Here is a 55,945-nt window from a genome sequence, read left to right on the forward strand (position 1 = left end):
CCACATCCGGGTGACCTCAAAACACGAGCTCAAGGAACGCATTATGGCCGGTATCGACGACATCAATCGTCATCCCGTCATCCACACATGGTCATACAAGCTCGCCGAGGCTGCTTGATATGATTCGAACCACGAAAACGCGCTACTAGTAATTGTACATCGACATTGGATCGTTGATGCAGGCGTAGTCCAGGAGGCACTGCTTGCCCGTACGGTCACGCAAGCTAGCGGTGCTCAGCTTGTCGCCTGGGCCGCATTGAGCTGGCGGATAGCGAAAGTTGCGGCCTCCGAAGCCGAGGCGGACATAGACCTTCTTGGATTGGCGGATAATCTGCGCGAGCTGTGCGCAGCTGTAGTCTTTCGCATCGACCTTCACAGGCCCGGCGGCAAAGGATACCGTCGGGAGCAAGCACGCAACGACTAGAACCAAGCATCTCATGGCTGGCGGCCTCCTGACCGAAACTCAGTAAATCAGCACTCTCGACGCTATTCAAACGGATATCGCGTGGCGGCAGCCGCGGATGCGCGCAATAGCTAAAACGAGAAAAGCCCGCTGGGAAGCGGGCTTTCGAATTGCGTGAAGGGATCCGTCTCAGCGCTCGGCGAGAGCTTCCTCGCCCTTCTTCGCGCGCACCAGATTGATGAAGCGACGGAAGAGGTAGTGGCTGTCCTGCGGGCCGGGGGAGGCTTCCGGGTGATGCTGCACCGAGAAGATCGGCTTACCAGCGACACGCAGGCCGCAGTTGGTGCCGTCGAAGAGGGAAACGTGAGTCTCTTCAACGCCATGGGGCAGAGACTTCGTGTCGACCGCGAAGCCGTGGTTCATCGAGACGATCTCGACCTTGCCTGTGGTGTGATCCTTGACGGGGTGGTTGGCGCCATGATGGCCCTGGTGCATCTTTTCGGTCTTGGCGCCGAGCGCGAGGCCGAGCATCTGGTGACCGAGGCAGATGCCGAAGACCGGGATGTCGGTCTTGATCAGCTTCTGGATAACAGGAACGGCGTATTCGCCTGTTGCGGCCGGGTCGCCCGGGCCGTTCGACAGGAAGATGCCGTCGGGCTGCATGGCAAGCACATCCTCGGCACTCGTCGTTGCCGGCATGACGGTGACCTTGCAGTCGAGGCCGGCAAAGAGGCGCAGGATGTTGCGCTTGACGCCGTAGTCGAGGCAGACGACGTGATACGTCGCATTTTCTGGGGTAAGCTCGCCGTAACCTTCGTTCCAGATCCACGGGGTCTGCGCCCACTGCGACGTTTGGCCTGACGAAGCGATCTTGGCGAGGTCGAGGCCTTCGAGGCCGCTCCACGCCTTGGCTTCCGCCTTCAGCGTCTCAACGTCGAACACACCGTTGGGGTCATGGGCGATAACGGCGTTCGGCGAGCCGTTTTCGCGGATCCAAGCCGTCAGCGCGCGTGTGTCGACACCGCAGAGGCCGATGATGCCGCGAGCCTTCAGCCAGGCATCGAGGTGCTTGACGGCGCGGTAGTTGGACGGATCGGTTATATCGGCCTTGAAGATGACGCCGACGGCGCCGTGGCGTGCTGCTGGCGTCAGGTCCTCGATGTCTTCGTCGTTGGTGCCGATGTTGCCGATATGCGGGAAGGTAAAGGTGACGATCTGGCCGAGATAGGAGGGGTCCGTCAGAATCTCTTCGTAGCCAGTCAGCGCCGTGTTGAAGACCACCTCAGCCTGGACCTTGCCGGTCGCGCCGATGCCCTTGCCTTCGATGACGGTTCCGTCTGCAAGAACGAGCAGGGCAGTCGGCTTTTCGGTTGTCCAGGGTGCTGTCGCGGTCATCTTCATCCCGTTTCCGGCAGCCACACGTCCTTGGGCAACGTTGGCCGGCCATTTGGTTCGCAAGCATATGCGCGCGGCAAGGCGCGCGCTCTCAGGCCTGATCACGAATTTTGGTGCAGGTGGCGGTAAATAGCCACGCTGTTGCGCGAGGTCAATCTTTGTAGCGCACATTCTGCGGGTTTTCTCGCGCTTTCTGCCGTCATTTTCCGCAATTTATTTGATCCCATGCATTCGCGTGGTTTATGAAGCGGCATTCAAACAGGAGTGATTATGATGTTGCGCGATCAACTCGCCGCCGCCCTCAAGGATGCCATGAAGTCCAAGAATGCCGAGCGGCTCTCGACCGTTCGCCTGATTCAGGCCGCCATCAAGGACCGGGATATTGCCAATCGTGGCGCCGGCAAGGAAGAAGCGAGCGACGACGAAATCCTGCAGATCCTCGCCAAGATGGTGAAGCAGCGCGACGAATCGGCGAAGATCTACGAAGAAAACGCGCGCCCCGAACTGGCCGCTAAAGAGCGTGCCGAAATTGCGGTGCTCCATGATTTCCTGCCGAAACAGCTTTCGGATGCGGAGGTTCGCAGCAACATTACCGCGATCATCGCGGAAATCGGCGCCGCCGGCCCGAAGGACATGGGCAAGGTGATGGCCGTCCTGAAGGAGCGCTATGCCGGCCAGATGGATTTCTCCAAGGCCTCCGGCGCCGTCAAGGAACAGCTGAACTAATCAGCGCAGGCTCGCCGTCTTTCTGGCGGCGAGCCCCAGAACCGCTTCTGCGGCAGCATCGACAATGGCGAATTTCGCGGCCTGATAACCCCAATACTCCATGATAAACGCGCGCGAAATCCAGGTATCGCCCTTATAGGGCGGTTGTGTCCAACCCACGCTTCCCATTTCGGATGCCGTCGTCAGCAGGCGCTTCAAATGCGTGTTGGAGATCATGAACTGGTCACGGATTTCCTTGAGCGACACGGGGCCGATGTGGGCCCGTTCCGAGTTGCGATCGAAGTTGTCGATACTGATCATAAGGTAGTCCATGATCAGGCCGCCGGAGTTTGCCCAGTTGAACAGATTGTATGTAGCGCCTGGGTCGCGCACGGCATCGCTATCGATAATCCCCTTGGAGATCAGCGGCTGCATCCTCGAGAAGGCCGAGGGGTCGGCATTCATCCGGTCCAGCCGATTGCCGCCGTCAAGACTGTCGAGAATAAAAAGGTGGGTGGCGAGCCACCTGTAAAAGTGTTCGTGAGCGGTTTCCGTCGGCTCCAACAGGCGCGTGCGCTTGTCGCTGGTACTCAAGACCGGACTAAGGAACCGGTAGGCTAGCATTTCCTGGATAAAGGCTGCGGCGGTATTGCGGCTCGCAATCTTGTTCGCAACGGCAAAGGCGATGAAACGGCGCGAATAAAGGCCGAGCTTCGGTTCGCCGGGATAGCCGAAGTGGAGTGCAAAGCCGGCATGGGCCATCAACCAGCGTTGCTGCGCGGCAAAGATCGATGCGATGCGCGGGCTCTCGCGGTAGATCGTCAGCATTTCGCGGGCGCAGTTCAGCACGGCCACGAAAAAGGCGTCGCTTTCTAAAAAATCCTCAACTCTATGTGGCATTCGATGATCCCGGTAGGATACTTTCATTGGGCATCGAAGGAGAACTGTCAATGCCATCCACTGCCCACAGCGGACATGGAGACATCGAAGATAAAACTTTTAGGTGAAATTATAGAAGGCAGGAGCTGGGGGTGCTCCTGCCTTCTTGCTCTTTGCTTCCGGTGGCGACGCAGGACCGAGATCCAAGCCACCGGTTACTCGCAAAGACACCCTTGCGAGGCGGCGCCGGGGGTAGGGATGGTGCCTCGCTTGGGGATCGCTTCTTCCCATTGAAGTTATTGCGACGCGGCAACTGATTCAAATTACAAAAAAATAATGATTGGCGACGGGGCTGCCTTAGGTGTGGCAACCGCGATGGAGGCTACTGCGCGCCGACATGAAATTCGTCGGTCGGAGCAATTCGGAAGCCGTTGTTCCGAAATCGGTTTTTGACGATAGTCAAGAACTGAGACGGTCGGGACGCCTGCTTGCATACACGCAAAACGTGGGGTTATTGCCGTCAGTGTCGCACCCCCTGTCGCAGGGGCGGTAACGCAATTTTGAACACTCATTTCGGGAGAATTTTGAGCAGGCAATGGTCCTGTGAATAGCGCGGCTTTCGCCCAAATGCCGTGGCATCTGCGTATGAACCTGCTTATATGGACCCAATCAAGAGGTTCACATGCGCTTTTCCAATTCCTTTCTCGACGAGATACGCGATCGCGTGCCGATTTCGGACGTGATTGGCCGTCGTGTGAGCTGGGACAAGCGCAAGACCAACGTGTCGCGCGGCGACTATTGGGCCTGCTGCCCGTTTCACGGCGAGAAGTCGCCGAGCTTCCACTGCGAGGACCGAAAGGGGCGCTACCACTGCTTCGGCTGCGGCGTCACCGGCGATCACTTCCGCTTTCTCACAGATCTGGAAGGGTTGAATTTTCCGGAGGCGGTGCAGCAGATCGCCGACATGGCGGGCGTTGCCATGCCGGTTGCCGATCCGGTTATGGAGAAGCGCGAGAAGGAGCGCACTTCGCTTCTCGACGTGATGGAGCTTGCGACCAAGTACTTTCAGGATCAGTTGCAGACGGCAAACGGCGCGCGGGCGCGGGCTTATCTTCGCGACCGCGGGCTGACGGGACGCACGATCGAGACCTTCCGGCTCGGCTTTGCCCCCGATAGCCGAAACGCACTCAAGGAGTTTCTGGCGGGCAAGGGCATTGCCAAGGAACAGATCGAAGCATGTGGGCTGGTGGTCCATGGTCCCGAGGTGCCGGTCTCCTACGATCGCTTCCGCGACCGCATCATGTTCCCGATCCTGTCATCTCGCGAGAAGGTAATTGCGTTCGGGGGGCGTGCCATGTCGCCGGATGCGCCCGCGAAGTATCTCAATTCCAACGAGACAGAGCTGTTCCACAAAGGCAATGTGCTCTACAATTTCGCACGCGCCCGCCGGGCGACGCAGGGTGCGAACGGCGAGGGCACGATCATCGCCGTCGAAGGCTATATGGACGTGATCGCGCTGCATCAGGCCGGCGTCGAGAATGCCGTGGCGCCGCTCGGCACGGCATTGACCGAGAACCAGCTTGAACTCCTCTGGAAGATAACGCCGCAGCCCGTGCTTTGCTTCGATGGCGACGGCGCCGGCATTCGCGCCGCCAATCGCGCTGCCGATCTGGCGCTTCCGCATATCAAGCCGGGGCGCACCGTGCGCTTTGCCCTGTTGCCCGACGGCAAGGACCCGGACGATTTGGTGCGCAACGAAGGCCGTGCGCCCTTCGACAAGGTGATGAGCCAGGCCAAGCCGCTGGCAGAGATGATCTGGGGCCGTGAGATCAATACCGGGCAGTTCGAGACGCCTGAAGCGAAGGCCGAGCTCGAAGCGCGGTTGAAGCAGCTGGTTGGTGTCATTGCCGATGAGAATGTGCGCCGTCACTACCAGCAGGATATGCGCGACCGCCTGAACGGCTTCTTCCAGCCGCAATTCCAGAATCGCGGCAATGAGCGGCGAAGCTTTGATCGTGGCGGCGGACAATCCCGTGGCCGTGGCAACGAGGGGCCACGCGGCCCGCGCCTTTCCGGCGGAGGCATTTCCGATCGGCTCGCCCGCTCCGGTCTGGTTCGAGGCCACCAGGAGACGCCTGCCTTGCGCGAGAGCGTTCTGGCGCTGACAGTTATCAATCATCCGGCCTTGATGCAGGACGAGTACGACGAAATCGCCTCGATCGACTACGACAATCGCGAGCTTCAGCGGCTCTGGTCTGTCATGCTCGGCGCCGCCGCGGCCGTGGCCGGCCCGCACCTCACGCGAGAGCACCTGCTGGAGCGCATGGAAGAGCAAGGCTTCGGCTCATTGCTGCAGGGGCTCGAGCAGCAGATCCGCAATGCCCGCCTTTGGATCGCTACATCGGAGGCTGCGATGGAGGATGCGCGCGAAGGCTACCGGCAGGCGCTCGCCTTCCACAAACGCGCCAAAGCGCTGCGTTTCCAGAAGATCGAGCTCGAACGCGAGATCGCCGAGGCAACCGAGGCCGGCAACGGCGAGGTGATCGATCAGTTGATGCGCGCATTGCAGGAGGTTCATTTCGAGGGGCTTCGCTTAGAGAACCAGGAAGCGATCATCGATGGATTCGGCGTGCTCTCCGGCCGCGTCAAGGGAGCGGCTAGCCATTGAGGGATTCTACAGAGCAACTTTCTGCCGGCGATGCGCTGTTCGGCGCGGAGCGCTCGCCTCTTGGCATTCTTAACCGTGTCTATGGCTATCCGGCCTTCCGCGGCAAGCAGCAGCAGGTGGTGGAGCATGTCGTCGCCGGCGGCGATGCCGTCGTTCTCTTTCCGACGGGGGCCGGCAAATCGCTCTGCTTCCAGATTCCGGCGCTCTGCCGCGAAGGTGTCGGCATTGTCGTTTCGCCGCTGATTGCGCTGATGCGCGATCAGGTGGAGGCGATGAAGCAGCTCGGCATCAGGGCCGCGGCACTGAACTCGGCGCTGTCACGCGAGGAGTTCATCGAGGTTCGTCGCGCGATTGCCGCAGGCAAGCTCGATCTCCTTTACGTGACGCCGGAGCGCGTTCTCATGGATGGCTTCCGCGACACGATCGGTAACGCGCGGATCTCGCTCTTCGCGATCGACGAGGCGCATTGTGTTTCCCAATGGGGCCATGACTTCCGCCCCGAGTATCGCGAGCTTGGCAAGCTGGCGGAGCACTACCCGGGTGTGCCGCGCATTGCGCTGACGGCGACGGCCGACTCGCACACCCGCGACGATATCGTCGAACGGTTGGCGCTGAACAATGCCCAGGTCTTTACGACCAGCTTCGATCGCCCGAACATTTCCTACGAAATCGTCGAGCGCGATCAGCCGCGCCAGCAGTTGCTGCGGTTTCTTTCCGGACACAAAGGCAACAGCGGTATCGTCTACTGTCTGTCCCGCGCCAAGGTCGAGGATACGGCCGAGTGGCTGAACGGGCAGGGCATTCGGGCGCTTCCCTATCACGCCGGCATGGACAGGGTGCTTCGCGATGCAAATCAGGATGCCTTTCTGAAAGAGGATGAGCTTTGCCTTGTCGCCACCGTCGCCTTCGGCATGGGGATCGACAAGCCGAATGTGCGCTACGTCGCGCATCTCGATCTGCCGGGCTCGGTCGAGGCGTACTACCAGGAGACGGGCCGCGCCGGGCGCGACGGCCTGCCTTCCGAAGTCTGGATGGCCTACGGCATGGCCGACGTCATCCAGCGCCGCCGGATGATCGACGACGGTGGTGCGGCCGACGAGATCAAACGCGTTGAGCGCTCCAAGCTGAACGCGCTGCTGGCGATCTGCGAAACCGCCTCGTGCCGCCGTCAGGCAATCCTTGCGCATTTCGGCGAGGCGCATGCCGGCAAGTGCGGTGGCTGCGATACCTGCCTGAAGCCGGTCGAGACCTGGGACGGGACGGAGGCAGCCATCAAGGCGCTTGCCGCGATCTACCGGACCGGCGAGCGGTTCGGCACCGGGCATGTCGTGGATGTGCTGCTCGGCAACGTCAACGAGAAGACTGAACGCTTCGGCCACACGACAATGCCGGTCTTTGGCGCCGGAAATGATCTGCCGGCCCGCACGTGGCAATCGGTATTCCGGCAATTGCTTGCGATGGGATTGGTCCGCGTCGACAATGAAGCGTTCGGCGCCCTGAAGCTCGAGGCGGAGGCCCGCGCCGTCTTCAAGCGCGAACGCCCGGTTTTCTTCCGCAAGGATCGTCCGGTTGCGGAACGACGTTCGAAACGAACGGCGCAGGTCGAGCGGCGCTCCGTTCTTTCAGGCGGAGACGGCGTGCTCTTCGAAGCCTTGCGCGCGGAGCGGACGGCGATCGCGCGCTCGCTCGGCGTGCCGCCCTATGTTGTCTTCCCCGATACGACACTCATCGCCTTCGCGACCGAGCGGCCGCGGACGCACAAGGAGATGCTCAACATCTCGGGGGTAGGCCAGTCGAAGCTCGAGCGCTACGGTGATGCGTTTCTGGATGTGATCCTCGGTCACGATGACTAGGCTGCGCCGAGGGTGACGGTTGGATCGGGCATGACATGCTGACGCTTTCAAGGTCTTTAGGATCCAAAGCCCCCCGTCTCGAGCCACGCGTTTTACCAAACTTTACCGAGATAGAAACATCGGAACGGTGCTGTCTTTCAGCATGGACTGTGTTACGCCACCGAAGAGGCGTTGCTGCAGGCGTGGGTGGTTATAGGCACCCATCACGATGAGATCTGCCGCGACATCGAGGGCGTGCTGCCTCAATGCCTCGTCCACCCGCCGTCCGCCGCTGGGCACGCGGTCAACTTCGACATTGATCCCATGCCGCGCAAGATAGGCCGCGATGTCGGCTCCAGGTTCCTCACCGTTTGCTGTTGCTGAAGAGACCGGATCAATAAGTGTCACGTGAACCGTGTCGCTGGCTTTCAGGAAATCCAGGGATTGCCGCGCCGCACGGGCGGCTTCGTTGCTGGAGTCCCAAGCAAGCAATACCGACTTCGGAGACGTCGTCATCGATCTCTTGGCGGGATTGATCAAAATCGGGGTCGGCGATTGAAAGAGTGCTCCGTCGATAACGCGTTTTCGCAGGGGCTCGTTGCGCGCCGTCTGAGCCTCGACAAGAACCAGGTCCGCATAAAGGGAACGTTCGGCGATGTCGTCATCGACCCAGGCGAACTCTGTGTAGATTTCCTGCACATCGCTTGAAAGATCGGCGTTCCGCAGTTCCGCTTTGACTGCCGCAGCTTCTTCGCCGAGGTGTTCGATTTCGCGCTGCTGCTCGTCGAGCCACGCTGTGGAGATCGCCTGGTATGTTGCGATCGCGGGCACGGCACCCATGCTCATCACAAGCGCTGTCAGATGTGCGTCGTGACCCTCGCAGAACTTCACGGCGTTGCTGAGGTCGTCGGCCCAATGGTCGACGCCGAGAACAGCTAGAACGGTTTTGATTGTCATTTTGACCCGCCTTTCTGTTGGATGAAGTTGATTCTACTCCTTTCGCGCCGACCTGCATTGATCTCTGTCAAAATCGTACCGCGGATATGCTTTGGCGAACTATGGCGGCGAAATCCGGCGTTGACGACGGCAAGACAGGCTCTTGGCTATGTGCTAGTGCAGGGCATCGGGAAACATCACAAGAAGGGCATTCAATGACCTCGGAATTCCTCTCCTACCTCCGCACCGAACTTGCCGCACTGAAGGATGCCGGACTTTACAAGTCCGAGCGCGTCATCACCTCCAAGCAGGCAGGCGAGATTGCCGTTGCCTCCGGCGAGCGCGTGCTGAACTTCTGCGCCAACAACTATCTCGGGCTCGCTGATAATGAGGAGCTTGTCGAAGCGGGGAAGAAGGCGCTCGACCGCTATGGCTACGGCATGGCGTCGGTGCGCTTTATCTGCGGTACACAGGAAGAGCACAAACAGCTCGAGGCCCGCATTTCCTCCTTCCTCGGCATGGAAGACACGATCCTCTATTCCTCTTGTTTCGACGCCAATGGCGGTCTCTTCGAGACGCTGCTCGGCGAGGAGGATGCAATCATCTCCGACGCGCTGAACCACGCCTCGATCATCGATGGCGTGCGTCTCTCCAAGGCGAAGCGCTTCCGCTATGCCAACAACGACATGACGGCGCTGGAGGAAGAGCTGAAGAAGGCGGAAGGCAGCCGCTTCAAGCTGATCGCTACTGATGGTGTCTTCTCGATGGACGGCATTATTGCCAACCTGCAGGGCGTCTGCGACCTCGCCGAGAAATATGGTGCGATGGTCATGGTCGACGACAGCCACGCCGTCGGCTTCGTCGGGAAGCATGGGCGCGGGTCAGCCGAGCATTGCGGGGTTGAGGGCCGGGTCGACATCATCACCGGCACGCTCGGGAAGGCGCTCGGCGGTGCCTCCGGCGGCTATACTTCGGCAAAGGCGGAAATCGTCGACTGGCTGCGGCAGCGGTCGCGCCCCTATCTGTTCTCGAACACGCTGGCACCGGTAATTGCGGCTGCGTCGCTCAAGGTCTTCGATCTCATCGAGAACGGTGATGCGCTGCGCGAGCGGTTGGCAGCCAATGCGGCGCTGTTCCGCTCCGAAATGACGAAGCTCGGCTTCACCTTGGCGGGCGAGGGGCATCCGATCATTCCTGTCATGCTTGGCGACGCCAAGCTGGCGCAGGACATGGCGGCGCTCATGTTGAAGAAGGGCGTCTATGTGATCGGCTTCTCCTTCCCTGTCGTGCCAAAGGGACAGGCGCGCATCCGCACGCAGATGTCGGCGGCGCATTCACGTGCAGATGTCGAGCGGACGATTGCGGCCTTTGCCGAAGCCGGCCGCGAACTCGGTGTCATTTAAAGGGTTTGGGAGAGTTAGATCATGTCGAACATGATGAAGGCGCTGGTCAAGGCGAAGCCGGAGGTGGGGCTTTGGATGGAACATGTCCCGGTTCCCGAGGTCGGACCGAACGACGTGTTGATCAAGGTGAAGAAATCCGCGATCTGCGGTACCGATGTCCATATCTGGAACTGGGACCAGTGGGCGCAGAAGACCATTCCTGTGCCGATGGTCGTCGGCCATGAATTCTGCGGCGAGATCGCTGAGATCGGCTCGGCGGTTACGAAATACCATGTCGGTGAACGTGTTTCCGGCGAGGGGCATATCGTCTGCGGCAAGTGCCGCAACTGTCGTGCGGGCAGGGGCCACCTCTGCCGCAACACGCTCGGCGTCGGCGTCAACCGCCCCGGCTCGTTCGGAGAGTTCGTCTGCATTCCCGAGGCGAATGTGGTGCCGATTCCGGACGATATTTCCGATGAGATCGCCGCGATCTTCGACCCGTTTGGCAACGCGGTGCATACAGCTCTTTCCTTCGATCTCGTCGGCGAGGATGTGCTTGTCACCGGCGCGGGCCCGATCGGCATCATGGGGGCGCTGGTCGCCAAGCGATCGGGCGCCCGCAAGGTGGTCATAACAGACATCAACCCGCATCGGCTTGATCTCGCCCGCAAGCTCGGCATCGATTATGTCGTCGATGCCTCGAAGGAGAACCTCACCGACGTGATGAAGTCGATCGGAATGACCGAGGGCTTCGACGTCGGGCTTGAAATGTCCGGCGCTGCGCCGGCCTTTCGCGACATGATCGACAAGATGAACAATGGCGGCAAGATCGCGATCCTCGGCATTGCGCCTGCCGGCTTCGAGATCGACTGGAACAAAGTCATCTTCAAGATGCTTAACCTGAAGGGCATCTACGGTCGCGAGATGTTCGAGACTTGGTACAAGATGATTGCTTTCGTGCAGGGCGGGCTGGATTTGTCGCCCGTTATCACGCACCGGATCGGGATCGATGAGTTCCGGGAGGGATTCGAGGCGATGCGCTCGGGCAATTCAGGCAAGGTGGTTATGGACTGGAACTGAGGAGGATCGATGCAGTACGAAGGAAGCTGCCATTGCGGCAACATCGCATTTGAGGTGGAGGGGAGTTCACCTCCGCCCTTGATTGCAATTGTTCGCTATGCCGACGGCGCGGAGGGCTGCTCGCCTTCGTTCCCCGCGACAAGTTCACCCTGAGAACGCCGCGTGAGAAGCTGTCCACCTATACGTTCAATACCCACACGATCCAGCACCGCTTTTGCGGCACTTGCGGCATCGCTCCCTTCGCGGAAGCTAAGATGCCTGACGGTGCTGAGATGGCCTGCATCAACGTTCGCTGCATTCCCGCTGTTGATCTTGCAAGTCTGGAGATCCAGCCCTGGGATGGGCAGTCGCATTAAGCTTCGACGGAGGTCGAACAAAACAAACGGCGGGCACGTCGAATCTTGGCGGCGACTTGGCTGTTCAGGAAGAATGCCTGCTGCCCTTGTCTTCTCGTGGTGACATCCTATTTATGGTTGGCAATCGCTTGGGCGGTTCCGGGCCTGTGGATAAGGCTTTTTCCGAGTTTTGTGAGGCTTTTTTGCTAGAAAAGCTTGACGAGAACAAAAAATGTGGGAATCACCGTTCGACTTGGAAAGCGGTGAACTGGGTCAAGGGCGGATCGCACAACCATGGCCGGACATTTGATGACAATGAAGCTCTGTCGTCCGGCGCCGGCAATCGTGGTTAATCAGGCATTAAATCTCATCCCGTTAGGTGAGACTAGGTGATTCGAGACGGTCGTTTGCGGCGTATCGGCTGCGTGCGGCCGTTCACTGCGACGAGTTTGAATAGCGTCAGGAAGGCGACGACATAAATGGCAACCAAGGTCAAAGAAAACGAAGAAGCGGAAGTCGAACGCGACGGCGGCACCGACGGCCCTCTTCTCGATCTTTCCGATGACGCGGTCAAGAAGATGATCAAGGCCGCGAAGAAGCGCGGCTATGTAACGATGGACGAGTTGAACGCCGTCCTGCCGTCAGAAGAAGTGACGTCCGAGCAGATCGAAGACACGATGTCGATGTTGTCGGACATGGGCATCAACGTCATCGAAGACGAAGAAGCCGAGGAAGCCACGGCCGGCGGCGACGATGATGATTCCGGCTCCGACGACGAGAGCGAAGGCGGCGAGCTCGCACCTTCCGGCGGCACTGCCCTTGCGACCGCCAAGAAGAAGGAACCGACCGACCGCACCGACGATCCGGTTCGCATGTATCTGCGCGAAATGGGCTCGGTGGAGCTGCTGTCGCGCGAAGGCGAAATTGCGATCGCAAAGCGCATCGAGGCCGGCCGCGAAACCATGATCGGCGGCCTCTGCGAAAGCCCGCTGACGTTCCAGGCGCTGATCATCTGGCGCGATGAGCTCAACGAAGGCACGACGCTGCTTCGCGAGATCATCGACCTCGAAACCACCTATTCCGGCCCGGAAGCCAAGGCTGCACCGCAGTTCCAAAGCCCCGAGAAGATCGAGGCTGACCGCAAGGCCGCCGAAGAGAAGGAAAAGACGCGCCGCGTCCGTTCTGGCGACGACGACATCACCAATGTCGGCGGCGAAGGCCTTCCTCCGGAAGAGGAAGAAGAAGACGAAGACGAGTCCAACCTGTCGCTCGCCGCTATGGAAGCGGAACTGCGCCCGCAGGTCATGGAAACGCTCGACATCATCGCCGAGACCTACAAGAAGCTGCGCAAGCTTCAGGACCAGCAGGTCGAGCAGCGGCTCGCTGCCACCGGCACGCTGTCGTCTGCCCAGGAGCGCCGGTACAAGGAGCTCAAGGATGAGCTCATCAAGGCCGTCAAGTCTCTGTCGCTGAACCAGAACCGCATCGACGCCCTCGTCGAGCAGCTTTACGACATTAACAAGCGCCTCGTTCAGAACGAAGGCCGCCTGCTGCGTCTCGCTGAATCCTACGGCGTCAAGCGCGACTCGTTCCTCGAGCAGTATCAGGGCGCCGAACTCGATCCGAACTGGATGAAGTCGATCGGCAATCTGGCGGCACGCGGCTGGAAGGAATTCGCCAAGGGCGAAAACACGACGATCCGCGACATCCGCCAGGAGATCCAGAATCTCGCAACGGAAACCGGCATCTCGATCTCGGAATTCCGCCGCATCGTGCACATGGTGCAGAAGGGCGAGCGCGAAGCCCGCATCGCCAAGAAGGAAATGGTCGAAGCGAACCTTCGCCTCGTCATCTCCATCGCCAAGAAGTACACGAACCGTGGTCTGCAGTTCCTCGACCTCATTCAGGAGGGCAACATCGGCCTGATGAAGGCGGTCGACAAGTTCGAATACCGCCGCGGCTACAAGTTCTCGACTTACGCGACGTGGTGGATCCGTCAGGCGATCACCCGTTCCATCGCCGACCAGGCCCGCACGATCCGTATTCCGGTGCATATGATCGAAACGATCAACAAGATCGTCCGCACGTCGCGCCAGATGCTGCACGAAATCGGTCGCGAGCCGACACCGGAAGAACTGGCCGAAAAGCTTGCCATGCCGCTCGAAAAGGTCCGCAAGGTCCTGAAGATCGCCAAGGAGCCGATCTCGCTCGAAACCCCTGTCGGTGACGAAGAGGATTCACACCTCGGCGATTTCATCGAGGACAAGAACGCGCTGCTGCCGATCGACGCCGCCATCCAGGCGAATCTGCGCGAAACGACGACTCGCGTTCTGGCATCACTGACGCCGCGCGAAGAGCGCGTGCTGCGCATGCGTTTCGGCATCGGCATGAACACCGACCATACGCTCGAGGAAGTCGGTCAGCAGTTCTCGGTTACCCGCGAACGTATCCGTCAGATCGAAGCGAAGGCGCTGCGCAAGCTGAAGCACCCGAGCCGTTCGAGAAAGCTTCGCAGCTTCCTGGACAGCTAAGCTTCCACCTTCGACTGGAAACATCCAAGAGCCGGGCCCTGTGCCCGGCTTTTGCTTTTCTGGCACCCTTGCGGGCCGTGGCATTTCTTGTTGTCGCATGGGGACAGGAGTAAGGTAGACACTACGGGGGACAGGACCGACCACAGCGCGTGAGCGAAGGTCGCCATAGCCTGTTGCGTAGGGCCAAGACCCTCCGGTGGGAGGTGTGCAATGACCACTTACATCGTGCTTATTAATTGGACGGATCAGGGAATTCGCAACGTTCGCGACTCGGCAAAGCGCCTGGACGCGGCAAAGAAGCTGCTTGGCGACATGGGCGGCTCCTTCCAGAATTTCTTCCTTACCTTGGGCGATCACGACATGGTTGCTGTCTGCGAGGCGCCTGACGATGCTGTCATGGCGCGCTTCGGGCTGTCGCTTGGGATGGCGGGTAATGTGCGCACCAAGACTTTAAAGGCGTTTCCGGAGGCTGCCTATCGCGAGATCATAGGCTCGCTCGGATAGCCCTTGACCTTCTCGCAGAGGCGAATACGCGCAAACATGTGGAGGACGTGCCGCGCGAAAACGGTTGCGGTTGCGTGACACGAGGCTTTTTTGTTTTACGGCTTGATGATGCCTTCTTAAAAGGCCACATCGGTAGCGTGGCGCAGGGCATCGTTCGTAGGCATGCAACAGACTTCGGGAAAGAAATGGGGAGCATTCGGCTGGGGCATCTTTGCCTCCGTTCTGCTGCACCTTGCCGTCGTCGGCTTCTTTCTCGTGAAGCTGCCCGTACCTGCGCCTCAGCCGGAGGAGGAAACCGTCAGCGTCGACCTCGTGCCACCGCCAGAAGAAAAGAAACCAGAGGAAAAGAAACCCGAGGAGAAGCCGCCGGAATTGAAGATGCCGGAAGAGCCCAAGCCAGAGGAGCCGAAACCCGAGGAGAAGAAGGCGGAGGAAAAGCCGGCCGAGAAGCCGCCGGAACCGCCGAAGCAAGAGAAGGCCGAGCAGCCGCCGCCTCCGCCACCACCGCCTCCGCCGCCGGAGCAGGCAAAGGCGCCGGAAGAGAAACCGCCGGAAAAGCCACCGGAAGCAGCAGCTGCAGAGGATGCCAAGTCCAAGGAGCAGTCTGGCAAGGGGCAGCCGCTGCCGGTGCTGCGCCCGGTGACGGAATTTGGCGACAAGGATACCGGCCCGGAGAAATCGACCGAGGGGGATGCTTCCGTCGCGGGTGTAAAGTCGGATACGCCGAAGCCTTCACCTGAACCCAAGCCTGAAACCCAGGAAGATCAGGTGAAACCGGAGCAAACAACAGAGGCAGCCAAGACACCTGAAAGCAAGGAACCGCCGGCCAATCCGGTCCCTGATGATGTCGACCTGCCGCGGGTCGACCTGGCGGAAAGCCATGCCGAGAAGAACGGTCCAGCCGCCGGCGCCGAAAGCGAGGCCAAGACCAGCTTTGAGCAGGGCAAACCGCCCAATGCAACGAAGCCCGATGCGACGGCAACCGCACAGGCGGACAAGCCCGTCGAGCTGACGGAGGCGAAGACATTGTTCTCGCAGAATATGACGAATGATCCAGTGGCGAGAACCGCAATGGGCGATCTGCCGCGGAGTGTTCGTGTCGACCAACTCTGCGGCACGGAGCTTCGGCAGCAGCTGATGCATGGTTCCCCGTCATATCGGCCGGAACTCCTGCCATCCTACCGCTTGTCAAAGGGCACCGTTCTCCAGGTCCGGAAAGGCGCATTTCGGGCTGCGGGCCGCTGGTATGATGTCAGTTTCCGTTGCGAGGTGGACGATGGGGCCACGAAAATCCAATCGTTCAGCTTTGCCGTCGGCAATCCGGTTCCAAGGAGCGAATGGGCGAGCCGCCGTTTCCCGATGGACTAGCGTTCACCAGTTCGGCGCAAGACAGTCCCTTTAACCCTTTCCCATCGCCACATGTCGGTGGCGCGTGAAAGGACAATGAGATGTCGAACGAAATCGAGCGCTTCTTCGAACTGCAGGATGAAGCGACCAAGGCTGCCTTTTTCGAGAATCGCGGAGACGAGCTCACCGATATCCTGGTTGCCGCGCTCGATGATGTCTGGGCGATTCTGGCAGACAAGGATCTGGGCGAAACGCTCCATTGAGCACTTTGGCCAGCATGATCGCTTGAGGCGATGGGCAGCGAGGGGTGTCGCTTGCCGTTGTTTTCGGTGGCTTCGGCTGGCACTATGCGGCTTCATCTCTGAAAGCCCACTCATGGCCCGCAGTCAATTTCGCATGTTCAGGTCGGCGGTTGCCGGCATTGAGGCCGTGGCTGCCAGTAGCGGCCGGAGCTTCGCGCGCCATACTCATGAGCAGTTCGGCATCGGGCTGGTTTCGTCAGGTGCGCAGAAATCGCTGAGCGGGCGTGGGATGGTCGAGGCTGGTGCCGGCGACATCATCACGGTCAATCCGAACGAAGTGCATGATGGCACGCCGATCGGTGAGGGCAGGTCGTGGCGAATCCTCTACTTCGACCCTGCGGTGATCACTGCCAACCTCTCCGAAGTTACAGGGGGACGACGATCGGCGGTCGAGATTGCGCATCCGGTGCTGCATGACAAGGCGATCGCGGCGCACTTCGAGGCAGTTTTTGCGCTCTTGACCTTCGAGGGAGGGCGGCAACTGCAGCTGGAGCAAGCCCTGCTTGAACTCGTCGCCCGCGTCTTTGCGGAGGCCGTCCCGAACGATCGGCCGGGTGCACCCCAGGCCATTCGGACCGCGCAGGAAATGATCGACTGCGATCCTACAGCGGCAATCTCTCTGTCCGACCTGGCCCGTGCGAGCCGGCTCAGCCGGTTTCAGGTATTGCGGGGTTTCGCGAAAGCAACCGGCATGACGCCACATGCCTATCTGGTCCAGCGCCGCATCCATCTTGCGCGGCGTCTGATCGCGGGCGGCGCACCCTTGGCGGAGGCCGCCATTGCCAGCGGCTTCGTCGACCAAAGCCACATGACGCGCGTGTTTGTGCGGAAGTATGGGGTCTCTCCGCGCGCCTATGCCAATGCGGTCGCCTAACTGCGCTGCAATTTCATACAAGATCGCTAGATAATTATGGTCTTTCTTCTGCGCAAACAGGAGAAGGCGATGCAGCGACATTTGCAAGGTTACCTCTATCTGACTCTGGCGATGATCACGGTTGGCAGCACCGTTATCGCAAGCCGGGTCATTGCGTCAGGCATGCCGCCGTTCACGGCGACAGCTCTGCGCTTCGCCGCTGCCTTCCCGTTCTTCCTACTTTTGATGGGTATGACCGGGACCCGCCTGCCAAGCTTGCCGCTTCGCGACTGGATCATCGTCTTCGTTCAGGCCGGTGCGGGCAGTGTTGGCTACACGACCTTGCTGATCTCAGGCCTGAAGCTGACCACCGCGGCCGACGCGGGCGTCATCATCGGGACGTTGCCGGTTGTCGCCGGGGCGCTTTCCGTCGTTGTTCTGCGCGAAAAGCCTCGTTCGTCGATGGTGCTGGCAATCGTGCTGGCGACAACCGGCGTTTTGTTCATCGCGCTTTCACCCGATGCCGGAAGTGGATCCCTGCCTGGCAACGCACTGGTTTTCGGAGCCGTGATCTGCGAAAGCCTGTTCATACTCCTGAACAAGAACCTCAGCACACCGATCTCGGCGCTGACGCAGTCTGCATTGATGACGGGGATTGGCTTCGGCGTCGCCATGGTGGCGGCCGTCTTGGCAGAAGGTGTGCCACGGGAATTCTCGGCAGGTGCGATGTCGGCAGTGATCTACTACGCGCTGGTGCCGACCGTTGTCGGTTTCATCCTTTGGTATGCCGGGGCGGAGCGTGTGAGCGGCGTCGAGGCGTCGCTTTTCACCGCAGTCGCACCGGTTTCCGCGTTATTGATGGCCTTCGTGATACTCGGTGAGCCGCTGCATTCCAACCAAGTTGCCGGCGTCGGCTGCGTGCTGGCGGCTGTCCTAGGACTCGGCTTGTTTCAGCGACGGGCGATGGCGGCAAAGTAGCGTTGTTTGCCGGTGCCGTTCACGGGCGGCGGAAGCGAGGACCCGCCACGGCCGCTCCTGCAATTTGATGGCGCGGCTCCTATATCTGAGTTCTGGCCGAAGGAGCTGCCGATGTCTGCACAATCGATGAAGATACCCGGTCCCGATCACCCGATTACCGTCACGCCCAATCCTGCGCGCGTCGTCATAAAGCTGCGCCGGCAGGCTATTGCCGATAGTCGCAATGCGTTGTCGCTGAAGGAAGCGTCCTATCCTGCCGTTCAGTACATACCGCGCGCTGATGTCGATATGGCGCTTCTCACCCGGAGTGATCACCATACCTACTGCCCGTATAAGGGCGAGGCGTCGTATTTCAACATTGTTTTGGGCGGTGCGGAGGTCGTGAATGCGATCTGGACCTATGAAAGTCCGTATGCCGCTGTCAGCGAGATCAAGGAGCACCTCGCTTTCTATCCCGATCGGGTCGACTCGGTTGAGGAGTTTCCGGGCTAGTGCAGCTCATGGGCGAAACGCCGAATAAGGTAGTGTTCGCCGCGGAGCCGCGGATTCTTGGGAGGAAACAAGGACGGTCCGGCAGGGAAACCGGACCAGTCCCCGTAACTGATCGGAGGTCAATCGGATCAGAAAACGCAGTACCAGGCGGCGCCCTAGGTTGATCCAGGGCGCCGGGGAGTTTGATTAGAACGCGCGCTGCAGGCGGAAGAAGCCCTTCGTTACTTCGTCAGCGTCGTCCGGATCGGTGTAGTCGACGGTTGCCTTGGCATAGAGATTGTCGACGATCTGGTAGTCGACCGTGATGCCGACCTTCCAGGCATCGCCGAGGCCGTCGAACGAGTTGCCGTGGAAGGTGTCGAGATCGGGAACGTAGTTGCCGAAGTACTGGGCCATCGGGGTGATGGTCCACTTGTCGGTCGCCTTGATCGCGTATTCTGCCGCAACAGTCCATTCCGACTGAGAGTAGTAGGAGTTCGGACCAGATGCATAGACACCTGCCAGGCCGAGGGTGCCAGGGCCGATATCAGCGAAGATCATGCCTCGAACAGCGCCTTCTTCGTTGTCGGTGTCGTAGCCGCCGATGAGCTGGTAGCTGACTACGCCAGCCTTGCCGCCAACGCCGAGGGCGACGCCAACGTTGTTCGGGTTTTCACCGTCCTTGAAGTAGCCGTCTTCTAGTTCGTCTACGCTGATGCCGGCGTAGAAATCGCCGTTTTCATACTGGTAGCGAATGGAGTTGTGCAGGGTTTCAAAGCTGGAGAGAACGTCCGGCTCGCCGGAAAGGTCGTCATCCCACCAGCTGTAGAACAGACCAGCGCGGAAGCCGGCGATGTCGATATATGCCGAGTCCAGGGTCGAGTTGGTCGAAGCGTTGTCGCCGTTGTTACGGAGAACGATAACGCCGGTGAGCGGACCATACTCGGTGTCGCTCTTGGCGGTGAACTGAACCTGAGCGCGCGTACGGGCGTTCCAGTCCGAGGTGCCCTTCTGATCCGGGCCGCCATAGACTTCAAAACGCAGGTAACCGCTGACCTTGAGGCAGGTTTCGGTGCCCGGGATGTAGAAGTAGCCCGTGCCGTACGCGTCGCAGACGCGGACGTATTCAACTGGCTCGGGTTCAGCTGCGACGATTGCGTCAGCAGCAAAGACCGGCGTGGACGCAGCAGCAAATGCTGCGGCGGAGGTCAGCAAAGCCATCCGTATGTTCATTTGAAAATCCATTTCCTTTTCGAGTGAACTGCCACCGTGGGAGACGGGGCGGTTCCGATAGTCTGCCTTTCGGCTGGCGGATCAGCGAACCGCCGAAGCCTTAATTTCATCCTTGATTAAATCTATCAATTCTCCCGGTATGAAAATCCCTCGTTGAGACAGCCGTTTGGCTCTTTGTGTGGTTTTTATGTAACAATATCAATCACTTAGGCGCAAAGACACCTTGCGCCGCAACTCTGCGGGGCATCGCGGTGGCCGGTGCTGTTTTCGGAGGCTCGTGGGAGCGCGTCTGGCGCCATCATTGCAATGGCGCCAAAGGAAATCTCCCCGCAGATAGTCCCGCCGCCGGTCGAACTGAAGGGCGCTGATTGGAACGCAGTGTTCCAAATTTGGAACGAAATCTTGTTCGTGGCGGTTGGCATCATCTGCCGGGACAGGTAAGCGATAACGGGCCGCCGGCCTGTCGTGCTTACTGAAAGGGGTGCCCCATGCTCAATGCAGAGGGTGTTTTCCAGGATCTGAACGATTTCGTCTATTTTGCCGCAGTTGTTCGTCACAACGGCTTTTCCGCCGCCGGGCGGGTRCTGAACATGCCGAAATCAAAGCTCAGCCGGCACATCACTGCGCTGGAGACGCGGCTTGGTGTCAGGCTGCTCGAGCGAACGGTCAACCGGTTCCGGGTGACGGAAATCGGACGCGCCTTCTACAATCACTGCGAAAACATGCTGCGCGAAGCCGATCGCGCCGCCAAGGCGATCAACGATGCAACCGGCGAGCCACAGGGGCAAATCCGCATAAGCGTGCCGCACGGATTGCTGGACGGCTCTCTTGGCACCATGATCCCGGAGTTTCTCAATAGATACCCCAAGGTGCAGCTGCAGATACTCACCACGGATCGGCGAGTCGACATCATCGATGAGCGCCTTGATCTTGCAGTTCGGGCGCAATTGACCGAGGAGACCGATTCTGAACTGACGATGCGAGTGCTCAGCAAGGTGGATTTGATCCTTGTGGCCAACCAGAAGGTTGCGAGCTCGCTGCCGTCGATCGAAGGCGTCGAATGTCTTGCCGATGCACCAACGGTATCGTTTGCCGGGCCGATGACGGAGTGGCAGGATTTGGATGTCTGGGAATTCACCGGACCGGATGGCACTCGATACCGGCACCAGCACAAGCCACGCATGAGTTGCCGCAGCGTGTCGGCGATTCTAGAGGCTATCTATGCCGGGGTCGGGGTAGGGCTTTTGCCCGACCACATCTGCGCCGAGGGGATACGCGACGGCCGGTTGGTCCGCCTTCTGCCGGATTACCGGATGTCGCAGGCCACGATCTATCTCGTCTTTACGGCCTCTCGAGGACTGCCGACTGCGGTTCGGGCGCTCGTCGACTTTCTCGTGGAACAGTTCCGAACGCTGCGCGTCACCACGCAGTGCCAGGAGGCCGACATGCAGGCGCAGCGGCTTATCGAGTTGTCCGGCGCTTAGCCCGCGCCCGAGCKCAGCGACGCCGATCTTCGCCATTCGCCGCGCCCTAGAGAAGCTGTCGACAGTCGGCTCGAAATTATTCCCGGCGGCAATTCTCTTGCCTATCGCCGATCCTGCCTAATCTTAAGTTGAAGAGGGATGTCGGTCCAAGCCGCCTCCGTTCGTCCTTGGACGCGCAACAACGCTAAGGGAGAAAAACATGTCCTATGTCGATGGGTTCGTCGTGGCTGTGCCGCAGAAGAACATCGAGGCGTACAAGGCCTTTTCCGCCACCACCGGCGCAGTCTGGAAGTCCTATGGGGCCAAGGAATATGTCGAATGCATCGCCGATGATGTGCCATATGGGGAACTGACCTCGTTTCCCCGTGCGGTCCAGGCGGCAGATGATGAAGTCGTGATCTTTTCCTGGATCGTCTATAGCTCACGCCAGGACCGGGACGACATCATGAAGAAGGTGATGGCAGACCCGCGCCTTCAAGGCGACGCGTGGAAGTCCATCTTCGATGGCAAACGGATGATTTTCGGTGGATTCGTTCCCTTCCTGCAGCTTTGAGAGTTCGGAGGAAATGCGGTACTGACATAAGGTCAGCCGAACGTCTCGTCTCGCAAGAGATATGCAAGTGGAACATCGTTCATGCCCCAGAAGATCATCAGCATTTCCACCAGGGGGCAAGGATTTTACGAGTTTACAGCAGAAGCAGCATCTTTCGTTCGTGCCACTGGCGCGGCCGAAGGGCTGCTGACGGTTTTCGTGCGCCACACCTCATGCTCGCTGCTCATCCAGGAAAACGCCGACCCGGATGTTCGCACCGACCTCGACGGATTCTTCCGTCGATTGGTGCCACCCAGTTCCGATCCTTCGATGCGTTGGATTGTCCATACGACGGAGGGTCCCGACGATATGCCCGCGCATATCAAAGCCGCGTTGACGCAGGTTTCCATCGGCGTTCCGGTTATCGGCGGTCGGCTCGCACTCGGCACATGGCAAGGAATCTACCTGTTCGAACACCGCGACAGGCCGCATCGGCGCGAGATCGTGCTGCATCTCGGCGGCTGAACCCGAACTSAACGGCCAGTTCGAAGATCATTCATTTTCATAGGGTTATGGTCTGCACAATCCCGTACGGGAGATGTAAGCAACCATTTAGAGAGTCGTATCATGACCCATTTCATCACCAAGGCTTCCTTTGCCGCTCTTATCGCATTGGCCTCGATTCCGTTCGCTACGCCGAATGCCTCGGCTTCGGAATGGGGACGTCCACCAGTCCATGTTCAGCACCGTCCAATGCATGCCTGCTCGCCCGTGCAGGCGGTTCAGAAGGCACGTTGGTCGGGTCTGCGCTCAGCGCGCGTCACCAACGTTACGCCGCGCCGTGTCGTCGTTTCGGGCCGCGACCATCGCGGCTGGGACCAGATGGTCTTCGCCAACGTTCGCGGTTGCCCCGTGATCCGCCGCTAAATGACTTCGTCCACAATGGCGCCCTCGGCTTGCCTTGCCCGCGCCATTTTCGGCCTGCTCTGTGCGAATCGCATATGAATGCGCAAATCCGGAAGGGTTGGACCTGACCTTGCCGGCAAGAGTGTAGCGAATGGGGAAGGCCTTTGCCGTACCCGAGGGAGAATTTCGATGATGCAATTTCTGGCCAAGGCCGGCCTTGCGACGTTGCTCGTTGTCGGCACGGTTGCCGGGGTGACTGCGCCGGCTTCCGCCCAGGTAGACGTCTATATTGGTAGTGGCCGCCCGCCACCGCCTCCGGGTTACTACCGCCCGCCACCGCCCGACTATAACCGCCCGCCGCCGCGTGGCCGCGGCTGTGACCCGCGGCTGGCAGAAGACATCGCACGTGACTACGGCTTCCGTCGTGCACGTGTGGTCGACGTCACGCCTCGCCGTGTGATCGTCGAGGGCTGGACGCGCCGCGGCGCGGACGAAATCAGCTTCGCCAACGCCCGCGGCTGCCCGGTCCTGCGCCGCTGACGGCGACGATCGCCAGACCCTGAGAAAATAGAAAACCGCCTTCGCAAACGTCTTTCGACTTCGGCAAGGGCGGTTTCTTTTTAGGCTTGAGGAATCGCGTGCGAAGCCGTTTGAGCCGGTTGCTCAATGTCGCCGGTCTCGTCGGTTGAGGTCGCAAGCGACGCCTGATTGTCAGCGGAAACGACCGCCCGCGGCAGCGGCGTGCCGCGTTTCTTTTCACGAGCCAGCGTCAGCAAGCCCGAGCAGATGATGAGAACGATGCCGGCAGCCATAGCAAGGTCGATGGCGTCGTCGAAGATCAAATATCCGAACGCGATGGCCCAAAGCATCTGGCTATACTGCGGAGGGGCAACGAGATTGGCCGGCGCTAGCCGGGCCGCGGTCATCAGCATGACGTTGCCCGCCCCACCGAGCAGGCCGTAGCTTGCAATGAACAGCCATTGGCGCGGAGTTGGAACGACCATCTCCGAGAGCATCAATATGCCGCTGACGGCAAGTGTGCCAAGCTGCGCTGCACCGTACAGCGACAGGCGCTTTTCGGCGGGCCCCATCTTTCGCATGATGACGATCGAGATTGCCGCAACCAGGCCGCCGATTGCCGCCGCAAGGTGACCAGCGGACAACTCGCGAAAACCCGGACGCAGCACGATCAGAACGCCGATGAAACCGACGACCACGGCCGCCCAGCGCTGCCAGCGCACATCTTCGCCGAGAAAGATGACTGACAGAATAGTTACGAAGGACGGCAGAAGAAACAGCAGACAGAAAGCCTCGGCCATCGGGAGCTTTGTGAATGTAATGATCGAAGCTATTGCTCCTATCGCGCCGCAAAAGAATCTCATCAGCCACAGAGTACGGTTCGTGCTCCGGACGATATCGAGCCAGGAATCGTCCCTGCCTTTGATGAAGGGGAGCGCGGCGCAACCGAACAGCGCGCCGATGAAGGCGATCTGATAGGCGGGTACGCCGCCATCCAGGATCTTGATCGATGCGTCACTGAACGCGAACACGGCATAGGCGCCAAACGCGATGAGAACACCGCGCGTTGCTGAAGAGAGGGCTGTCATGAATCAGATTCGTCCGGGAGGAGAGTCTTCCAACTTTTACGGACAGCTGGCGGCAAAGCGATTGCCGATTGCGAATAGCTGCCATGCGCAATCGCAAGCCCAGGCTCTCACCGGCCTTCAGGTCGCATATACCTCCAGCGGGCTCTGCAACCGCCGTCGAAGGAAATCCGCGAGCAGCGGTTGCTGCCCTTTCAGGATCTTTTGCTCCGCATCCGGTAGTGTGAACCATTCGGCTCGGTCGACTTCGGGAAATTCCGCCATCACGCCGGAGCGCGGCGGCCACTCCATCTGAAAGTAATTGCTGGCAATGGCTTTGAGATCGGTGTCGGCCTCGATGGCCCAGGCGACGACAATCTTGCCACCGGGTTGTTTGTATTCCCCGAGATGGTGAAAACTGCCTTCGACGTCTACGCCCAACTCCTCGCGGGTTTCACGTCTTGCGGCATCAAGCTCATCTTCGTCCTCTTCCACGAGGCCCTTGGGGATCGACCACGCGCCGATGTCCTTCTTAGCCCAGTAGGGGCCTCCGGGATGAACCAGGAGGACCTCGTAGCTACCATCGCGGAGGCGGTAGATCAGCAGGCCTGCACTCCGCTTGGCCATCTCGACTGCATCCTTTTGCTCTGGGAGGAACGCTGGGCGTGAAGGCCCAGCGTCCTGCTTTTAGTTTGGGGTCTGGCGAAGGGCCACGCCATAGTCGCGGTAAACGCTCAGGCAATCGGTATAGCTAAGCGAGCCGTTCTCGCCGTAAATGACATGGGCGCTGGACGCGCTGGTTGCCGCTTCCTCCGATACGAAAAGGATCGCCTCGCCAAGTGATTTTCCCGTGATCGGGAGTTCGGTGCCATCTTCCTGCATGATACCTTCAATGATTGCCGCTATCTGGCGGTGGCTAAAGACCGCCCGTCTGTCTTCCGGTGTCATCGTTCTTACCTCTGCTTGAAATCAATGGATCTATCTGCCCAGCCGAAGCGGTTTCATGACTTCGTGCGCAGCTCTGGTCGACATAGCTGCTCCGCTCGTCGGAATGCCCTAACAATGAGGGGCGGCAGGCGCGTTACCTGACCATCGCCCGATATCGCCGTGTGCGCAAACCGCAGCTGCCGGCCGACTTGGGTCACGACCGCAATAGGTCGTGATAGGGAACTAGATAGAGTCGGATCATCGACCGACAAGGTGGCTGGCGATAACTATCACCATCTAGTGACACAGTGCTCCGTCCCGGCCATCACGATTGCGTTTGGCAATCGGCATGCGTGTCACTATATCGACGCTCACCACAAAAACAGAAGCGACACGGACATGTTTCAACCTGCGACCATTAATTCCGCCAGCAAGGCCGATTTTTACGGGGAGCTCAGCCAGCAACTGAAGGGCTTGCTGCACGGAGAAAGCGATACGATCGCCAACGCCGCGAACACCTCGGCTCTCATGTTCGAAATGATGCCGGATCTGAATTGGGCTGGCTTTTACTTCCTGAAGTCGGACAGCGAGCTGGTCCTCGGGCCGTTCCAGGGTAAGGCGGCATGTGTCCGCATTGCCGTTGGCCGGGGAGTTTGCGGGTCGGCTGTGGAGAAGGGGACTTCGATCCTCGTGGAGGACGTGCATGCATTTCCCGGGCATATCGCCTGCGATGCTGCGTCCCGTTCGGAACTCGTCGTGCCGCTCCATCACAACGGCAAGATCCTCGGTGTCATCGACCTCGACAGCCCGACTGCGTCCCGCTTCGACGCTGAAGATCAGGCCGGTGTCGAGGCTATAGCGCGGATTTTCGTCGAGGCGAGCTACTGAACCCTTTCGGGCTCAGTGATATTTCTCCCGCTCGCGAACGAGGATTGCCGGAGCATTCAGCCCGGCAATCGATTGGTTGACATCCGCCGGGATATCTCCTGTCAGCTGGAGATCGAGGTAACGCGCGCAGCACACCCTCAGGAAAGACGTGAAGTTCCCGAGATCGTGGCCGGCATCGATGGATTCGTGATGCAACCTGGTAATCAGCTGCGTAACGTTCATGCGGTCTCGCCTGGCGATCTCTTCCAGTTTCGACCAGAAGAAGTTTTCCAGTCGAACGCTTGTCACCATGCCATCAATCCGCAACGATCGAGTCGTGCTCTCCCAGAGCTTCGCGTCCGCCTTGATGAACAGCTCGCACATCTCGTCTCTCCCTCCGTCTCCTCAGGCGGCGTCCGTTTGTAGCAGCGCCGATGCGTCCAGCACAGCCATGAATTGCCGTAACCAGGAGGGATGTGCCGGCCATGCCGGTGCGGTGACGAGGTTGCTGTCCGAGACCGCGTCGCTGATGGCGATATCCGCGTAAATGCCGCCGGCGAGTTCGACTTCCGGGCGGCAAGCGGGATAGGCCGAGCAGGTGCGGCCCTTGAGGACACCGGCTGCGGCAAGGAGCTGAGCGCCGTGGCAGATCGCCGCTACAGGCTTGCCGGCCTCGAAGAAGTGCCGGACGGCTTTGATGACATCAGGGTTGAGGCGCAGATACTCGGGCGCGCGACCGCCAGGGATCACGAGCGCGTCGTAATCTTCAGCGCGAATACTGGAGAAGGTTGCGTTGAGCGCGAAGTTGTGACCGCGCTTCTCGGAATAGGTCTGATCGCCTTCGAAATCATGGATAGCGGTCGCGACTGTCTCGCCGGCATTCTTGCCGGGGCACGTAGCGTGAACCGTATAGCCGCAGGCGAGCAGCGTCTGGAATGGGACCATCGTTTCATAGTCCTCGGTGAAGTCGCCGGTAATCATCAGAATCTTCGAAGCTGGCATCTGTTTCCTCCCAAAACCAACGGGAGGAGCTTAGCAAGGCAGGCGAGCGAACGGGTACTAAGGGAATACTACAGCCGAGATTCCGATGAGGCCGCGCGCGCAAAAAGCAAAGGGGAAGCACCGGTCGAGCGCGTCCCCGTCTGTTCTATTGCCAGGCAGACAAAAAAAGTCGCTATTGCTTCTTCTTTTTTGCCTCGTCGTCCATCAGTTCATACCACATGGCGTTGAGGACGGCGAAGGCGGCGGCCAGAGGCAAGCCGAGGATCCATGCGAAGTACCACATCGTCTTTCTCCTTTAATAAGCGTGGCCGCTCTTGTCGTTGACCGTCCCTTCATCGACCTTGCCCCAGAGAACTTTGTAGACCCAGGAAGTGTAGGCGATGATTATCGGTAGAAAAATCAGCGACACGACAAGCATGACGAATAGCGTCGTGTGGCTCGACGAGGCATCCCACACCGTCAGGCTCGAGTTTGGCTCGAGCGAGGAGGGCAGGATGAACGGGAACATCGAGAGACCGACGGTCGAGATGATTCCGAAGATCGAGAGCTTGCTGAAAAGCAGCGTTGCGACTTCCCACTTCGCCCGCATGGCGACAAAGGCTGCCGCGGCTCCAAGGAAGCCCAGGACCGGCGCAATCATCATCCACGGATAGGTGCCGTAGTTGGCCAGCCACGAGCCGTCATGCGCTGCCGTCTTGAGGAGCGGATTCGACGGACCGGCCGGATCGATCTCGCTGGTGATGTTGTAGCCGTTTACACCAAGCGCCAAAAAGATTCCGCCGAGCGCGAAGAGGGCGATCACGCCAAGCGCGGCCAGGCTGCCGTAGCTTCTTGCACGCTCCGCGACCGGATCGCTGGCTTTCAGGACCAGCCAGGCTGCACCGTGCATGACGAGCATGGCGACCGAAAGCAGGCCGCAAAGCAGCGCGTATGGGTTCAGCAACCCGAAGAACGACCCCTCGTAGAAGATGCGCATGTCAGCCGGATCGAAGCGGAAGGGTACGCCCTGCAGCACGTTGCCGACGGCTACCCCGAAGATCAGCGACGGAACGAAACCGCCGATGAACAGCGCCCAGTCCCAGTTGTTGCGCCAGCGGGCGCTCTCGCGCTTCGAGCGATATTTGAAGCCGACCGGCCTCAGGATGAGCGCGAGGAGGATCGCGAACATCGCGAGGTAAAAGCCGGAGAACGAGACCGCGTAAAGCGGCGGCCAGGCAGCGAAGATCGCGCCGCCGCCGAGGATCAGCCAGACCTGGTTTCCTTCCCAGACAGGGCCGATCGTGTTGATGGCGATACGGCGCTCCGTATCCGTCTTTGCGACGAAGGGCAGCAACGTGCCGACGCCAAGGTCGAAGCCATCCGTGGCGGCAAAGCCGATCAGGATCACGCCGAGAAGCAGCCACCAGATCAAGCGCAGGATTTCGTAGTCTATGAGTTCGTGCAGGATCATGATCGTTACTCCGCGGCTGGAACGAGGGTTTCGGAGATCAGCTCGGCTTCCGGCTCATTGTCCGGCTCAGGTCCCTTTTGGATGGCTCTGATCATCAGCGTCATCTCGACGACGATCAGCACTGTATAGAGCGCGGCAAAGCCGCAGATCGTCAGCAGAACCGTGCTTGCGCCAAGGCTCGACACGGCCATTGCGGTCGGCAGCACACCTTCAATGACCCATGGCTGGCGGCCGATCTCGGCGACGACCCAGCCTGCTTCAATGGCAAGCCAGGGAAGCGGGATGGCGAAGACAGCGATCATCAGCAGCAGTGGATACTTATCCAGGTGGCGCCGTGCCGACAGCCAGAAGAAGGTCGCCGTCAGGACGATGAAGAACATGCCGAGCCCGACCATGACGCGGAACGACCAGAAGAGCGTCGGCACATGCGGAACGGTGTCGCGCGCGGCCTGGGTGATCTGGGCATCAGTCGCCTGGCGCGGATCGTCGACATAGCGCTTCAGAAGAAGGGCATAGCCAAGCTCATGCCCCAGTTCCTCGAAGGAGGTGCGGAGTTGAGGTGCAACCGCGTCCGGCGTTGCGGCGGCACGGATCTGCATCAGCGCGTCGTAAGCCTTGATGCCGTCGCGGATACGCCCTTCAGACTCCCGTTCCAGCTGGTCGATACCGGGTATTTCCGTCGTCAGCGAGCGTGTGCCGATCAGACCCATGACCCAGGGAATGTGAAYGGCGAAATGTGTCTCGCGCGCGTCCTGATCGGGGAAGCCGAAGGCGGTGAAGGCGGCAGGCGCCGGTTCCGTCTTCCACATTGCCTCGATGGCGGCGAGCTTCATCTTCTGGTTTTCGGTTGCGAGGTAACCGCTTTCATCGCCGAGGACGACGACCGACAGTGCCGAGGCAAGGCCGAAGGAGGCGGCAACCGTCATAGAGCGCTTCGCCATTTCGAGGTGGCGGCCCTTGAGGAGGTACCAGGCCGAAACACCGAGAACGAAGATCGACGCGCAGACATAGCCGGCCGAGACGGTATGGACAAACTTCGCCTGGGCGACGGGGTTGAAGACCACGTCGAAGAAGCTGGTGATTTCCATGCGCATTGTCTGCGGATTGAGCGCCGAGCCGACCGGGTTCTGCATCCAGCCGTTGGCGACGAGAATCCATAGCGCCGAGAAATTGGAACCGAGTGCCACACACCATGTCGCCATTAGGTGACCGACCCTCGACAGCTTGTCCCATCCGAAGAAAAACAGGCCAACGAAGGTTGCCTCAAGGAAGAAGGCCATCAGCCCCTCGATTGCGAGCGGGGCACCAAAGATATCGCCGACATAGTAGCTGTAATAGCTCCAGTTCATCCCAAACTGGAATTCCATGACGATGCCGGTGGCGACACCGATCGCGAAGTTGATGCCGAAGAGTATGCCCCAGAACTTCGTCATCTGTCGCCAGATGTGGCGGCCCGTCATGACGTAGACGGTCTCCATGATGGCGAGCAGCACGGAGAGTCCGAGCGTCAAGGGTACGAATAAAAAGTGGTAAAGCGCGGTCAGCGCGAATTGGAAGCGCGATAGCGCGACGATGTCTAGTTCCATTGTTTTTCTCCCACGGCCCCATGGGGTATGAAAAGTTTCCGCCAAACCGGATTGCCTGGCGGCCATGTCGTGTGACTCAGTCCGGTCTCAGCCGGTTCAAAGCCTTTTCGAACGCCGTCTCTCCACGGCGTGAAACTTCTGTGATGCGACCATCCTCCATGACCGCGATGGCATCGGCTATCGCGGCTTCGCGACGGATATGTGTGGCGATGACGAGCGAGCGTCCGTTCGCCTTCTCCACCAGACGGCGGATGACGTCGCGCGCGGTGGCGCCATCGAGACCTTCCGTCGGCTCATCCAGCAGCCAGAGCGGCGTGTCGCGCAGGAAGAGGCGGGCGAGGGCAAGGCGGCGCGACTGACCACCCGAGAGCCCCATGCCGCCTTCGCCAAGCGGCGTGTCGAGGCCGCGCGGCAAAGCTGCGACATCCTGCAAGAGGCCCGCCGCGGCGAGCGCCTCGCGCAGGGCGGTGTCTGGTGCATCGGGGCTTGCAAGCAGGAGATTGCCGCGAAGGCTATCTTGGAAAAGCTCCGTTCGCTGCGTCAGCAGGGTGGCGTCGAGGCACTCGACGCTTCCTTGGCTGGCGCGCATTTCGGCTGCGAGGAGGGAAAGAAGTGTTGATTTTCCGGCGCCGCTGGTGCCAACTAGGGCGAGCTTCTCCCCCAATTGCAGATCGAGATCGATATTGTGAAGCACGGGTGTTTCCGTGTCGTGTCCCGCGCTGACGCGGCTCAGGCGAAGCGCAAAGCCGGGAAGTGGCGCGGCGCTGTGGTGTAGTTCTTCATCATCTGCCGACAGGCGGGGCGCGATGCGGCGGGCAGCAATAAGCGTACGGCCAAGTTCCATCGCCCCACGGCGCAAGGCACCAAAGGGCTCGACAGYGGCGAAGGCGATCAGGATTCCAAGCACGGCGACTGGTGGGCTGACTGCGCCCCCATGGGCCAATGCCGCGACTGCCAGCAGCGCACCGGTCAGCAACGCAGTGGCGGTGAAACCAAGGCCGATTGTGATGCCGGCTTCGATGCGGTTTAGGCGGTCGTCGGCGGCCGCGGCGTAGTGGTCGGCATCGGCAATCGCCGTACGCTGCGCGTCGAGGCGTCCGGCCATCAGCAAGTCGGTCTGCCCGGCAACGAGATCGATGGTGCGGGCGCGAATGGCTTCGATGCCGTGGGTGCGTCGACGGGCGTGCTTCGTTGCCCGGCGTCCAGCAAACAGCGGAATGCCGAGACCTGCGACGAGCAAGACACTGCCGGCAGCCAGTCCAAAAAGCCGATCCATGAGACCAAGCGCGACGCTTGTTGCAAACGCTGCGACAATAGCGACGCCCGCGGGTACCAGCACGCGTAGGTAAAGGGAATCGAGTGCATCAATGTCGCCCGTCAGGCGGAAGAGCAGGCGGGCCGGTCGGCGTGCGAGCTCGCGTGCGGCACCGGGCGCGGCCCATCCACGGAACAGCCGTTCGCGCAGAGCCGCGAGGACGCTCAGCGTTGCGTCATGAGTGGCCAGCCGTTCGCCGTAGCGTGAGGCGGTTCGGCCGAGTGCAAGCAGGCGAATGCCGGCCGACGGCATGAAGATGTCGAAGGTGGCAATCGTTGCGGCCGAAAGTCCGGCGATGCCGGTTGCGGTGATGAACCAGCCGGAGAGGCCGAGCAGGGCAATCCCCGCGGAAACGGTGGTCGCGGAAAGTGCGGCCCCAAGAAGCAGACCGCGGCGGCGTGCGGTCAGGAAAAGCCTAACGATCGGCTTGAGGCTGGAAAGCGATGTGCTCACTCGGCGGCCTCCCGTGCAATTTCGCGATCAAGGACGACCGTCCGGCCCATGCGTGCGGCAAGCTGTGGGTCATGGGTTGCGACGACAAGGGTGCGGCCCTTGGCCAGAGCGAGCAGGCTCTCGGTGATGTCGCGTGCGGTTTCGGCGTCGAGATGGGCGGTCGGCTCGTCCGCAAGTACGATGCAGCCCTCCGCATTACAGGCGGCGCGGGCGATGGCGATGCGCAGGGCTTCGCCGCCGGACACTCCCGTGCCTCCATCGCCAAGCGGACGGCGAGCGTGGCTGCGGGCGAAGCGGCCGAGCTTTGCGAGATCAAGGGCTCTTGCCACGGCCTGCATGGAGACGCCGGGCCGGCCGAGCGAAATGTTACCGGCGACCGTGCCGGCAAAAATATGCGGCTTCTGGCCGACCCAGGAGATCTTGGCCTGAAGGGCGGGGCTGGCTGGTTGTCCGTCGAGGGTGACGCCGCCGGTCTCACAGGCGGCGTGGCCGGCGATCAGTGCGAGCAGGGTCGATTTGCCGGAGCCGCTGGCGCCGAGCAAAGCAACATGCTCGCCGGGGCGAATGCTCAAATTGAAGGTATCGATGGCGGCGTTGCTGCCCTCGCTGTAGCGGAAGCCGATATTCTCCAGGCGGATGGCACCAGCTGCAGTTTGGGGTGCGGATGTATCGCTTACGATGGGCAGTTGGAGTCCATCCGCGCTCAGCGCTTCGATCGCCTTGATCGCCGCTTCGCCGGCGGCACGGTCATGCCAGACAGCCGAGAGCTCGCGCAGCGGCTCGAAGAAGGCGGGTGCAAGCAGCAACACGAAGAGACCGCTCGTCAGGTCGAAACCACTGGCCCAGGCACCGAAACGGATCTCGCCGAGCAGGGAGAAGCCGACATAGACGGCGACCAGCGCGACGCCCAGCGCAGCGAAAAGCTCGAGAACCGCCGACGACAGGAAGGCGATTTTCAGAACGGCCATGGTGCGGGCCTTCAGCGAGTCTGCATCGGCTCTGAGCCTCGTCGCGGTGGCATCGACGGCACGAAGCGAACGGATCGTGGCCATGCCACGCAGGCGATCGAGGAGGAAACCGTTAAGGCCGCCAGTCGCCGCCAACTGCTTCTCACTCACCGCCTGCGCACGCCAGCCGATCAATGCCATGAAGATCGGGATCAGCGGCATGGCAAAAAGGAGAATGAGAGCTGCAATCCAGGAAATGGGGAACACGCAGGCAAGGATGACGAGCGGCACTGCACTCGCCTTGAAGCGGGCGGGTTGGAAGCGCGAGAGATAGGGAACGATCATATCGGCTTGCTCGCCGATGATGCTTGCGGCTTCGCCGGAGCTAGGTCTTTTGCTGTCGATCGGCGAGCGTCGGGCGAGGGCTGCGACGGCCAGTTCACGCCGCATCGACAATTCGGCGCGCGCTGCGCGAAATGCCATACGGCCACCGGTGGCCTCGAGGCAGCTTTTTACTATCCCGAGCAGTGCAATATAGATGGCGAGCCACAAGACGTCGTTGAAGCCGCCACCGTTCGCGATGCGGCCGACTGCCGTTGCGAGAAGCGCTGCCTGCGGGATCCAGATGAGCGATGCCAGGGTCTGGACAGCCGCTGCCTTGCGTAGCCCACCATGTCTGGGCACAGGTTTCGACGGCTTGCCGAAAGCCTGCTTTCCGTTTGCGTCTAAGCAAGCACTTGCCATAGCGCTAACTCTTGTTCGCAGGATTGGGCCGGCGGCCGCGGCCGAGCGAAACGACTCGGTCCTTGGCCTCTAGCAGCTTCGTCACTTTCGCACCTAAGGAGAGTAACGTTGCAAGCCGCTCTGTTTCAAGTTGTTTTACGTCTTCGTACCAATGCGTTAGCTGCTCGATCAGGGCGTGCATCTCGCTCATGCGCTCTTGGGCATGGCGCTCGGCATCGCTTGCCGGGCGCTGCATCAGGATTTCCCGCAGCACCGAGAGCGTCGGATCGACCTCGCGTTTCTTGCGCTCTTCCGCCAGCGTTCGCAGGATCTGCCAAACGTCGTCCGGGGTGGTGAAGAAGTCGCGCCGGTCATCCGGTTTGTGTTTCAGCAGGACGAGGTTCCAAGTCTGCAGTTCGCGCAGGCTCATCGAGACGTTCGAGCGCGAAATGCTGAGGGCATCGGCAATTTCCTCGGCACAGAGCGGTGAAGGCGACACGTAGAGCAGGGCGTAGATCTGGCCGACCGTGCGGTTGATGCCCCAGCGCGAGCCCATTTCACCGAAATGCAGAACAAAGGATTGAACCAGTGGTGGGAGATTCATATCGGTCTCCGTAATGTCTGTAATTTCAGAAATTTCTGAAATCACTATAATCCGGTCGGCTGTCTGGGCAATCGGCAAGTGAGGCCTGCGGCAATTTGGTGCCTCGATAGGGGTCAGGAAGCAGAAGCCGGCCGATCGCTGGGGAACGGCGTAGCGCGCCGCTGCATCGTGACACTTTGACCACGATCAAGAAATTGCTGTTCTCTCGCCATGGCCGTGGTCTATGCTTTTGCGCGGAGCTGATTTTGATGCGCAAAGACATACATAATTCAAACATACCAGTGCGTTGCATGAGCTGTGAGATCCGCCACAAGGGCGTGTGCGGTGCGCTCAGCGCTGAGGAGCTGCTGATGCTTTCCGCGCATACACGCCTGGTCAATTATCAATCCGGCGACGAGCTCGCTGGCGAGAAGATGCCGGCCGAATCCTATGCCACCGTGATCCGCGGCGTCGTGAAGCTTACTAAGAGGCTGGAAGACGGACGACAGCAGATCGTCGGCCTGCAGTTCGCTCCTGACCTTCTCGGCAGGCTCAATGCGAATGAGAATGCCGTGTCGGTGGAGGCTGCCTCCGACGTCAACCTCTGTCGCATTCCGAAGGCCGCGCTGGAGCGCATGGTCAAGAGTAATCCCGCACTGGCCGAGCGGCTGATGGCGCAGGCGCTGCGTGAGCTGGACGAAGCGCGGGACTGGATGGTAACGCTCGGACGCAAGACGGCCGCCGAGAAGGTTGCTAGTTTCCTGTTGCTGATCGCCACCCATCTCGATCCCGAAACTGTCGGCGAAAAGCGCCGGTTCGAGCTGCCTTTGTCGCGGGCCGACATTGCCGACTTCCTGGGGCTGACCGTCGAAACGGTTTCCCGCCAGCTGTCGAAGCTGAGAACCGACGGCGTGATCTCGATCGTCGCCAACAGGCATATCGAGGTGCCGAAGCTGTCAAAGCTCAAGGCCTGTTGCGGCTCCTGACGATCCCTGTGCGGCATTCTTGAATGCAGGTTGCCGAGCAAGCCCATTCCGTGCAGGAGTGATGGTTCACCTCGTTCGAGAAGAGATCTGCATGTCTGCCTTGGCCAATCCGCTTGTTTCCCGCCTGTCTCCGCCACCCATTCCCTCGGTTCTCGCCTGGGCTCGCGAATACAAGGGCGGCAAAGGTCCACTGGTCGATCTCTCGCAGGCGGTGCCCGGTTATCCAGCCCATCCCGAAATGTTGCGGCTGCTCGGCGAAGCGGCATCTTCGCCGAAGACGACGGGCTATGGGCCGATCGAGGGCGAGGGCGTGCTGAGAGACGCCTATGCCCGGCATATGTCTGACGTCTATGGGGCGTCCGTTGCTGCCGCCAATATCCATATCACTGCGGGCTGCAACCAGGCCTTCATGTCGGTGGCCATCGCGCTCGTCGGTTCCGGCGATACCGTGGCGCTGACCAACCCGTTCTATTTCAATCAGGAGACGACGCTGTCGATGCTCGGCATCAAGCGCGTTCTCGTCGACTGCAATACGGAAAATGGCTTCCTGCCTGAGGTGCAGCCGGCCGAAAAGGCGCTCGCGGCCGGCGCCAAGGTCTTGGCGGTGGTCACGCCGAACAATCCGACGGGCGCTGTCTATCCGCCTGAATTGCTGCTGGAACTGTTTAACCTCTGCCGCAAGCATGGGGCGTGGCTGATCGTCGACGAAACCTATCGCGACTTCCTTCCCGAAGGCTATGGCGCCCCGCATCCGTTGCTTGGCATCCCCGGCTGGGAAGACACGCTGATCCTGCTCTACAGCTTCTCGAAGTCCTTCTGCATTCCCGGCCATCGTCTCGGAGCGATCACCGCCGGCGTTAACGTCGTTGCCGAGATTACCAAGGTCATGGACAACATGCAGATCTGCGCGCCGCGCGCTGCGCAGGTTGCCGTTGCCGAGGCAATGCCGATCCTTGCGGACTGGCGGGCGGGAAATCGCCTGGAGATTGCGCGCCGCGCGGATGCGTTGCGGGCCGTCATGTCCGGATTGCCTGGCTGGGAGATCGGTGCGCTTGGCGCCTATTTCGCGTTCATCCGCCACCCGTTCGCGGAGCTCAGCTCAGCCGCTGTCGCAGGGCGTCTGGCGAAGGAGGCCGGTGTTGTTTGCCTACCTGGGAGCTATTTCGGGGAGGGGCAGGAGCACTATCTCCGCCTGGCTTTCGCCAATGCCGATGCGGCTTCGATCAGTTTGCTCGCGGATCGTCTTCGGTAGTTTTGAAATGATGAAGGCCCGCGCTAGCGGGCCTGCATTGTTCAACTCCTGTGGCGTATCGAAGCGGATGTCCCATCCGTCGTCACCCCGGCCCATGAGCCAGGGTCCAGCGCGCGCAAGTCCTTGCGCGCGAAAGATCTTTTCGCACCGCGGACGCCGTGCGGCTGGATGCCGGCTCAAGGCCGGCATGACGGAGACAGTCGTATGAATGTCCGCATCAAGGTGCCTGGCTTTTTCGCAGGTGCCTTTGTCAGACCACGACGGTCAGCGGCGGTATCCGCTTGTCTGCCGGGCTATCCTGCTCGGAGGCCTCCAGCAGATTGAGCTCCCGCCGCTCCTTCTCCGACACGATCGCAAGGTCGAGGACCTTCTGCAGATTAGCGGCGTGGCGGAAGGTCGGGTCGTCCTGCTTTCCGGTTCTGACGGCTTCCGCAAAGCGCTGATAGTTGGTCAGAACAGCCGGGACCTCGATGTCGCGCCAGGTGGCGGTCTCGATATCCTCGCCGAAGCAGCCGCGCAGTTCGGAACCGTCAGGGCGATGGATGACCTCAAGGCTGCCCTTTTCGCCATAGACGCGAAGTTTCAGCTCATTGAGATGGCCGGTTGCCCAGCGGGTCGCATGGATGACGCCGAGTGCACCATTGGTGAAATCGACCGACATGGTGAAGCTGTCGTTGGCATCCAGCAGGTACTCGCCGATCTGGCCGCCCGGTGCCTTGTTAAAGGTCTTAAGGCGGGCAAAGACGTGGTCGATATCGGTCGCCGCGCCATAGGCGGCGAAGTCGAGGATGTGGATGCCGACGTCGCCGAGCACGCCGTTCGAGCCGTGACCGGTCGACAGGCGCCACAGCCAGCGCGATTCCGTGCGCCAGTCGCCCCAGGCGCGCGAGACCAGCCAGCTTTGCAGGTAGGAGGCCTCGACGTGCCTGATGGTGCCGAGTTCTCCCGCCAATACCATTTCGCGGGCCCGCTGCAGCGGAGCGACGTTGCGATAGGTGAGGTTGACCATGTTGATGACGCCGGCAGCCTCTGCCGCTTCCGTCATCTCCAAGGCGTGGTCGTAATGCTCGGCCAGCGGCTTTTCGCAGAAGACGTGCTTGCCGGCTGATATCAGCGCCAGGCTCGTCGCGTGGTGGATGCGATCAGGCGTGACGTTGGTGGCCGCGTCGAATTCACCCCATGCGATCGCTTCCTCGAGCGTCTGGAAGCGCTTCTCGATGTGGAAGTGATCGGCAAATTCGGTGAGGCGCGCCGGGTCGGTATCGACGGCGCCGACAACTTCCACGCCGTCGATGGCGAGGAAGTTGGCAACCTGGTTTCTGGCCATCGAGCCGGTGCCAAGAACGAGTAGTCGCATATGTGTGCTCCTCAGCGGTAACCGGCTTCGCCGGCCTGATGCAGTCGCGGGCCGCGTTCGACGATCGGCTCGAGAGCCTTTTCGACCGGAACATTCGGGGCATCGGTGATGTTCTTCAGATCGCCCTGTGGGTTATAAGCCCATTTCACGCCGTTGATGAGTACCTTCTGAACGTTGGCATCATGATAGGTCGGATAGGTTTCGTGGCCAGGGCGGAAGTAGAAAATGTTACCGGCGCCACGACGCCAGGTAAGTCCCGAACGGAAGACTTCGCCGCCCTGGAACCAGGAGATGAAGACGGTTTCCAGCGGCTCCGGCACGGAGAACTGCTCGCCGTACATTTCCTCGTTCTCGAGAACGAAGTTTTCGTCGATGCCGGCTGCGATCGGGTGGCGCGGGTTGATCGTCCACAGACGCTCGCGCTCGCCGGCTTCGCGCCACTTCAGCGCGCAGGGGGTGCCCATCAGACGCTTGAAGATCTTCGAGAAGTGGCCGGAGTGCAGGACGAGAAGGCCCATGCCTTCCCAGACGCGCTTGGCGACGCGCTCGACGACAACGTCGGAGACCGCGCCGTGATCCTTGTGGCCCCACCAGGTGAGGACATCGGTTTCGGCAAGGCGGGCTTCCGTCAGGCCGTGCTCGGGCTCCTGCAGCGTGGCCGTCGTCGCCTGGATCGCCGGATCGGTATTCAGCGCGTTGGCGATGGTGGTGTGCATGCCTTTGGGATAGATGCCCCGAACGATGGCATTGGTGGTCTCGTGGATGTTTTCACCCCAGACAATGGTGCGAATAGGCAAGGTCTTGCTCCTTCATGCAGATGGTGGATCGACCTCGATGGGAGGCGAGGCGGATCCTGTGGTTTTGGGTAGATGTCAGGCCGCGCCTTTAAGGAACACCCTCTCGAGCGCGCGTCCGGATTGGTCGAAGCGATGAACACGGTCAGCCATCGGGGAAACCCCGAGTTTCTGGCCGGGCTGGTGGCCGGAGACGCCCGTTTCCCGCACGACAAGCGGCTCTGATGTGCCGATGTCGAGATAAACGAAGCTGTCGGAGCCGAGAATTTCGGAATGAATGACGGTGCCGCGCCAGGCGGCGTCCTGCTGAACGATTTCCATATGCTCGGCGCGAACGCCGATGGTGTGGGCATTGTAGGGTGCCGAGAACTCACCGGTCAGGAAGTTCATCTTCGGCGAACCGATGAAGCCGGCGACGAAAACAGAATTCGGCGTCTCGTAGAGTTCGAGTGGCGTGCCGACTTGTTCGACGACGCCGTCCCGCAGAACGCAGATGCGGTCGGCGAGCGTCATCGCCTCGACCTGGTCGTGGGTGACGTAGATCATCGTCGTGCCGTGCATGCTGCGGTGAAGCTTGGCGATCTCCAAACGCGTCGCGACGCGGAGGGCTGCGTCGAGGTTCGACAGCGGCTCGTCGAACAGGAACACCTTGGGATCGCGGACGATGGCGCGACCGATCGCGACACGCTGGCGCTGGCCGCCCGACAGTTGGCGTGGCAGACGCTCCAGGTAGGGCGACAGCTGCAGCATGCCGGCTGCTTGTTCGACACGAGCCTTGCACTCTTCCTTCGTGCGTCCCGAGAGCTTCATTCCGAAGGCCATGTTTTCGAACACGGTCATGTGCGGATAGAGCGCATAGGATTGGAAGACCATGGCGATGCCGCGCTTCGACGGCGCGTAGCGGTTGACCGCCTCGCCATCGAAGGAAAGCGTGCCCGAGGTGATGTCCTCCAGCCCGGAGATCAACCGCAGCAGTGTGGACTTACCGCAGCCGGACGGGCCGACGAAGACCATGAACTCGCCCTTGCGGATATCGAGCGAGACGCCCCTGATGACTTCAAGCGCACCGAAGCTCTTGCGGATATTGTCGAGTCGAATCTGTGCCATATCGTGCTTTCTTCAACCTTTGACGCCGCCGGCGGTCAGGCCGGAAATGATGCGCCGCTGGAATATCAGGACCAGGACAACGACAGGGACCGTAACAATGACGGATGCTGCCATGATGTTGCCCCACGGGATTTCGAACTGGCTGCCGCCCGAAAGCAGGGCAATGGCAACCGGCACCGTTCGCTGAGCGTCCGATGAGGTGAATGTTAGGGCGAAGAGGAATTCGTTCCAGGCTGTAATGAAGGCAAGCAGACCGGTCGTGACTAGAGCCGGCCACATCAGCGGCATGAAAACCTGGGTGATGATGACCCACGGCGAGGCGCCGTCGACGATCGCCGCTTCCTCGATTTCGATCGGCAGATCGCGCATGAAGGTGGTCAGAACCCAGACCGTGAAGGGCAGGGTGAAGATCATATAGGAGAAGATCAGCGCGAAGGGCGTGTTGAAGATGCCGATCCAACGGATCAGCTCGAACAGGCCAGCGAGCACGGCGATCTGCGGGAACATCGAGACCGACAGGATCGTCAGCATCAGCAGCGCGCGGCCGCGGAAATTGACGCGGGCAAGCGCATAGGATGCTGTGACGGCCAGCAGCAGCGAGGCTGCGACAACGAGGATGGCGACGAGCAGCGAGTTTCCGAGGCTGCGGATGAAGCTGCCGGTGGTCAGCACCGACGTGTAGTTGGTGAGCGAGATCGAGGTCGGCCAGTAGTTGACCTCGAAAAGGGCAGTGCCGGCTTTGAAGCTCGTCAGGATCGCATAGTAGAACGGGAAAACCGCGATTATGACGATGACGGTGACGAGCAGATAGAAGAGCGTGTTCTTGGTCAGGGTCAGCAGCATCAGCGGTCGCTCCCACCGAGTTTGACGCGACCGAGCCACATGTAGAGCACGGTGATCGTCGCGATGATAAGGAAGAGCACGGTCGACGCCGTCGCCCCATAGGCGAACTTGTCGAAGTCGAAGAGGTTTTCGCGCGCCATGACGGACATGGTCTTGGTCTGAGCATTGTTCGGCGTCAGCACATAGATCAGGTCGAAGATGCGCAGAGCGTCGAGCATGCGAAAGATCACGGCGACCATGATGGCCGGGCGGACCAGCGGCAGGGTCAGGCGCCAGAATACCTTGATCGGATTGATGCCGTCGATCTTTGCCGCCTCGTAAATATCGGCAGGTACCATCTGCAGACCGGCGAGGATGAGAAGCGCCATGAAAGGCGTCGTCTTCCAGATGTCGACGATCAGCACCGCGATCATTGCCGTCTCGGGATTGGCGGTCCAGGCGATCTTCTGGCTGATCAGGCCCATGCCGAGCAGGATGTCGTTGAGGATGCCGAACTGGTCGTTGAGCATCCAGGCCCACATCTTGGCGGAAACGATTGTCGGGATTGCCCAGGGAATGAGGATGGCGGCCCGGACGATGCCACGGCCAGGGAAATTCGCGTTCAGTACCAGGGCGACGATGAGGCCGAGGATGGTTTCGATGGTCACCGACAGGAACGCGAATTTCATCGTGTTCCAGACCGCCTTCCACCAATTCGGGTCGGCGAGCAGGCCGCTATAGACCGTGCGCCCGCTCTTCAGCGTGATCCAGGAGAGGTAGTTCTTGAAGCCGACGAACTCGGCGCCGCTGAGGTTGGTGAGCGATGCGTTCGTGAAGCTGAAATAGATCGTCCTGAAAAGGGGCCATCCGGCGACGACGGCAAGAATGAACAGGGTGGGGGCCAGGAATATCCAGGCGGAACGGATGCGCTCGGCGCGCAAGTCCGACGAGGTATTGACGGCGCGCGCTCGCGATCCGACGCTTTGGGAAACTGCGGCTTCAGTCATGTGGTACCCGCTTCTTGAGGCGATTGACGGTGGCGTCTCAGGGAAGGGCAGCGGCGGGACGTCCGCCGCTGCCGATGCCTTCGATTACCAGTTCTCGCCCTTCAGCGATGTCAGGTCGGCCTCGAGAAGCTCGAGGTTTTCTGCGGACGTGCCGTTGCCCGAAAGCGAGTTGTGAACGGCGGTCCAGAACTTCGAGGAGACTTCGTTGTACTTGACCTTGGCGGATGCCGACGGACGCGGAACGGCGTTCTGGAAGATTGGTTTCCAGTTCGGCATGAACGGCTGTGCCGTGGCGATGTCCTTGTCGTCATAGAGCGCCGACAGCGTCGGCAGGTTGGAAAGCTCGATCGCCCGCTGTTTCTGGCTCTCCTTGGAGGTCAGGAACTTGGCGAGCGCGATCGCGGCGTCCTGGTTCTCAGAGTATTTGGAGACTGCGAGATTCCAGCCGCCGAGCGTCGATGACGGCGAGTCGCCTTGCTTGGCAACCGGAAGCGTCATTACATCGAACTTGCCCTTGACGGCACTGTCTGCGCCATTGCCGAGGGAATAGGCATATGGCCAGTTGCGCATGAAGACGGCATTGCCGGTCTGCCAGACGCCGCGGGACTCTTCTTCCTGATAGGCGAGGACGCCGCCGGGCGAGATCGTCCCGATCCATCCCTTGGCGCGGTCAAGCGCTGCCGCGGCATTCTCGTTGTTAATGGAGATCGTGCCGTCCGGTTCGATGATCTGGCCACCGCCCGACGACTTCACCCATTCGAGCGCGTTGCAGGTCAGGCCTTCGTAGGCATTGCCCTGGAAAACATAACCCCAGAGGTCTTTCTGGCCGGCGGCGCGTTCCTTTTCCTGGATTTCCTTGGCGGTTGCCGCCATTTCGTCCCAGGTCTTCGGCGGCTGCTTGCCGTATTTGTCGAGCAGGTCCTTGCGGTAGTAGAGCGCCGGCGCGTCGGTGTAGAGCGGTAGCGCCACGAGGCGACCGTTCACGGTCTGCGAAGCGATGATCGACGGGAAGAAGTCGCCGACGACATCCTTGGCGGCATCCTTCAGGTCGACGAACTGATCCGCCAGCTGCGGCGCCCAGATGACGTCGGTCTGATAGATGTCGACGTCCTTGTTGCCGGCGGCGAGCCACAGGCGGTATTGCGAGAACTGCTCGGTCGAGGAGGACGGCATGGTCACGATGCTGACCTTGTTGCCGGTCTCCTTCTCGAAGGCGTCGAGCTGCTTGCGGAGGAGCTCCAGGTTCTTGCCTGTGGAGCTGGCGGAAATGCTGATATTTTCGGCGAAGGACGGTTGTGCGACGCCAATCAACGCGGCCGCGACGGCGACAGCTGTGAAACGAAACTTCATATCTTCCTCCCAAAAGAACCAAACATTGGAAAAATTGAAAACGGTTTGGCTGGAAAAAGTTGTCAGAAGGTCGATATTGAGTCAAGCGGGCACTCGTGCCAAAGTCGCACAACCGCAATCACATATTGATAACAAAGCAAAATCATAGAGATGCTGCTCAATTTGGTTGTGGGTAAAGGTCGAAATACCTCTTCGGGGAATATCCAAAATTGAAAACGGTTTGGTTGCTTGTAAGCTGCTATGCTTAGGCCATAAGCAAGACCAGCACTTGGCGGCGATCAGCCAGATGGACCAGCACGAAAGACGCAATGTTGAATGAAGCTTAAAGAGTTCGCGAAACAGGTCGGATTGTCTCCAACGACAGTCAGTCGTGCGCTGAGTGGTTATCCTGAGGTGAGCGAGACCACGCGTGCACGCGTTGCGGAAGCCGCCGTCAGACTGGGCTACAGCCCGAACGTCAACGCGGTGCGGCTGAAGACGGGTCGGGCGGGCGCGATCGGCGTAGTGATGGGGCGTGCCGGCGAGTTCCACTTCGCCGAATTCATGGCCGGCATGGCGGAGCGGCTGGTGGCGGAAGAAACCGACATTCTCGTCATCCCGATGGCGGATCCGAACCAGGAAGACGAGATGCAGCTTTACCGCCGACTTGTGGAGAGCCGGCGCGTCGACGCGATCATCGTGCATTCGCCGAAACCGAATGACGAGCGCATCGCGCTGCTCCACGAGCTCGGCATGCCCTTCCTCGTGCATGGCCGGTCGGCCATTGACGTGCCGCACGCCTGGCTTGATATCGATAACGAAGCTGCGATCATGCGCGCGACCTCGCACCTGATCGATCTCGGCCATCGGCGAATTGCGATGATAAACGGTCGGCCGGGCGCGACCTATGCCCTTCACCGGGACAGCGGCTTCCGCAAGGCTCTTCAAAGCCATGGCATCGAGCCCGATCCGCAGCTGATGGCGAGCGGGAATTTCACCGACGAGCTTGGCTTCCGCTTCGCTCGATCTTTCCTCGAACAACCCAACCCGCCAACTGCCTTCGTCGCCGGATCCATGATGACGGCGCTCGGCGTCTATCGGGCGGCCCGCTCGCTCGGGCTGCAGATCGGCCGGGACGTTTCGGTCATCGCTCACGACGACGTCTTTCCGTATCTGACGGCGGACAACATGGTGCCGTCGCTTTCGGCAACGCGGTCTTCGATGCGCGCGGCAGGAACGCGATGCGCCGATCTTGTCCTGCAATTGCTGTCAGGACGGTCTCCGCTGGAGATCCACGAATTGTGGCCCGTCGAACTGATCCTGCGCGAGTCGACGGGGCCGGCCAGGCAGTCTACGTCCTGACGTCATAACTACGGATGCCGCTTCCCCCGGGACGGTTGCTGGTAGAATATCGCGCGTTTTTCCAAAACGATGGAAAGATGATTTCCGCCTCAGCGGAATTTCGGTGCCTAGTTGATTGAGCGGACGGCGCCAAAATCGCATATTGACGGCAGTTGCTCACGCATGTCGACCATCCTCCCGGTCGATGGGCAACTGTTCCCTCTGGAGGTTTTGACCTTCGAACTCCCAGCCACCGTGAATAGCGGTGGCTTTTTTTTGCCTATCGCGCCGTCGACGTGCCTCGGAACATTCGGTTGCGGCCGCTCGTTTCCTCCGGAAGAAGAGTTGAAGGAGAGCGTCATGCAGGTCGTCGGCACGCAGGTCATTCCCGAGAAGGGTGGCAAACTCGGTTTCACAATTGAATTCGTGGGCGATGGAGGGGAGATCGTTTCCGTCCAATTGCGCAATGACGAGAAGCAAACCCTCAACTCAAGGAACGCGGTTGAACGAGCCCAGGCTGTCATGGCGGAGATGGCTACGGCCGACACGGAAGAGGCCAGCGTCGGCCGATTGAAGGCACGGCCGAGCGCTCGTGCCGCCGGCGATCAGACCGCAATGGAAGAACAGCTGGACGAGGGATTGGAAGGCACATTTCCAGCCAGCGACCCAGTCTCGGCAACTGGTTCCAGCATTCCGACCAGATCGGCAAAACACTGAGGACAGCGCCTGAAGGGCGTCGGCGGTTCCGCTTTGGCCCGATCAGGTTGCAAACGAGGAAAAAATCTGGCGCTCGCGGCGGTGCGCCGGAACTTTTTCGCTTCCAATCCATTGAATCCCTTCGTTGCCGAAGCAGGCGGGTGATCAGGTGCCTCAGATCCGGAAAATTGATCGCAAGAGCAAGCAGGTGGATGCCCGGGATAGGCTGATCATCGCGCTTTATGCTCAGCTCAAGGCCGAGCGTCAGACTCGCGAGACGCTGGAATGGGTTATTCGGAATGGGGGACTCTCGGACGAAGTCCTGGAGGCGATCGCGTCCGATCCGGTTCCAGTCGTCACCAGCGACGACATCGCCTCCGTCGAGAAGATCATAGCCATTGACCAGCGACGCAAACGCAAACTGCAAAACGACAACTGAGGGGGAATGTCATGGCAGCGCGGGCAAGCTGGAAAGGCCATCTCAAGGTCGGAGACCTTGTCTGCAGCGTAGGATTATATACGGCGGTTTCGACCTCGGACCGCATCTCGTTCAATATCATCAACCGGAAGACCGGCCATCGGGTGGAACGGCAGTTCGTCGATAGCGAGACGGGCAAGGCGGTTGAGCGGGATGACCAGGTCAAGGGATACCAGCTGGACAATGGCGAATACATCGTCATCGAGGGCGAGGAGATGGCTGGCGTCATGCCGGAAAGCGACAAGGTCCTCAACGTCCAGAATTTCGTACCCTACAGCGAGATCAACAAGCTCTATTTCGACAAGCCCTACTACCTGGCGCCCGTCAGCGAGGATGATGAGGAGGCGCTCGGTCTGATCGCCCGCGCCATGCGCGATCAGAAGGTCGCCGCGATCGCGGAAGCAGTGCTCTTCCGCCGCAACCGTACCGTCCTGATCCGGCCGCAGGACGACTATATCATCGCAACGACGCTGAGCTTCGATTACGAGGTGCGCAAGCCGGAGACGGTCTTCAAGGACATTCCGGAGATGAAATTCGACAAGGAAATGCTCGAACTGGCCGGGCACATCATCGGCACAAAGAAAGGCACCTTCGTTCCACAGGAATACGAGGATCGATACGAGATGGCGCTCTCGGAGCTGGTCAAGGCGAAGATCGAGGGCAGGGAGCTACCGAAGGCCAAGCCGAAGCCGCAGGGCAAGGTCATCGATCTCATGGACGCTCTGCGCCAGAGCGCCAAGCTGAGCGCCAAGCCGCGAGCCCGAAAGGCAGCGCGGGCAGATAGCGGACAGACGAAGGCGAGCTGACGATGGCTCTGCAGGCCTATCAAGCCAAACGCAATTTCAAGGTAACACCGGAGCCGCGCGGGAGCAGGCGTGTCGGCAAGCCTCCAGCGCAGGCCGCGCTCCGTTTTGTCATTCAGAAGCACGACGCGTCGAGGCTCCACTATGACTTCCGGCTCGAGCTCGACGGCGTGCTGAAAAGCTGGGCCGTTACGCGCGGTCCAAGCCTCAACCCCGATGAAAAGCGCCTTGCCGTCCATGTCGAGGACCACCCGCTTGATTATGGCGACTTCGAAGGCATCATCCCGAAAGGCCAGTACGGAGGCGGCACGGTGCTGGTTTGGGATCGCGGCACATGGACGCCAAATGGCGATCCGCACAGGGGCTATAAGAAGGGCCATCTCGAATTCGACCTTGACGGCGAGAAACTGAGCGGCCGCTGGCATCTGGTCCGCATGCATGGCAAGCCGGGTGAACGCCAGGAAAACTGGTTGCTGATCAAGGCTGAGGATGCCGAGGCCAGCCACAAGGGCGACATTCTCAAGCAGCGACCTGAATCGGTGAAAACGGGCCGCAAGATCGAGGAGGTGGCGAAGCACCCTGACGCCACCTGGAACTCCCATCCCAAGGGAGCGTTAAAGTCCGCCTCTTCAAAGCCCGCAGCGAATCAAGCAAGACCGAAACGTCAGGTGTGGCCGAAGGGGGCCGAGAAGGCGGCGTTGCCTGCCTTCATCGAGCCTGAACTTGCCAAGCTCAAGGCCAAGCCTCCGTCGGGAGAAGGGTGGATTCACGAGATCAAGTTCGATGGGTACCGGTTGCAGGTTCGGCTTGAGAAGGGCAAAGCCACTCTGCTGACCCGCAGCGGGCTCGACTGGACCGACAAATTTGGCCCGGAAATCGTCGCGGCCTTCACGGCACTGCCGGCGAAGGCGGCGATCCTCGACGGTGAAATCGTCGTCGAGCGTGAAACCGGCGCCTCGGACTTTTCGGCCTTGCAGAATGACCTTAGCAAAGCCCGGCACGATCGGTTCGTGTTCTATGCCTTCGATCTGCTTTACCTCGATGGATACGACCTGCAGCAAGTGTCACTGACCAATCGCAAGGCCTTGCTCGCGGACCTGCTCGCCGACGTCGACGCGCGACTTCGCTATAGCGAGCATTTTACCGAGAAGGGTGCCGTTGTGCTGGAACACGCGCGCCAGCTCGGGCTCGAAGGCATTATCTCGAAACTGGCTGACAGCGAGTACGTGTCGGGACGTACCAGCGACTGGGTCAAATCGAAATGCCTGCAACGGCAGGAGCTGGTGATCGGCGGCTATGTGCCTTCGAGTGCGATGAACAACGCGATTGGCTCGCTGGCAATGGGCGTTTACCGCAAGGGAAAGCTGGAGCATGTTGGCCGGGTCGGAACGGGCTTCAGCGTCAATGTCGCGCACGAACTCTATGACACGCTGTCGGCGATGGAGCAGACGGAGAGTTCTTTCGACGACGAGCTCACCCCCGAGGAGCGTCGCGGGCTGGTCTATGTGAAACCGAAGCTTGTTGCCGAGGTTGAGTTTCAGGCATGGTCGGCGGACAACAATTTGCGGCACGCCGCGTTTCGCGGGTTGAGAGAAGACAAGGCGCCAGAAGAAGTTATGCCCGAAGCAACAACGACGACTGCGCAGGAACTGCCTCAATCCAGCGTCACGCTCACCCATCCCGATCGGATCTATTGGCCGGAGGAGGGGATCACCAAACAGGGACTGGTCAGCTATTACGCACGGGTATGGCGCTTCATTGAGCCCTATGTGACCAAGCGGCCATTGGCATTATTGCGTTGCCCCGACGGCATTGCCGGCCATCAGCGGTTTTTCCAGAAGCATGCCTGGAAAGGCATGAACGCCAATATCGAGCAGATCACCGATCCGAAGGACAGGGGCGGCGAGAAGTTGCTGCGCATCACCGACTTCGACGGGATGGTCGCGCTCGTCCAATCGGCCGTGCTGGAGATCCATCCCTGGGGGGCGACGACGGCGAGTTGGGAGCGACCGGACATGATCACGATGGACCTTGACCCGGCCGAAGACGTTAGTTGGGCCGAGGTGATCGCCGCTGCCTACGAATTGAAGGAGCATTTGGAAGCCGCGGGCCTGGCGGCCTTTGTCAAAACCTCCGGCGGCAAGGGGCTGCACGTCGTAAGCCCGCTCAAACCGAAGGCCGGCTGGGCGCCGGTCAAGGCTTTCGCCAAGGCGCTGGCCGACGGCATGTCCAGGGATCACCCCGACAAGTATCTCGCGACCGCCACGAAGGCGAAGCGGAACGGCAAGATCTTCATCGATTATCTGCGCAACGGTCGCGGCAACACGGCCGTCGCCGCCTATTCGACGCGTGCGCGGCCCGGCGCTGCTGTTTCGATGCCGCTTGAGTGGAACGAACTGACCGATGAAATCGGTCCGGCCTATTTCACGGTCGACAACGCTCCGGCACGTCTCGATGCCTTGCGCAGCGATCCATGGGCGGATTTCTTTGCCGCCGCCGTTCCCCTTGAGAAGCGAAAGTAGCGGAGGCGGCTGCGGTCTCTCAATGAGATTTCGGGCGTCCCGTTTCCTTGGCGAGGCTCTTTTTCAGGGCGTCCATGATGTTGACGACATTGCCCGTCGGCTTGGATGCCGGCCGCTTGGATGAAGGCGGTGTGGCTTTGACAAGGCTCTTCTGCTTCGCACGGATCATGGCTCGCAAGCGCTTCTGGATCGGATCCTGCACCATGGCGGGCTGCCAATCCTCCGTTCGATCCTTGACCAGCTTCTTCATCATGGAGAGCACCGTGTCATCCACTTTGCCGTGGCTATCAAGTGTCGCGGCCGGCGGGCGAACTTCGTCGCCGAAATGCAGTGTCCAGAGGATGATGCCCTTGCCCTGCGGCTCCAGGAGGACGGCGCGCTCACGTCGGTAGAGAACAAGTCGCGCAACGCCGACGACATCGTTTGCCTTCATCGATTCGCGGATCACGCAGAAGGCTTCGGTGCCGACCTTGTCCTCCGGCGTCAGAAAATGTGGTTTGTCGTACCAGATCCAATCGATCGAGCCGCGCGGCACGAAAGTGTCGATGTCGATCGTCTTCGTGCTTTCGAGCCCGACTTCATCGAGTTCCTTGTCCTCGAGAATCACATAGTCGTCCTCGCCACGCGGATAACCTCGGGCCTGATCCTTGTCGGCGATCGGCTTGCGGGTGACGCTGTCGACGTAGCGGCTTTCGACGCGGTTCTTCGTCTTTCGGTTCAGGACGTGAAATCGAAGCTGGTTGCTATCCGTCGTCGCCGGTGTCAGGGACACTGCGGCCGTGACGAGTGACAGTTTGAGATAACCCTTCCAATACGTCTGACGTGCCATTCGCGCCCTGGCGCCCCGGCGCCATCTCCCGTGGCCGCATTCGCGGCAATCCTCCATAACGGTGTGAGCAGCCGTTTGGTTCCATTGCGCGCGGACAGATAGAGTCAGTGCCCATTGAGCGCCTTGAGCCAGCGGAGCACGGCGATCTCCTCCTGATTCATCCAGCGCAGCAGTCGCACGCTTCGGCTCGGTCGGGCGTTGGCGAGACTGGCAAGGTCGCCGGTTTCAAAGCTTTCGAATATCTTTGGATGGATATAGGACGACCGGCATACTGCGCGCGTGTTGACCAGGCGCGCGGCAATTGCGTCGATGACTTCATTCACCTGCCGGGCGCGCCCTCGCTGGCTTTCGTGTGGTTCAAGCGAAGCCAGCCCGGTCGCAGCCATTTGCGTTGCTCCCCAAGTGCGGAATTGGCGGGACGTGAAATCGGCTCCGGATGCTTGCCGTATGTAGCTGTTGACGTCCTGTGATTGGATGGGGTGGCAGACACCATCGTCATCGATGTACTGGAAAAGCTGTTGCCCGGGCAGCTCCTGGAGCATCTGCACGGCGCGCGTGATGCGACGGTCGCTATGACTGAGGCGCCATTCCTTTCCTGACTTGCCCTTGAAGCGGAAGTGAATGCTCGACCCTGATATTTTCACATGCTTGTTGCGCAGCGTCGTCAGGCCATAGGAAGCGTTCTCCGCGGCGTAGCTCGCATTGCCGACGCGGATGAAGAGATTGTCGAGCAGCCAGACGATTGTTGCGAGCGCCTTGTCGATGTTGGGTGCCCGGCGTCGGAGGTCTGAATCCACCTTCTTCCGGATCGCGGGAAGCGCCGAGCCGAAGTCGGCAAGCCGCTCGAATTTGCTCTTTTCCCGCTCGGCAGTCCATTTGGGATGGTAGCGGTATTGCTTGCGGCCGCGAGCGTCGCGGCCAGTGGCCTGCAGGTGGGAATGGGGGTCGGCAGAAATCAGGACCTCGGTATAGGCCGGGGGAATGGCAAGCGCGGAGATGCGATCGAGCTCCGATGGCTCCGTGATACGGATGCCACCGGCGTCGTAATAGACAAATCCCTTTTTGCCCGCCTGCCTGCTGATGCCGGTCTCCAGGCTCGCTGTGAAAACCAAGCCGTCGGCAGTCGACGCCCCATTAAGTTGCGACGTCGCCGGTTCGTTGCGGGGTTGCGATTTATGAGTCGTTCTCTGATCCACAGTGAGCACGAAACGCCGTTGTCGTCGCTAGGTTCCGCTGCCGGCTAGGTAAGACGGCGGAACGGCGGCGAACGCGGCATTGAGTGAAGGTGGCGCGCTTGGCCCGGATTACCAATAGGACTTGGTATCTGGCTATAATCTCCCTCTACTTTCAAGGGCTTCGGTGCGCCGGGTGTGACCGACGCGCGGCACTGCCGATTCGATTCGCAAGATGGCGGCGAATTCGTCAGACCTAAGTCCAACTACCCAAGCATTGGGCCAGCGCTAACTGACCCTTGTCCTTCTGCCCCGAAGGATGAGGGAGGCTTTAGGATGTCGCGGACCAACCCTCCTGCAGCCTCCCTCCTTCCGATCGGACCTTGGTCCAACTTTCCAAGCGGGCATGCTCTGTCTAAGTTGTTCTCGTCCTTCCGCCAAAAAGGACACGCAAGGGCGCCTTCGGGCTCCCCGAGGGCTCGAGAGGATCACCAACGGGTAGGCTGACCTCTCGGCTCTCCCGTGTGAGGCAAGAGCTTCCTGCTTGACCCGGCCTGATGGCATTTGAGACTGGTGGGCAGGAGGGAAGACCCCGATGACGCCACGCAGCACGAGATTGTGCTTAGGTACCCACTCGCCTCGTCGGTTCTCCCGCACACGGCCTTGTCGAAGCGCCCAGCGACGGCCGCTACGTGATTGAGCACCCAACCGGCGACATGGAGGTGTTCCTCGATCTAGGCCCAGACGGCAGAGTGAAGGGCGCAGGGACGATCAGGACGTCAAGGAAGCTTTTTGACGGCATTGTCTTCCCCAGTTGATACTGACAAGCTTCGAAGAAGGCCGCCCAACGGTAAACCCAGACACCAGACGGTGAGCGGAAAACCGCGATGACTCTTGCGCGCCCTTCTTTAGCCGAAGCCAAGAACACGGCGGGTCGAGCATCAAAACCCTCATGAACTTAACTAACGTGCCAACCTTGGCGCTCGCCATTTATTGCGTCAGCTAAAGGGTTTTGGCTGGTTTGCTTGTAGCCCAACCCGATTAAGAGCCCGACAAACAAGGGAGCTAGCGTATCGGCGATAGACCGGCCGACAACGTGCCTAACGGAATTTCTTTACGACCTCGTACTTCCCGGCTTCCCAAGCTCTCATCTCGCCACCTTCGCAAGAGTAGTTTTCGTCAGTCTCCGCTATCCCGATCCCAATGCCCTCAACCTGGGGATCGTCGAAGGTGACGTATATGTCCGCCTTCTTGATCTTCCGCTCTTGAAAGTCCTCCAAGATTTCCTTGTAGCACGCGACATTGGGTTTCAGATTGTCGCGTAGAATTCGGGCTTCGGTTTTCTTGGTTATCTCTGAGAGCGGGCGTGTCTCAGCGAGAGCAGTAGGAGAAACTGACAGCGCCAACAACAAAGTAGGCGCAAGGGCCAAAAGAAGCTTGCTCATCTCATCGTCCGTTTGACGTCACAAAGCTGGGCATAAGGGCCGCGTCCATGAAGTGAGCCGCGCGGCGATTGTGCATATCATCACAGAGATAGGTAGGGTAGTGCATAGCCAAGCCGCGCAAGAACGAGACATCGGTCTGGTGCACGACGGATGCTGGCCTTGCGGTAGCCGTTCAGTCTACTGCGCGCCGATCACGATGTCGTCGCGGATCAGGTCCGAAAGTTCCCGTTCATCCGTGACGCCGAGTTCGATCCATTGGAGCAGGCTGTTTGCCTTTCGGCGTGCTTCAACACTTCCGGTGTGATGTCCATGTTCGTCGCACCAGCACTCCAGGATGCGATCGATCAGGTCGGTAATTTTCGATGTCAGCATCGGTCGGTGCCACGAAATCCATTGCATCGGCCCGTCTCCCTTCGAGACTGGAGCCTATGTGCAGCTGCATCGGCGTGGCAACCTCTCTAATATAAGAATCCACTCATATTGCGCTCCTAAACGCCGCTGCGTTGCAAAATGGCAATAGTCGGTGCGTCGGACTAGCGCCGAAAAGGATCAAATTTCGGCTCTCCGAGGCTCGGAAACGTCGTTGAAATCGAAGCCAACGGTGTGCGATTGTGGAAGGGAGATATGTCGGCGGATGGGATCGGAAGATGCCCGACCTGAGAGATAGGTGACGTTTTGTACCGGAGACATGGGTAACACTTTTCGCTTTTGGCGGGAGGTGTTGATGCCGTGGAGAGAGACTTCGGTGATGGAGGAACGTCTACGATTTGTCGCCCGCCTGCTGGAGGGCGAAGGCATGAGCGATGTGTGCCGGGAGTTCGGCATCTCGCGCAAGACCGGCTACAAAATCTTCAATCGCTACGAGGACGACGGCCTGGAGGCGCTGACGGATCGGTCTCGACGGCCGGTGCGTTACGCCAACCAGTTGCCCGAGCCGGTCGAGGCAATGATCGTGCGGCTCAAGAAGGAGAAGCCGCATCGGGGTGCCAGGAAGAGCAGAGAACTGCTGGTGAAGCGTCTGGCCGACGATGTGCGCGTGCCGTCGAAGAGCGGTGCTTGACCGGCACGGGCTGGTCGCTCATGCCCGCCAGCGGCACCGTTATCGGGCAGAAGGAACGGCCTTATCACAGGCCCTTTCGCCGAACGACCTGTGGTGCGCCGACTTCAAGGGCGAGTTCAAACTCGGCGATGGCCGCTACTGTTACCCGCTGACGGTCACCGACCAGACGCCACGCTACCTGCTTGCCGGTGAAGCCTTCGAATCGACAAAGGAGGTGGGGGTGTTCGAGGCGTTCCGCCGATTGTTTGCCGAACATGGCCTGCCAAGCGCGATCCGCAGTGACAACGGCCTGCCGTTCGCCAACCCCAACGGCCTCTACAATCTGTCGAAGCTGTCAGTCTGGTGGCTGCGGCTCGGCATCGCGCTCGAGCGCATCAGGCCGGGCCATCCGCAAGAGAATGGCCGGCATGAGCGCATGCACCTGACGCTGAAGAAAGAGGCGACCAGGCCACCTGGCAGAAATATCCTGCAGCAACAGGCCCGCTTCGATGCGTTCGTCAGCGAATTCAATACCGAGCGGCCGCATGAAGCCCTGGCGATGAAGGTGCCGCTCGATCTCTACACGCCATCGGCGCGCCGATATAACGGGCTGCCGGAGATCAATTATCCGTTCCACGACCGTGACGCGCTGGTGACCCATTGCGGCCGCATCTGCATCTACCGCAAGACGATCAACATCTCGACCGTGCTGGCCGGACAGAAACTGGGAATCAAGGAGGTCGACGACGGCATTTGGCTCGTCAGCTTCATGCACTATGATCTCGGATATATCGACCTCGAGCAGAGGACCTTGCAAACCATCGGCAACCCGTTCGGCACGAGGTTGTCACCCATGTGGTAGGTACGTTTTGTTACCTATGTCTCCGGGCTGGACAAGAAAGAACTGGTGGGCCCGGAGGGACTCGAACCCCCAACCAAGCGGTTATGAGCCGCCGGCTCTAACCATTGAGCTACAGGCCCGGCGACAGCATGGCTGCCGTGTCCGGCGCAATGGTTCCCCGGAACGGGTTTCGCTCTAACGCAATTCTTGAGCGCTCACAAGGGACTGCCGCAATAGCTTCACAATCAATCGGCAAGACGGCAATCGAGACTTCACAATCAGGGAGTTAAACACCGTGCTGCCGAACACCAGAACCATTGCCTTCAGCCTTTTGCTTGGCCTTCCGATCGCCACCATGGCGTTGCCGACACTGGCTGCTGATTCGCAGCCGCGCGAGGCCGTGATCTCCGTCAGTGGCGAGGGACAGGCGAGCGTCGCGCCCGACATGGCGGTGCTCAACCTTTCCGTCGTGAAGCAGGCAAAGACCGCACGCGAAGCGCTCGACGAAAACAACAAGTCGATGACTGATGTCCTGGCGGCGCTGAAAAAGGCAGGCATCGCCGAGCGCGATCTCCAGACGTCGGGCTTTTCAGTGCAGCCGCAATTCACCTACCCGCAATCCAACGATGGTCAGCCACAGCAGCCGCAGTTGGTCGCTTACCAGGTCTCCAACTCCCTGAGCGTGCGCGTCCGCGACCTGTCCAAGCTGGGCGCCATCCTCGACGAAGCCGTCACGCTCGGTGTCAATCAGGGTGGCGACATTCAATTCACCAACGACAAGCCGGAAAAGGTGATGGAGGAGGCTCGCAAGAATGCCGTCGCCAATGCCATCGAGAAGGCGAAGACGCTGGCCGGGGCAGCTGACGTGAAGCTCGGGCGCGTGATCGAGATCAGCGAGACGTCGCCGCGTCCACAGCCGGTGCCGGTCGCTCGGGCCGCCATGATGAAGGCCGCGGCAGACTCAGCCGTCCCGGTCCAGGGCGGTGAAACCAGCTACAACATCACCGTCAACATGACGTTCTCGATCACGCAGTGATCCTCCAACAGTTCAGAAATCTCTAATTTTGACGCCGGGTGGCCATTGATATTCTCTGCAATATCAATGGCCTGTTTGTTTCTTGTCGGGCGCGGTGGAGCCGATGCGCCGATAAAGGGCTTTATCACGCGTATATTACACTATAACATCGATCGTGTTTTCGGCCTCGCAGGGGAATCTTGAGTTCTGTTTCCCGAGCTCTGCCGGCCGAAGAGGAGGAATGGCACTAGCCCCCAAAGAGGAGACAGACATGACGAATGCCTTGCCGCCGCTTCACGATGGACATGCCCCGTTCACCCTTCAGGAACTCTTCCGCGAAGCACTCTACGCCTTCGAAGAGTGGGATACGGAGCTCACCGAGCCGATTGTCACTTTCGAGGGACGTGTTGTTCCCATCAGCCAGGTCTTCGAGGCGATGCGCCACTGCGACGACATCGTTCCGATGAACATCGTCGGAGCCGTCACAGAACGGCTTACCAAACCCTGGGAGGGCGAAGGACCGCTCGACCAGATGAGTTTTTCGACGGCTGCCCGCGTCATGGGCGTCCTCGTCCGCAAGCGTCTGCTTGCCAATGGCACGGCTGACATTGTCGCCGTTGCAGAACAGCCAGCCGAGCGCCGCTCCGGCAACTGAACGGTTGGATTGCGGTCGTAGGGCCGCAATCCCGCTTCCCGTATAAAACTTGCTATGGTTCGAAGGCTTCCTTGAGGCCGACGCTCTTGCGTTCGCGCAGGTCGAGATCGGCCTCGATATGCGCAATGTGGTGCAGCATCAGCCTGCATGCCTCGTCGAGATCGCTCCGCTCGATCGCGACGAGGATGTCGCCGTGCTCGGAATGGCCGCAACTCGATATGGTCGATTGGCCGTAGAGGGCGATCACTAGCGATGAGCGGGCA

Annotated in this window: 56 protein-coding genes, 1 tRNA gene and 2 pseudogenes (1 of these 59 cut by a window edge); 31 read left to right on the forward strand and 28 right to left on the reverse strand. The window is 60.2% G+C overall.

The genetic code is table 11. From position 1 onward, the window contains the following. Positions 1-145 precede the first annotated feature (145 nt). Together AC1DE4_RS09040 and carA are read right to left on the reverse strand one after the other, a co-directional pair. Entirely contained in the window at positions 146-439 is a 294-nt protein-coding gene (locus AC1DE4_RS09040; protein WP_018857182.1) for a hypothetical protein, read from the reverse strand. Positions 440-592: 153 nt separating this feature from the next. Next, positions 593-1,798, reverse strand: a complete 1,206-nt coding sequence (carA, locus tag AC1DE4_RS09045) for a glutamine-hydrolyzing carbamoyl-phosphate synthase small subunit (protein WP_025659294.1) — start codon at positions 1,796-1,798, stop codon at positions 593-595. Between the two features lie 273 nt (positions 1,799-2,071). Between carA and AC1DE4_RS09050 the strand changes: the two genes are divergently transcribed. After that, a complete protein-coding gene (locus tag AC1DE4_RS09050) occupies positions 2,072-2,524 on the forward strand; it encodes a GatB/YqeY domain-containing protein (protein ID WP_026371789.1) in 453 nt (150 codons plus the stop codon). Here AC1DE4_RS09050 and AC1DE4_RS09055 read toward each other — a convergent pair whose 3' ends face one another. Beyond that, positions 2,525-3,403, reverse strand: coding sequence for a hypothetical protein (locus tag AC1DE4_RS09055; protein WP_018857179.1), 879 nt, complete (start codon positions 3,401-3,403; stop codon positions 2,525-2,527). A 661-nt stretch (positions 3,404-4,064) separates the two neighbouring features. Here AC1DE4_RS09055 and dnaG point away from each other — a divergent pair. Together dnaG and recQ are read left to right on the forward strand one after the other, a co-directional pair. Beyond that, a complete protein-coding gene (gene dnaG, locus AC1DE4_RS09060; protein ID WP_169681521.1) occupies positions 4,065-6,050 on the forward strand; it encodes a DNA primase in 1,986 nt (661 codons plus the stop codon). Further along, on the forward strand, positions 6,047-7,903 hold the full coding sequence (recQ, locus tag AC1DE4_RS09065; RefSeq protein ID WP_477881107.1) for a DNA helicase RecQ: 1,857 nt from the start codon (positions 6,047-6,049) through the stop codon (positions 7,901-7,903). The genes dnaG and recQ overlap by 4 nt, the downstream gene beginning before the upstream one ends. Before the next feature lie 102 nt (positions 7,904-8,005). Here the strand turns inward: recQ and AC1DE4_RS09070 are convergent, their stop codons facing one another. Next, positions 8,006-8,839 (reverse strand): universal stress protein, encoded by an 834-nt coding sequence (locus AC1DE4_RS09070; RefSeq protein WP_018857176.1) that lies wholly within the window; start codon positions 8,837-8,839, stop codon positions 8,006-8,008. 194 nt (positions 8,840-9,033) lie between these two features. Here AC1DE4_RS09070 and AC1DE4_RS09075 point away from each other — a divergent pair, with 194 nt between their 5' ends. From AC1DE4_RS09075 to AC1DE4_RS09125, 11 genes and pseudogenes are all read left to right on the forward strand, one after another. Further along, positions 9,034-10,221 carry a glycine C-acetyltransferase gene (locus AC1DE4_RS09075; RefSeq protein WP_018857175.1) on the forward strand — a complete coding sequence of 396 codons (1,188 nt, stop codon included), beginning with the start codon at positions 9,034-9,036 and terminating at the stop codon, positions 10,219-10,221. Between the two features lie 21 nt (positions 10,222-10,242). Next, a complete protein-coding gene (gene tdh, locus AC1DE4_RS09080; protein ID WP_018116225.1) occupies positions 10,243-11,280 on the forward strand; it encodes an L-threonine 3-dehydrogenase in 1,038 nt (345 codons plus the stop codon). Between the two features lie 9 nt (positions 11,281-11,289). Then, a pseudogene (locus AC1DE4_RS09085) lies at positions 11,290-11,636 on the forward strand (GFA family protein). A 56-nt stretch (positions 11,637-11,692) separates the two neighbouring features. Then, complete coding sequence (locus AC1DE4_RS09090; protein ID WP_477881109.1) at positions 11,693-11,968, forward strand: hypothetical protein; 276 nt, start codon at positions 11,693-11,695, stop codon at positions 11,966-11,968. 126 nt (positions 11,969-12,094) lie between these two features. Continuing rightward, entirely contained in the window at positions 12,095-14,146 is a 2,052-nt protein-coding gene (rpoD, locus tag AC1DE4_RS09095) for an RNA polymerase sigma factor RpoD (RefSeq protein ID WP_007534225.1), read from the forward strand. A gap of 210 nt (positions 14,147-14,356) precedes the next feature. Beyond that, on the forward strand, positions 14,357-14,650 hold the full coding sequence (locus AC1DE4_RS09100; protein ID WP_018116303.1) for a GYD domain-containing protein: 294 nt from the start codon (positions 14,357-14,359) through the stop codon (positions 14,648-14,650). Positions 14,651-14,812: 162 nt separating this feature from the next. Next, positions 14,813-16,018, forward strand: a complete 1,206-nt coding sequence (locus AC1DE4_RS09105; RefSeq protein ID WP_018116302.1) for a DUF930 domain-containing protein — start codon at positions 14,813-14,815, stop codon at positions 16,016-16,018. An 80-nt stretch (positions 16,019-16,098) separates the two neighbouring features. Beyond that, on the forward strand, positions 16,099-16,260 hold the full coding sequence (locus AC1DE4_RS09110) for a hypothetical protein (protein ID WP_018116301.1): 162 nt from the start codon (positions 16,099-16,101) through the stop codon (positions 16,258-16,260). A gap of 112 nt (positions 16,261-16,372) precedes the next feature. Then, entirely contained in the window at positions 16,373-17,173 is an 801-nt protein-coding gene (locus AC1DE4_RS09115) for an AraC family transcriptional regulator (RefSeq protein ID WP_477881111.1), read from the forward strand. A 69-nt stretch (positions 17,174-17,242) separates the two neighbouring features. Further along, on the forward strand, positions 17,243-18,130 hold the full coding sequence (locus tag AC1DE4_RS09120; protein ID WP_025659302.1) for a DMT family transporter: 888 nt from the start codon (positions 17,243-17,245) through the stop codon (positions 18,128-18,130). Between the two features lie 111 nt (positions 18,131-18,241). Further along, entirely contained in the window at positions 18,242-18,622 is a 381-nt protein-coding gene (locus tag AC1DE4_RS09125; RefSeq protein ID WP_477881113.1) for a DUF427 domain-containing protein, read from the forward strand. 186 nt (positions 18,623-18,808) lie between these two features. Here AC1DE4_RS09125 and AC1DE4_RS09130 read toward each other — a convergent pair whose 3' ends face one another. Then, a complete protein-coding gene (locus AC1DE4_RS09130) occupies positions 18,809-19,834 on the reverse strand; it encodes a porin (RefSeq protein ID WP_025659304.1) in 1,026 nt (341 codons plus the stop codon). A gap of 488 nt (positions 19,835-20,322) precedes the next feature. Here AC1DE4_RS09130 and AC1DE4_RS09135 point away from each other — a divergent pair, with 488 nt between their 5' ends. From AC1DE4_RS09135 to AC1DE4_RS09155, 5 genes are all read left to right on the forward strand, one after another. Continuing rightward, positions 20,323-21,318, forward strand: a complete 996-nt coding sequence (locus AC1DE4_RS09135; protein WP_018857168.1) for a LysR substrate-binding domain-containing protein — start codon at positions 20,323-20,325, stop codon at positions 21,316-21,318. 199 nt (positions 21,319-21,517) lie between these two features. Further along, positions 21,518-21,871, forward strand: coding sequence for a DUF1428 domain-containing protein (locus AC1DE4_RS09140; RefSeq protein ID WP_018857167.1), 354 nt, complete (start codon positions 21,518-21,520; stop codon positions 21,869-21,871). 81 nt (positions 21,872-21,952) lie between these two features. Then, positions 21,953-22,375, forward strand: a complete 423-nt coding sequence (locus tag AC1DE4_RS09145; RefSeq protein WP_018116230.1) for a secondary thiamine-phosphate synthase enzyme YjbQ — start codon at positions 21,953-21,955, stop codon at positions 22,373-22,375. A gap of 102 nt (positions 22,376-22,477) precedes the next feature. Further along, positions 22,478-22,777 carry a hypothetical protein gene (locus tag AC1DE4_RS09150; protein WP_018857165.1) on the forward strand — a complete coding sequence of 100 codons (300 nt, stop codon included), beginning with the start codon at positions 22,478-22,480 and terminating at the stop codon, positions 22,775-22,777. A 168-nt stretch (positions 22,778-22,945) separates the two neighbouring features. Further along, positions 22,946-23,296, forward strand: a complete 351-nt coding sequence (locus tag AC1DE4_RS09155) for a hypothetical protein (protein ID WP_018116228.1) — start codon at positions 22,946-22,948, stop codon at positions 23,294-23,296. A gap of 80 nt (positions 23,297-23,376) precedes the next feature. On the opposite strand, the gene AC1DE4_RS09160 is transcribed toward AC1DE4_RS09155, so the two are convergent. The 3 genes from AC1DE4_RS09160 to AC1DE4_RS09170 all read right to left on the reverse strand — a co-directional run bounded on the left by AC1DE4_RS09160 (position 23,377) and on the right by AC1DE4_RS09170 (position 25,287). Further along, positions 23,377-24,363, reverse strand: coding sequence for a DMT family transporter (locus tag AC1DE4_RS09160; RefSeq protein ID WP_477881116.1), 987 nt, complete (start codon positions 24,361-24,363; stop codon positions 23,377-23,379). Between the two features lie 117 nt (positions 24,364-24,480). Next, entirely contained in the window at positions 24,481-24,966 is a 486-nt protein-coding gene (locus AC1DE4_RS09165; protein ID WP_477881118.1) for an NUDIX hydrolase, read from the reverse strand. A 60-nt stretch (positions 24,967-25,026) separates the two neighbouring features. Further along, complete coding sequence (locus AC1DE4_RS09170) at positions 25,027-25,287, reverse strand: hypothetical protein (protein ID WP_018116204.1); 261 nt, start codon at positions 25,285-25,287, stop codon at positions 25,027-25,029. A 378-nt stretch (positions 25,288-25,665) separates the two neighbouring features. Here AC1DE4_RS09170 and AC1DE4_RS09175 point away from each other — a divergent pair, with 378 nt between their 5' ends. Continuing rightward, the gene (locus tag AC1DE4_RS09175; protein WP_169681517.1) at positions 25,666-26,154 is read left to right on the forward strand and encodes a GAF domain-containing protein; all 489 of its coding nucleotides are present in this window, start codon (positions 25,666-25,668) and stop codon (positions 26,152-26,154) included. 12 nt (positions 26,155-26,166) lie between these two features. On the opposite strand, the gene AC1DE4_RS09180 is transcribed toward AC1DE4_RS09175, so the two are convergent. The 8 genes from AC1DE4_RS09180 to AC1DE4_RS09215 all read right to left on the reverse strand — a co-directional run bounded on the left by AC1DE4_RS09180 (position 26,167) and on the right by AC1DE4_RS09215 (position 34,213). Continuing rightward, a complete protein-coding gene (locus AC1DE4_RS09180) occupies positions 26,167-26,517 on the reverse strand; it encodes a ribbon-helix-helix domain-containing protein (RefSeq protein WP_169681515.1) in 351 nt (116 codons plus the stop codon). A 21-nt stretch (positions 26,518-26,538) separates the two neighbouring features. After that, positions 26,539-27,135: a DJ-1/PfpI family protein gene (locus AC1DE4_RS09185; protein WP_018857159.1), complete on the reverse strand. Its 597-nt coding sequence runs from the start codon at positions 27,133-27,135 to the stop codon at positions 26,539-26,541. 172 nt (positions 27,136-27,307) lie between these two features. Beyond that, the gene (gene cydX / locus AC1DE4_RS09190; RefSeq protein ID WP_018857158.1) at positions 27,308-27,418 is read right to left on the reverse strand and encodes a cytochrome bd-I oxidase subunit CydX; all 111 of its coding nucleotides are present in this window, start codon (positions 27,416-27,418) and stop codon (positions 27,308-27,310) included. Between the two features lie 12 nt (positions 27,419-27,430). Further along, positions 27,431-28,585: a cytochrome d ubiquinol oxidase subunit II gene (gene cydB / locus AC1DE4_RS09195; protein ID WP_169681513.1), complete on the reverse strand. Its 1,155-nt coding sequence runs from the start codon at positions 28,583-28,585 to the stop codon at positions 27,431-27,433. A 5-nt stretch (positions 28,586-28,590) separates the two neighbouring features. Next, positions 28,591-30,171 carry a cytochrome ubiquinol oxidase subunit I gene (locus AC1DE4_RS09200; protein WP_477881121.1) on the reverse strand — a complete coding sequence of 527 codons (1,581 nt, stop codon included), beginning with the start codon at positions 30,169-30,171 and terminating at the stop codon, positions 28,591-28,593. Positions 30,172-30,247: 76 nt separating this feature from the next. Beyond that, a complete protein-coding gene (gene cydC / locus AC1DE4_RS09205; RefSeq protein WP_477881123.1) occupies positions 30,248-31,939 on the reverse strand; it encodes a thiol reductant ABC exporter subunit CydC in 1,692 nt (563 codons plus the stop codon). Then, positions 31,936-33,630 carry a thiol reductant ABC exporter subunit CydD gene (cydD, locus tag AC1DE4_RS09210; protein WP_169681507.1) on the reverse strand — a complete coding sequence of 565 codons (1,695 nt, stop codon included), beginning with the start codon at positions 33,628-33,630 and terminating at the stop codon, positions 31,936-31,938. Before cydD ends, cydC begins: the two co-directional genes overlap by 4 nt. Positions 33,631-33,634: 4 nt before the next feature. Further along, complete coding sequence (locus AC1DE4_RS09215) at positions 33,635-34,213, reverse strand: GbsR/MarR family transcriptional regulator (protein WP_018857153.1); 579 nt, start codon at positions 34,211-34,213, stop codon at positions 33,635-33,637. A gap of 290 nt (positions 34,214-34,503) precedes the next feature. Between AC1DE4_RS09215 and AC1DE4_RS09220 the strand changes: the two genes are divergently transcribed. Continuing rightward, the gene (locus AC1DE4_RS09220; RefSeq protein WP_051085590.1) at positions 34,504-35,178 is read left to right on the forward strand and encodes a Crp/Fnr family transcriptional regulator; all 675 of its coding nucleotides are present in this window, start codon (positions 34,504-34,506) and stop codon (positions 35,176-35,178) included. A 91-nt stretch (positions 35,179-35,269) separates the two neighbouring features. Then, positions 35,270-36,430, forward strand: coding sequence for an aminotransferase (locus tag AC1DE4_RS09225; protein ID WP_169681505.1), 1,161 nt, complete (start codon positions 35,270-35,272; stop codon positions 36,428-36,430). Between the two features lie 250 nt (positions 36,431-36,680). Here AC1DE4_RS09225 and AC1DE4_RS09230 read toward each other — a convergent pair whose 3' ends face one another. The 6 genes from AC1DE4_RS09230 to AC1DE4_RS09255 form a co-directional block, all read right to left on the reverse strand. After that, entirely contained in the window at positions 36,681-37,787 is a 1,107-nt protein-coding gene (locus AC1DE4_RS09230) for a Gfo/Idh/MocA family protein (protein WP_018857150.1), read from the reverse strand. Between the two features lie 11 nt (positions 37,788-37,798). Further along, positions 37,799-38,584 carry a ThuA domain-containing protein gene (locus AC1DE4_RS09235; protein WP_169681503.1) on the reverse strand — a complete coding sequence of 262 codons (786 nt, stop codon included), beginning with the start codon at positions 38,582-38,584 and terminating at the stop codon, positions 37,799-37,801. Between the two features lie 75 nt (positions 38,585-38,659). After that, positions 38,660-39,688: an ABC transporter ATP-binding protein gene (locus AC1DE4_RS09240; protein WP_113471559.1), complete on the reverse strand. Its 1,029-nt coding sequence runs from the start codon at positions 39,686-39,688 to the stop codon at positions 38,660-38,662. Between the two features lie 12 nt (positions 39,689-39,700). Beyond that, a complete protein-coding gene (locus tag AC1DE4_RS09245; protein ID WP_018116605.1) occupies positions 39,701-40,531 on the reverse strand; it encodes a carbohydrate ABC transporter permease in 831 nt (276 codons plus the stop codon). After that, entirely contained in the window at positions 40,531-41,517 is a 987-nt protein-coding gene (locus AC1DE4_RS09250; protein WP_018857147.1) for a carbohydrate ABC transporter permease, read from the reverse strand. The genes AC1DE4_RS09245 and AC1DE4_RS09250 overlap by 1 nt, the downstream gene beginning before the upstream one ends. Positions 41,518-41,601: 84 nt before the next feature. Continuing rightward, on the reverse strand, positions 41,602-42,867 hold the full coding sequence (locus AC1DE4_RS09255; RefSeq protein ID WP_477881125.1) for an ABC transporter substrate-binding protein: 1,266 nt from the start codon (positions 42,865-42,867) through the stop codon (positions 41,602-41,604). Here AC1DE4_RS09255 and AC1DE4_RS09260 point away from each other — a divergent pair. The 6 genes from AC1DE4_RS09260 (at position 42,785) to ligD (ending at position 48,686) form a co-directional block, all read left to right on the forward strand. Continuing rightward, a complete protein-coding gene (locus tag AC1DE4_RS09260; protein WP_477881127.1) occupies positions 42,785-43,015 on the forward strand; it encodes a hypothetical protein in 231 nt (76 codons plus the stop codon). The genes AC1DE4_RS09255 and AC1DE4_RS09260 overlap by 83 nt on opposite strands. A 167-nt stretch (positions 43,016-43,182) precedes the next feature. Next, positions 43,183-44,208 carry a substrate-binding domain-containing protein gene (locus AC1DE4_RS09265; RefSeq protein WP_018857145.1) on the forward strand — a complete coding sequence of 342 codons (1,026 nt, stop codon included), beginning with the start codon at positions 43,183-43,185 and terminating at the stop codon, positions 44,206-44,208. A 339-nt stretch (positions 44,209-44,547) separates the two neighbouring features. Beyond that, complete coding sequence (locus AC1DE4_RS09270) at positions 44,548-44,904, forward strand: hypothetical protein (RefSeq protein ID WP_026371786.1); 357 nt, start codon at positions 44,548-44,550, stop codon at positions 44,902-44,904. A 148-nt stretch (positions 44,905-45,052) separates the two neighbouring features. Beyond that, a complete protein-coding gene (locus AC1DE4_RS09275; RefSeq protein ID WP_026371785.1) occupies positions 45,053-45,322 on the forward strand; it encodes a hypothetical protein in 270 nt (89 codons plus the stop codon). 11 nt (positions 45,323-45,333) lie between these two features. After that, positions 45,334-46,167 carry a non-homologous end joining protein Ku gene (ku, locus tag AC1DE4_RS09280; protein ID WP_169681499.1) on the forward strand — a complete coding sequence of 278 codons (834 nt, stop codon included), beginning with the start codon at positions 45,334-45,336 and terminating at the stop codon, positions 46,165-46,167. Between the two features lie 2 nt (positions 46,168-46,169). Then, on the forward strand, positions 46,170-48,686 hold the full coding sequence (gene ligD / locus AC1DE4_RS09285; RefSeq protein ID WP_169681497.1) for a DNA ligase D: 2,517 nt from the start codon (positions 46,170-46,172) through the stop codon (positions 48,684-48,686). Positions 48,687-48,705: 19 nt separating this feature from the next. Here the strand turns inward: ligD and ku (AC1DE4_RS09290) are convergent, their stop codons facing one another. The 4 genes from ku (AC1DE4_RS09290) to AC1DE4_RS09305 form a co-directional block, all read right to left on the reverse strand. Beyond that, positions 48,706-49,515, reverse strand: a complete 810-nt coding sequence (gene ku, locus AC1DE4_RS09290; protein WP_018857141.1) for a non-homologous end joining protein Ku — start codon at positions 49,513-49,515, stop codon at positions 48,706-48,708. 104 nt (positions 49,516-49,619) lie between these two features. Then, complete coding sequence (locus AC1DE4_RS09295) at positions 49,620-50,627, reverse strand: DNA topoisomerase IB (protein WP_192304689.1); 1,008 nt, start codon at positions 50,625-50,627, stop codon at positions 49,620-49,622. 1,160 nt (positions 50,628-51,787) lie between these two features. Continuing rightward, entirely contained in the window at positions 51,788-52,132 is a 345-nt protein-coding gene (locus tag AC1DE4_RS09300) for a hypothetical protein (protein ID WP_018857139.1), read from the reverse strand. A 177-nt stretch (positions 52,133-52,309) separates the two neighbouring features. Beyond that, entirely contained in the window at positions 52,310-52,531 is a 222-nt protein-coding gene (locus tag AC1DE4_RS09305) for a hypothetical protein (protein WP_018116593.1), read from the reverse strand. Positions 52,532-52,856: 325 nt separating this feature from the next. Between AC1DE4_RS09305 and AC1DE4_RS09310 the strand changes: the two are divergent. Next, a pseudogene (locus tag AC1DE4_RS09310) lies at positions 52,857-54,033 on the forward strand (integrase core domain-containing protein). Between the two features lie 43 nt (positions 54,034-54,076). Here AC1DE4_RS09310 and AC1DE4_RS09315 read toward each other — a convergent pair. Continuing rightward, positions 54,077-54,152, reverse strand: a tRNA-Ile gene (locus AC1DE4_RS09315). A 215-nt stretch (positions 54,153-54,367) separates the two neighbouring features. Here AC1DE4_RS09315 and AC1DE4_RS09320 point away from each other — a divergent pair. Together AC1DE4_RS09320 and AC1DE4_RS09325 are read left to right on the forward strand one after the other, a co-directional pair. Next, positions 54,368-55,048 carry an SIMPL domain-containing protein gene (locus AC1DE4_RS09320; RefSeq protein WP_246733641.1) on the forward strand — a complete coding sequence of 227 codons (681 nt, stop codon included), beginning with the start codon at positions 54,368-54,370 and terminating at the stop codon, positions 55,046-55,048. Between the two features lie 250 nt (positions 55,049-55,298). Continuing rightward, on the forward strand, positions 55,299-55,682 hold the full coding sequence (locus AC1DE4_RS09325; RefSeq protein ID WP_018116585.1) for a BRA0787 family protein: 384 nt from the start codon (positions 55,299-55,301) through the stop codon (positions 55,680-55,682). A gap of 52 nt (positions 55,683-55,734) precedes the next feature. Here AC1DE4_RS09325 and AC1DE4_RS09330 read toward each other — a convergent pair whose 3' ends face one another. Beyond that, positions 55,735-55,945: the 3' end of a GntR family transcriptional regulator gene (locus AC1DE4_RS09330; protein ID WP_041912273.1), read on the reverse strand. It continues 503 nt past the right edge of the window; the window shows 211 of its 714 coding nt (coding positions 504-714); the start codon falls outside the window, past its right edge — the gene reads right to left on this strand; the stop codon is at positions 55,735-55,737.

It is taken from the genome of Rhizobium sp. 10N414 (genome assembly GCF_056394785.1).

Bases quoted from the DNA above. Each gene is read 5' to 3' on its own strand.
- AC1DE4_RS09040 (WP_018857182.1), bottom strand. From the start codon at position 439: ATGAGATGCTTGGTTCTAGTCGTTGCGTGCTTGCTCCCGACGGTATCC.
- carA (WP_025659294.1), bottom strand. From the start codon at position 1,798: ATGACCGCGACAGCACCCTGGACAACCGAAAAGCCGACTGCCCTGCTC.
- AC1DE4_RS09050 (WP_026371789.1), top strand. From the start codon at position 2,072: ATGTTGCGCGATCAACTCGCCGCCGCCCTCAAGGATGCCATGAAGTCC.
- AC1DE4_RS09055 (WP_018857179.1), bottom strand. From the start codon at position 3,403: ATGCCACATAGAGTTGAGGATTTTTTAGAAAGCGACGCCTTTTTCGTG.
- dnaG (WP_169681521.1), top strand. From the start codon at position 4,065: ATGCGCTTTTCCAATTCCTTTCTCGACGAGATACGCGATCGCGTGCCG.
- AC1DE4_RS09070 (WP_018857176.1), bottom strand. From the start codon at position 8,839: ATGACAATCAAAACCGTTCTAGCTGTTCTCGGCGTCGACCATTGGGCC.
- AC1DE4_RS09075 (WP_018857175.1), top strand. From the start codon at position 9,034: ATGACCTCGGAATTCCTCTCCTACCTCCGCACCGAACTTGCCGCACTG.
- tdh (WP_018116225.1), top strand. From the start codon at position 10,243: ATGTCGAACATGATGAAGGCGCTGGTCAAGGCGAAGCCGGAGGTGGGG.
- rpoD (WP_007534225.1), top strand. From the start codon at position 12,095: ATGGCAACCAAGGTCAAAGAAAACGAAGAAGCGGAAGTCGAACGCGAC.
- AC1DE4_RS09100 (WP_018116303.1), top strand. From the start codon at position 14,357: ATGACCACTTACATCGTGCTTATTAATTGGACGGATCAGGGAATTCGC.
- AC1DE4_RS09105 (WP_018116302.1), top strand. From the start codon at position 14,813: ATGCAACAGACTTCGGGAAAGAAATGGGGAGCATTCGGCTGGGGCATC.
- AC1DE4_RS09110 (WP_018116301.1), top strand. From the start codon at position 16,099: ATGTCGAACGAAATCGAGCGCTTCTTCGAACTGCAGGATGAAGCGACC.
- AC1DE4_RS09115 (WP_477881111.1), top strand. From the start codon at position 16,373: ATGGCCCGCAGTCAATTTCGCATGTTCAGGTCGGCGGTTGCCGGCATT.
- AC1DE4_RS09120 (WP_025659302.1), top strand. From the start codon at position 17,243: ATGCAGCGACATTTGCAAGGTTACCTCTATCTGACTCTGGCGATGATC.
- AC1DE4_RS09125 (WP_477881113.1), top strand. From the start codon at position 18,242: ATGTCTGCACAATCGATGAAGATACCCGGTCCCGATCACCCGATTACC.
- AC1DE4_RS09130 (WP_025659304.1), bottom strand. From the start codon at position 19,834: ATGAACATACGGATGGCTTTGCTGACCTCCGCCGCAGCATTTGCTGCT.
- AC1DE4_RS09140 (WP_018857167.1), top strand. From the start codon at position 21,518: ATGTCCTATGTCGATGGGTTCGTCGTGGCTGTGCCGCAGAAGAACATC.
- AC1DE4_RS09145 (WP_018116230.1), top strand. From the start codon at position 21,953: ATGCCCCAGAAGATCATCAGCATTTCCACCAGGGGGCAAGGATTTTAC.
- AC1DE4_RS09150 (WP_018857165.1), top strand. From the start codon at position 22,478: ATGACCCATTTCATCACCAAGGCTTCCTTTGCCGCTCTTATCGCATTG.
- AC1DE4_RS09155 (WP_018116228.1), top strand. From the start codon at position 22,946: ATGATGCAATTTCTGGCCAAGGCCGGCCTTGCGACGTTGCTCGTTGTC.
- AC1DE4_RS09160 (WP_477881116.1), bottom strand. From the start codon at position 24,363: ATGACAGCCCTCTCTTCAGCAACGCGCGGTGTTCTCATCGCGTTTGGC.
- AC1DE4_RS09165 (WP_477881118.1), bottom strand. From the start codon at position 24,966: ATGGCCAAGCGGAGTGCAGGCCTGCTGATCTACCGCCTCCGCGATGGT.
- AC1DE4_RS09170 (WP_018116204.1), bottom strand. From the start codon at position 25,287: ATGACACCGGAAGACAGACGGGCGGTCTTTAGCCACCGCCAGATAGCG.
- AC1DE4_RS09175 (WP_169681517.1), top strand. From the start codon at position 25,666: ATGTTTCAACCTGCGACCATTAATTCCGCCAGCAAGGCCGATTTTTAC.
- AC1DE4_RS09180 (WP_169681515.1), bottom strand. From the start codon at position 26,517: ATGTGCGAGCTGTTCATCAAGGCGGACGCGAAGCTCTGGGAGAGCACG.
- AC1DE4_RS09185 (WP_018857159.1), bottom strand. From the start codon at position 27,135: ATGCCAGCTTCGAAGATTCTGATGATTACCGGCGACTTCACCGAGGAC.
- cydX (WP_018857158.1), bottom strand. From the start codon at position 27,418: ATGTGGTACTTCGCATGGATCCTCGGCTTGCCTCTGGCCGCCGCCTTC.
- cydB (WP_169681513.1), bottom strand. From the start codon at position 28,585: ATGATCCTGCACGAACTCATAGACTACGAAATCCTGCGCTTGATCTGG.
- cydD (WP_169681507.1), bottom strand. From the start codon at position 33,630: ATGGCAAGTGCTTGCTTAGACGCAAACGGAAAGCAGGCTTTCGGCAAG.
- AC1DE4_RS09215 (WP_018857153.1), bottom strand. From the start codon at position 34,213: ATGAATCTCCCACCACTGGTTCAATCCTTTGTTCTGCATTTCGGTGAA.
- AC1DE4_RS09220 (WP_051085590.1), top strand. From the start codon at position 34,504: ATGAGCTGTGAGATCCGCCACAAGGGCGTGTGCGGTGCGCTCAGCGCT.
- AC1DE4_RS09225 (WP_169681505.1), top strand. From the start codon at position 35,270: ATGTCTGCCTTGGCCAATCCGCTTGTTTCCCGCCTGTCTCCGCCACCC.
- AC1DE4_RS09230 (WP_018857150.1), bottom strand. From the start codon at position 37,787: ATGCGACTACTCGTTCTTGGCACCGGCTCGATGGCCAGAAACCAGGTT.
- AC1DE4_RS09240 (WP_113471559.1), bottom strand. From the start codon at position 39,688: ATGGCACAGATTCGACTCGACAATATCCGCAAGAGCTTCGGTGCGCTT.
- AC1DE4_RS09245 (WP_018116605.1), bottom strand. From the start codon at position 40,531: ATGCTGCTGACCCTGACCAAGAACACGCTCTTCTATCTGCTCGTCACC.
- AC1DE4_RS09250 (WP_018857147.1), bottom strand. From the start codon at position 41,517: ATGACTGAAGCCGCAGTTTCCCAAAGCGTCGGATCGCGAGCGCGCGCC.
- AC1DE4_RS09260 (WP_477881127.1), top strand. From the start codon at position 42,785: ATGCTGATATTTTCGGCGAAGGACGGTTGTGCGACGCCAATCAACGCG.
- AC1DE4_RS09255 (WP_477881125.1), bottom strand. From the start codon at position 42,867: ATGAAGTTTCGTTTCACAGCTGTCGCCGTCGCGGCCGCGTTGATTGGC.
- AC1DE4_RS09265 (WP_018857145.1), top strand. From the start codon at position 43,183: ATGAAGCTTAAAGAGTTCGCGAAACAGGTCGGATTGTCTCCAACGACA.
- AC1DE4_RS09270 (WP_026371786.1), top strand. From the start codon at position 44,548: ATGCAGGTCGTCGGCACGCAGGTCATTCCCGAGAAGGGTGGCAAACTC.
- ku (WP_169681499.1), top strand. From the start codon at position 45,334: ATGGCAGCGCGGGCAAGCTGGAAAGGCCATCTCAAGGTCGGAGACCTT.
- ligD (WP_169681497.1), top strand. From the start codon at position 46,170: ATGGCTCTGCAGGCCTATCAAGCCAAACGCAATTTCAAGGTAACACCG.
- ku (WP_018857141.1), bottom strand. From the start codon at position 49,515: ATGGCACGTCAGACGTATTGGAAGGGTTATCTCAAACTGTCACTCGTC.
- AC1DE4_RS09300 (WP_018857139.1), bottom strand. From the start codon at position 52,132: ATGAGCAAGCTTCTTTTGGCCCTTGCGCCTACTTTGTTGTTGGCGCTG.
- AC1DE4_RS09305 (WP_018116593.1), bottom strand. From the start codon at position 52,531: ATGCAATGGATTTCGTGGCACCGACCGATGCTGACATCGAAAATTACC.
- AC1DE4_RS09320 (WP_246733641.1), top strand. From the start codon at position 54,368: ATGGCGTTGCCGACACTGGCTGCTGATTCGCAGCCGCGCGAGGCCGTG.
- AC1DE4_RS09325 (WP_018116585.1), top strand. From the start codon at position 55,299: ATGACGAATGCCTTGCCGCCGCTTCACGATGGACATGCCCCGTTCACC.